29 protein-coding genes (2 of these 29 cut by a window edge) are annotated in these 57,671 nt (G+C 50.9%); 26 read left to right on the top strand and 3 right to left on the bottom strand.

Going from position 1 to position 57,671, the window contains the following annotated elements; translation table 11 throughout:
• Together GF409_01415 and GF409_01410 are read left to right on the top strand one after the other, a co-directional pair.
• Nucleotides 1–13,080, top strand: partial view of a protein kinase gene (locus tag GF409_01415; protein MBD3425871.1) — the 3' portion only. The gene continues 1,959 nt to the left of window position 1, outside the view; 13,080 of the gene's 15,039 nt are visible here — the last part of the coding sequence; its start codon lies beyond the left edge, outside the window; it ends in the stop codon at nt 13,078–13,080.
• A 111-nt stretch (nt 13,081–13,191) separates the two neighbouring features.
• Nucleotides 13,192–13,674, top strand: coding sequence for a hypothetical protein (locus GF409_01410; GenBank protein ID MBD3425870.1), 483 nt, complete (start codon nt 13,192–13,194; stop codon nt 13,672–13,674).
• Here GF409_01410 and GF409_01405 read toward each other — a convergent pair.
• Nucleotides 13,671–14,144, bottom strand: a complete 474-nt coding sequence (locus GF409_01405) for a hypothetical protein (protein MBD3425869.1) — start codon at nt 14,142–14,144, stop codon at nt 13,671–13,673. The genes GF409_01410 and GF409_01405 overlap by 4 nt on opposite strands.
• Nucleotides 14,145–14,173: 29 nt before the next feature.
• Between GF409_01405 and GF409_01400 the strand changes: the two genes are divergently transcribed.
• Nucleotides 14,174–15,175, top strand: a complete 1,002-nt coding sequence (locus GF409_01400; GenBank protein ID MBD3425868.1) for an aldo/keto reductase — start codon at nt 14,174–14,176, stop codon at nt 15,173–15,175.
• Here GF409_01400 and GF409_01395 read toward each other — a convergent pair whose 3' ends face one another.
• The gene (locus tag GF409_01395; protein ID MBD3425867.1) at nt 15,176–16,456 is read right to left on the bottom strand and encodes a family 1 glycosylhydrolase; all 1,281 of its coding nucleotides are present in this window, start codon (nt 16,454–16,456) and stop codon (nt 15,176–15,178) included. It abuts the gene before it with no gap.
• A gap of 300 nt (nt 16,457–16,756) precedes the next feature.
• Here GF409_01395 and GF409_01390 point away from each other — a divergent pair, with 300 nt between their 5' ends.
• From GF409_01390 to smc, 10 genes are all read left to right on the top strand, one after another.
• Nucleotides 16,757–18,253, top strand: coding sequence for a hypothetical protein (locus GF409_01390; GenBank protein ID MBD3425866.1), 1,497 nt, complete (start codon nt 16,757–16,759; stop codon nt 18,251–18,253).
• 323 nt (nt 18,254–18,576) lie between these two features.
• Nucleotides 18,577–20,970: a hypothetical protein gene (locus tag GF409_01385; GenBank protein MBD3425865.1), complete on the top strand. Its 2,394-nt coding sequence runs from the start codon at nt 18,577–18,579 to the stop codon at nt 20,968–20,970.
• A gap of 234 nt (nt 20,971–21,204) precedes the next feature.
• A complete protein-coding gene (fabG, locus tag GF409_01380) occupies nt 21,205–21,948 on the top strand; it encodes a 3-oxoacyl-[acyl-carrier-protein] reductase (protein MBD3425864.1) in 744 nt (247 codons plus the stop codon).
• 48 nt (nt 21,949–21,996) lie between these two features.
• On the top strand, nt 21,997–22,239 hold the full coding sequence (acpP, locus tag GF409_01375; protein ID MBD3425863.1) for an acyl carrier protein: 243 nt from the start codon (nt 21,997–21,999) through the stop codon (nt 22,237–22,239).
• A gap of 54 nt (nt 22,240–22,293) precedes the next feature.
• Nucleotides 22,294–23,553, top strand: a complete 1,260-nt coding sequence (fabF, locus tag GF409_01370; protein ID MBD3425862.1) for a beta-ketoacyl-ACP synthase II — start codon at nt 22,294–22,296, stop codon at nt 23,551–23,553.
• A gap of 84 nt (nt 23,554–23,637) precedes the next feature.
• On the top strand, nt 23,638–24,792 hold the full coding sequence (locus GF409_01365; protein ID MBD3425861.1) for an acyl-CoA dehydrogenase: 1,155 nt from the start codon (nt 23,638–23,640) through the stop codon (nt 24,790–24,792).
• 18 nt (nt 24,793–24,810) lie between these two features.
• A complete protein-coding gene (locus GF409_01360; GenBank protein ID MBD3425860.1) occupies nt 24,811–25,599 on the top strand; it encodes an electron transfer flavoprotein subunit beta in 789 nt (262 codons plus the stop codon).
• 21 nt (nt 25,600–25,620) lie between these two features.
• The gene (locus tag GF409_01355; protein MBD3425859.1) at nt 25,621–26,820 is read left to right on the top strand and encodes a 4Fe-4S dicluster domain-containing protein; all 1,200 of its coding nucleotides are present in this window, start codon (nt 25,621–25,623) and stop codon (nt 26,818–26,820) included.
• 170 nt (nt 26,821–26,990) lie between these two features.
• Nucleotides 26,991–27,197, top strand: a complete 207-nt coding sequence (locus GF409_01350; protein MBD3425858.1) for a MerR family transcriptional regulator — start codon at nt 26,991–26,993, stop codon at nt 27,195–27,197.
• Nucleotides 27,198–27,206: 9 nt separating this feature from the next.
• On the top strand, nt 27,207–30,809 hold the full coding sequence (gene smc, locus GF409_01345; GenBank protein ID MBD3425857.1) for a chromosome segregation protein SMC: 3,603 nt from the start codon (nt 27,207–27,209) through the stop codon (nt 30,807–30,809).
• A gap of 66 nt (nt 30,810–30,875) precedes the next feature.
• On the opposite strand, the gene GF409_01340 is transcribed toward smc, so the two are convergent.
• The gene (locus tag GF409_01340) at nt 30,876–32,084 is read right to left on the bottom strand and encodes a diguanylate cyclase (GenBank protein ID MBD3425856.1); all 1,209 of its coding nucleotides are present in this window, start codon (nt 32,082–32,084) and stop codon (nt 30,876–30,878) included.
• A 190-nt stretch (nt 32,085–32,274) separates the two neighbouring features.
• On the opposite strand from GF409_01340, the gene GF409_01335 reads away from it, so the two are divergent.
• The 13 genes from GF409_01335 to trpE all read left to right on the top strand — a co-directional run.
• A complete protein-coding gene (locus GF409_01335; GenBank protein ID MBD3425855.1) occupies nt 32,275–47,235 on the top strand; it encodes a hypothetical protein in 14,961 nt (4,986 codons plus the stop codon).
• A 41-nt stretch (nt 47,236–47,276) separates the two neighbouring features.
• Nucleotides 47,277–47,744 (top strand): nicotinamide-nucleotide amidohydrolase family protein, encoded by a 468-nt coding sequence (locus tag GF409_01330; protein MBD3425854.1) that lies wholly within the window; start codon nt 47,277–47,279, stop codon nt 47,742–47,744.
• Complete coding sequence (gene thpR, locus GF409_01325; GenBank protein MBD3425853.1) at nt 47,741–48,307, top strand: RNA 2',3'-cyclic phosphodiesterase; 567 nt, start codon at nt 47,741–47,743, stop codon at nt 48,305–48,307. The genes GF409_01330 and thpR overlap by 4 nt, the downstream gene beginning before the upstream one ends.
• A 204-nt stretch (nt 48,308–48,511) precedes the next feature.
• Nucleotides 48,512–49,567, top strand: a complete 1,056-nt coding sequence (gene recA / locus GF409_01320) for a recombinase RecA (GenBank protein MBD3425852.1) — start codon at nt 48,512–48,514, stop codon at nt 49,565–49,567.
• 33 nt (nt 49,568–49,600) lie between these two features.
• Nucleotides 49,601–50,083 carry a hypothetical protein gene (locus GF409_01315; GenBank protein ID MBD3425851.1) on the top strand — a complete coding sequence of 161 codons (483 nt, stop codon included), beginning with the start codon at nt 49,601–49,603 and terminating at the stop codon, nt 50,081–50,083.
• Nucleotides 50,037–52,790 carry an alanine--tRNA ligase gene (alaS, locus tag GF409_01310; protein ID MBD3425850.1) on the top strand — a complete coding sequence of 918 codons (2,754 nt, stop codon included), beginning with the start codon at nt 50,037–50,039 and terminating at the stop codon, nt 52,788–52,790. Before GF409_01315 ends, alaS begins: the two co-directional genes overlap by 47 nt.
• Nucleotides 52,787–54,013, top strand: coding sequence for a histidinol dehydrogenase (hisD, locus tag GF409_01305; protein MBD3425849.1), 1,227 nt, complete (start codon nt 52,787–52,789; stop codon nt 54,011–54,013). The genes alaS and hisD overlap by 4 nt, the downstream gene beginning before the upstream one ends.
• Nucleotides 54,014–54,040: 27 nt before the next feature.
• The gene (locus tag GF409_01300) at nt 54,041–54,673 is read left to right on the top strand and encodes an imidazoleglycerol-phosphate dehydratase (GenBank protein ID MBD3425848.1); all 633 of its coding nucleotides are present in this window, start codon (nt 54,041–54,043) and stop codon (nt 54,671–54,673) included.
• Nucleotides 54,674–54,680: 7 nt separating this feature from the next.
• Nucleotides 54,681–55,289 (top strand): imidazole glycerol phosphate synthase subunit HisH, encoded by a 609-nt coding sequence (hisH, locus tag GF409_01295; GenBank protein MBD3425847.1) that lies wholly within the window; start codon nt 54,681–54,683, stop codon nt 55,287–55,289.
• Nucleotides 55,286–56,026: a 1-(5-phosphoribosyl)-5-[(5-phosphoribosylamino)methylideneamino]imidazole-4-carboxamide isomerase gene (hisA, locus tag GF409_01290; protein ID MBD3425846.1), complete on the top strand. Its 741-nt coding sequence runs from the start codon at nt 55,286–55,288 to the stop codon at nt 56,024–56,026. Before hisH ends, hisA begins: the two co-directional genes overlap by 4 nt.
• Entirely contained in the window at nt 55,995–56,753 is a 759-nt protein-coding gene (hisF, locus tag GF409_01285) for an imidazole glycerol phosphate synthase subunit HisF (GenBank protein MBD3425845.1), read from the top strand. Before hisA ends, hisF begins: the two co-directional genes overlap by 32 nt.
• 12 nt (nt 56,754–56,765) lie before the next feature.
• The gene (gene hisI / locus GF409_01280; protein MBD3425844.1) at nt 56,766–57,140 is read left to right on the top strand and encodes a phosphoribosyl-AMP cyclohydrolase; all 375 of its coding nucleotides are present in this window, start codon (nt 56,766–56,768) and stop codon (nt 57,138–57,140) included.
• Nucleotides 57,140–57,671, top strand: partial view of an anthranilate synthase component I gene (gene trpE / locus GF409_01275; GenBank protein ID MBD3425843.1) — the beginning only. It continues 947 nt past the right edge of the window; only the first 532 of its 1,479 coding nucleotides appear in the window; its start codon is at nt 57,140–57,142; its stop codon lies off the right edge, out of view. The genes hisI and trpE overlap by 1 nt, the downstream gene beginning before the upstream one ends.

Here is a 57,671-nt window from a genome sequence, read left to right as displayed (position 1 = left end):
ACCGAAGAGATGGTCCGCGGTATGATCTTCGAGTATCTTGATCGCAACGCGGGATTGGATGCCGCGGAGGATGCGGCCGGAAGAGCAACGCTTCTGGATATCTTCACGGATCTGGCCAGGATAAGCAGCTCGAGCGGAAGGGCCCTGGCCGTTCAAGGCGGGGCGCTGTCTCTATTGAAAGGTGTTATCGGCGCAGAGGACTTTCCCTGGGACAGGATTCGGGACGTCGAAGTATTCCCTCAGGATGCGACAGGCAGGTCTCTTTTCAGGGTACGTCTGGATGAACCCCACACATATGAGACTTCAATGAATAACGAAACCGGGCAGCCCGAAAATGCCGTTTTCGTACTGCCCAGCGAGATCCGTTTTTCCGTGGGCAGGGATACCGAAGGCCAGGAGACCATATTTTTCAATAATCCTGATTACGCTTTAAAGAAAAAGATCGACGGTCCCGATGCCGCCGTAAGGCACATACGCCGTGATGGAGAGGGCAATATCCGCGTTAATTGCGCCTACCGGCTTTTCGAATCGAACCTTTCAAAACGCGCGACGCCGCTGGCAGCAGGTGAGGACTGGATGAAAGATAACCTCGAAAAAGGGCGCCAGTTGCCTCCCGGTTTCAGGGGGCTGGGTCCGGCCGTCAGGGCCTGGCAGAGCGCTTTAATGGCAATGCTCCCGGCAACATTCATCGCTGCCGGTAGCGCTCTTGCGATCATGGCCGGATTTAATCCTTCGATGATGTTCCTTTTGCATACGGTGCTCAGTTTTCAGGCACTGATAATGGCCTTCCAGACGCTTCAGGCTTTCAGGGTGCAGAGAAAGCTCAATACGGACAAAGCAGCTTCGGCGAATGAGACATTCGTGGAGATACGTGACAAGTTCGGCCCCTTTCTTGGGCATATAGTGGATTTTCATGAGTCGGTCCATAACTGGAATCGGCGCCGCGGCATAAAAGAAGGGAGCCTCGCGGACGAAATAATAGCTTATGGCGCCAGCTATATCGCTTCTCCTGTTTTGGCACTTGTTTATGCCTGGAACGGTATGAATTACAGATTGTTCCCTGATGGGGTGGATACGCAGCTTTTGAGCTATAAGCCGGATATATATGCCGAATCTGATAACAGGAGGATGATCAAGAACCCCAGATGGAAAGAGCTTTTTCCGAAGCGGAACATACGCATGAAAAAACCAAGGGCTCGAGCGATCAAGCTCGGCGGCAAGACCATGGTCATACCCGATACGATAATGGGAGGAAAAGCCCGGGGCGCGAACACTTTCCGCTTGGAAAGTCTTCTCGGGAAAGGCGGTTTCGGGGCAGCTTTCCGGGCCAAAGTCACGGAAGGAAGACTTAAAGAACGGGACATAGCGATCAAGATCCTGAAGCCGGGCAGCTCTCCTTCGGCGGTGATAAATTTCCTGCAGGAATACCTCATGATGAAACGTCTTGAAGACGTCCCCGGGGTTATAAGGCCTTATGAGGCAGGATATTATGAGCATAATGGCGAAAGATATTATTTCATTGCCATGCAGTACGCCGATGGCGGTGACCTGGGCACGATGATCCAGACCCGTCAGGCGGAAAAACGCGTGGGGGTGCGTGATGAGCTTTTTGCCGAGGAAGAGGTATACGATATCGCCGGACAACTTCTAAGCTCGATAAGAGCTATCCACAAGAAAGGCATCATCCATGCTGACCTTAAGCCTGAGAATATTTTCTATGTGAACGGCCGGCTCAGGATAGCTGATTTCGGCATCTCACGTTTTACTCCTCAGGGAGTTTTGTCGACAGAAACCCTTACGGGAACTCCCGAGTATATGCCGAATAATGTTCTCAGGAACTTCTTTGTTCACGGACAGGACGTGAAATACAACGCCAAAACCGATCTTTATGCCATAGGGGTTATCCTTTACCAGATGCTGCATGATGGCAAGCTTCCCCAGCACAGGACCGATGAAGAAGAAGAGAACATGAACCAGCTGTTCGAAAACCAAAAGTATGCCGAATGGGTGGATAAGAAGGAAAGAAGGTCGACCAGCGAAACGATACGGCTTTTGGGTAAGAGCCGGGCGCATTCCCGGGAATCATCGGAGCTCGAAAAATTCATCGCCATGCTTTTGCTCGAGAACGAGGACGGGATAAACGAGGCGGGTACGGCGGTCAGCAGGATAACGTCGTCCACCAAAAAGATTCGCACGCAGAAGTCCCTTCGTGGAAGGAGTCCGCCCGCTGATAGTGCAACCAGCGGCGCCGTGAAGGTAGCGAGCACTATCGATCTCGGGCCCGAAAGTGTGAGCACCGGGGCGGAGACGGTAGATCTTACCAGCCAGAATGTTGCTCGGGAGGCTGCCGACTTTTTCGGCGAACCGCCTGCTGTGAACCCGCCCAGAGGGCTCGGGGACATAGTCGGTTCGGAAACCACCGAACTTCCGTCCAATTCACTACTGGCCAATGCTCTAAGAAGGGATGCACCCTGGCTCAATACGATAGTAAGGGTCCTGTCCGTTTTCTCGACGCCTTTCCATGAACTTGGGCATATCACCGCCGCGAAACTGAGCGGGGCGTTCGTGGACTGGGACCTTTTGGGGGTGTTCTATACCGGCCAGGTGAGGACCGGGAGGGCTCCTCCGGTTTTCGTTCGTTTCGGAGGTCTTCTGGGTAATATTGCCGCAAGTTCGATTGCTGGGATCATTTTGTCCTACTCCAGCATGGGACCGTTCGCTTTGAGCAGCATACTCTTGGGTTATGTCCTTGTGATCAACATGGCCTCCATTTTCGCGGAGTCATTGGGGTTTTTCCTTGGCAGAGGGGACCTTGCCCTGCCGGGGCCGTTCAATTTCGACCAATGGATAGATCTCAACCTGCAACAGGACCTGGCCAGCAAGTTCCGGGTCGATCTGCGCGAAGTCCTTGAGACCAACCCGCAGTTCATTGCAAGGGCGGTTCAGAAGGAAGGCGGGTTCGACAGGTTCTATCGCAAGCATTTTGACAGTGATTTTTTCAGTGATTTCAGAGTGGCTGCCAATGAAGGCAGGGATACCAAAAAGCTTATCCTGGACTATCTCAGGACCATTGCATCCGTCATAGAGGGAGAACTGGACGAGAGGCTGGACGCCCGGGAAATATTAAAGTTCAGGAAATATTTCTACAGGATATACGGTAATTATCGTTCGGAGAACTTCAACGCCCAGCAGATCATACCTTCCAAGGTGATAGTCGATCTCGATCCGTCGTTCCTTGCCAGGATATGGGCGCATCTCAATGGTTACATGATAATACGTGACGCGTTCAGGGGCGTGCCCGAAGATGGTGAAGACAGGATTTTTATCGTCGGAAGATATAACGGCAGGGACATGGTCTTTTATAAGAGCATAAGCCACGGGACATGGCGAAGGGTAGAGATGCTGAACTCCTCAGCCTCCGGGATCACAAAGAATATAAGCAAACCCGTCGCAGAAAGCTCCCTACAGCTGAATGAGGCCGCGGCGGATACGATCGACTCACTGACCCGACGTGGAAGACCTCTGGCCCCGGAAAACCTTGAGGATATAGGAAACGAGTGGGAGAGCCTTGAGAAGAAACTGTCCGGTTATGACGTTCCTCTTCTTGACAGGAACACTTCCGGTGCGGCGAGGTACGCTGTTTTCAACTCGGTCGGGCGCGATCCCGGCACGGGAGAGCCGGATAGGGGATTGTCCGAAGCATGGTTCAGCAATAACCTGTCAAGACTGAAAGACGCTGGATCCGTTGCCGCTCTGGCTGAGAGGTTCATCGGTTGGCTGGGGCGGAGGTACAGACCGGTATTCGCTTCCGGTCTGTTCCTGCTGGTCCTGTATACGGCGTGTCAGAGAGCGGTTATAAAAGAGGTCACCCGGCGACTTCCCGCCAAGCCGACCTCCGGGGCCCCCGCGGAGAAACCCCAAAGGACCGTTGATATATTGATCGCCGGGGAGGAAAGGACCATACCTCTTCCAGAAGAAGCAGGCTCAAGAGAGGTTCTGCCTGGTTATCAGAACATGATATCACCCATGGGCACGCATTTGGTCTTTGGTCTTGAGAAGACCGGTGAGGATATACGCCGTCTGGAGGAAGTCAGGCGCATTTCCCTGGATAAGATCGACAAGAGAATCGCAGATCTTGAAAAGAGCGGGGAGGACGAAAGGATGCTCAGGGTGCTTCGACTCGTGCGGGAGGATCTGGCTTCACGTCTGATGACGGATGTGGAACTCATCGCCGCGGTGACCACCAGGGGCGCCGAGCTCGGTGCTTACATAGACGAGGAGGGTGTTATTCACGTTCCGGTCGGGCAACTTGCCGATGCGAACCTGCTGGCATACAGCTTGGAACATGAAGCGTCTCATCCGTATGTAAGAGAGGTCTACGGAACATCGGGCAAGCCCGACGAAGAGGAAAACATAGTTCTTGCCATAGGTGTCGCTGTATTCGGCCCCATGATCGATGTGACGGTCACCGACAACGGGGACGGCACTTATTCGCTGAATGCCGTTTCTGTGGATCCCAGCCTCAGGGGGGATGACCCCAAAGTGGTCGAGGCGACTAAGTCCAAGCTCCTATCAATGCTTGAAGATATACAGAAAAAGAGACAGCTGGGAGAAACGGTTAGTGAAGAACTTGAACGATTTATAATCGCGCAGTTGGAAAAACTCGGCGTCAAACTAGAATACGTTTCCGAAACCGGCGTGGTCTTTGCCGAATCGCTGGAGATAAAACACACCGAACCTTATTATGCTTCTGTTTCGGTCAGGGACGGTGAAAAAGTCGCTATAGCGAATTCCCAGCAGGCGGTGGACTTTGCCAGGGAAAAGATGCCCGTAGTGCAGGTCATTCCTGTTTATCTCAACGGCGCGCCTCTACTGGTGAAAGGTGAGCAGGTGCAGGCTCTGGTAGAAGAAGGCATAGATATTGACGGGGCTCTTCTGGGGGACCTGATAAGAGAGGTGCTTGTATCGCTGGAAGGCACAGGCGAGATAGAAAACCTGCCGCAGACCCTGGTAATAGGTTTTCTGGACCATTCCCCTTATATGTTCGAAGACCATGTGCGCAACGGTTTTATCGGTGTCAACAGGATAGTCGAGAGAATAGCCGACCGCCGCGCACGTATGGCTGTTGTGAGAATGGGTATAGCCCATGAGATCTCTCACGAGCTTACCGGGCGTACCGGGATCGAATTCGAGGCAGAGCAGCTGGTTCGTGACGCTGAATACCTGCACAGGATCGCATCGGAAGAGAAGCTTTCCGGTTCCCAGGAAGGACAGATCAAGGGGTTTTTGGGGCAATATATGCAGAGCCCCGGTTTCATGCATGCGAGTTATTTCCAGGTTATCGCCGATGAGGCCGATGAAATGGGCGTGGACATTTCAGGGACAGAAAGAGATACCGACCGGATGTACACGCGGCTGGCGGAGGCGCAGATCAGCAGCATGTTGAAGAACAATATTATCAGCGAATACGGTCTTCAGGAACTTGCAAGGTTTTATCGTGAAACACCAGAGGCCCGGTTTTTCCCGGGGACTTCCGAATATCAAACGCGTCTGAAGATAAGAGAGAACGCTCCGTATTATCAGAGGATAAAGAACAGGGCGCTGAGAAGGGAAGTTATCCTGGGTCTTGTTGACAGAATAAACCAGGTGAAACAGTCTTTCGATATATCAAAAGGCGAATCGGCTTTTGCCGGTCCCGGTCAAGGCAATTACGGCCACCGCATAATCGGCGGGAAGAGCGAAGGAAGGTCCCTTGTAGCCAAAAGAGAGATAATCCACGCCAAATGGGGCCAGCCTATCCAAGAACTTTATGAGAAGGTGCGGGATAATGTCAGAAAGGCGAGCAAGGATCTGGCGGACTCCGGTTACGATCTGGGATCTGGGATGGCCAAGGGTCTTCTGATAAGAGCGGTCTTCGACGCCATCAGGGACAACGTTGATTATGACGAGAAACAGACCGATAAATACGCCAAATTCCATTATATCCTCGACATAAACAGAGTTCTTTCGGATAAAAGGGGCGTCTGCCGCCACATGGGTATACTTGTGGGCATGATGCTCGAGAAGCTGATACAGGATAATATGATCGAGGGTATGGTCTTCTACGTGAGGCCCACCGGAAGGGGTCACGGGTTCGCCGCCTATGTCACCAGTTCGGGCGATCCGATAATTCTGGATGTCGCACAAAGCCCCAAGGCCGATCCTTACAGAGGGAGGGAGGGTTTGAAGACATTCGGTTACCTGGATGATTTCCGAAAAGTAGCCAGGGGTGAGGCGGATCTTAAGATGGTGCCCAAGAACGAGAGAGAGAAGATGCAATGGGCCAGGTGGTACGACAGATACGCCCATGGCGTTTATGATATAGTGCAGGAGAACCAACGGGTAGCGGATATGATCGAACAGCGCAAAAATGAGGTCGAGCGCCGCCGGAACGCACTGGGTCTAGGGTTGGGTGAAGGCACTGTTCTTGCCAGGACCATAATGCCCGGAAGGGGCGATATTTCGGAGGCTCTGAGGCAGGCGCAAGAGCGGGCGGATAAGAGGGTCCCTTCCGGCAGGTTCGGAGAACTTGCGGCTGTCGAGCCCCCCACACCCGAAGATATTAATGCCGCGGTCGCGGCGGTCCGGGAGAGAGCAGAAACACCCCAAGAGGCGCCTCCCGAGGCATCCCCCGGGGAAGTCGCCCCCGGTGTAAGGGAACGCCCGGCAACGCCTGACCGGGATGCGGAACAAAGAGTTATTTTTGACGATGTCTTCGAGCCTTTGTTGCTGCAGATCGCCGTACAGTTCAACCTTAATCTCATATCGCGCCAGAACTGGGAAGATTATAAAGCCATGTTGCGTTCTCCGGGAGCGCGGACCGTTTCGAGAATAATGGATTCAATCGGGGAAAGGGTTATCGCCTCGGACGCTGACTACAAGGACCTGTTCTTCATGGACCAGAGAACCGGGTTCGGTATGCTCTATCCGATGGTTGACGGCCTTTTTGATGAAGGTAGGATAAAGAGTGCTCGCGCGCGGCCGCGCAGAGCTCAGCTGGGATCCGCTGTTACTGGATGGCTAAGGCGCATCACGCCCGATATGCCTAGATTAGCCAGAAGCCTCTTAGCCGCGCCTGTAGCCGAAGAGGCGCTCTACAGGGGGCTTCCGCTTTTGGTGACAGCGGCCCTGTCATATATCCTTACTTCCGGGCTTGATTGGCTCCTCATAATGCACGGCATGATAATACCTCAGGTGTTCATGGCCGGAAAATTCGTCTTGGATCACACGAGGGGAACCCGTTCCCCGCCGGAGGTATTCAGGGTTCTTCTGGTCCCTTCGCTCGTAGCCGTGGCCAACGCAGTTATCCTGCCCTTCCTTTCGGCGGGACCGGTCGCTTTCATGGGCCTTTCTATCCTGAACCACAGTATCGCGAATCTTGCCGTTGTGGGACTCAACAGATTTTTGCCGACCCTGAAGCTGGGCGAGGCGGTGGTATCACCCGATACTCTCTGGGAGGGGTTGGATGAATTTGTTTCGGGCATAGAGGGCATTGATGACCCGGAGGACATGAAAGATGTCCTTATTGATATACTTGCCGTAAAACTCGACCGGATCCGAAAAGACGTATCCGACCTTAAGGGCATAGATTTCGACTTGTTCGTCGTTGAGAACGTTAGTTTCGTGGGAAGAGGCGATTTCAACAGCGTCTTCCGCGTGCAGGCCAGAACAGACGCGGGAACTTACACGTTCAGCCTGAGGCTGCTCACGCCAAGGGACATCAAGGACCTGGAGAGGATAAAGGCCCTCACCAACGAGGAAGTGGCGTTCTTTTTGGCCAACCGGACAGGGGAGAAGACCTTAAGGACGCAAAGCGCGTATTTCATAAACGAACAGCTTGACGCGTTCATCTCCCGAATACTCAAAAGCAGTGATATATACGGCTTCACGGTGGGCGATTACGTCGACGGAGTGGACTTGGATAAAGTGCCTGACGAAGAGAAGCGGCCGATGTACCGGAAAGCGGTGAAAAGCCTTGTGGACCTGTGGCTGAGCAGCTTTGACATGACAACAGGTACCGGTTGGACGATGTACGACCTTAAGGGGTCGAATTTCGTCAAGCAGCCGGAGACAGAGGATGTTTACATCGTTGACGCCGGAGCGCTTATGGAGCTGGATTTCACTGATTTCAAGAGCCTCGTGGACCTGTGGCTCAATGAGACCTTCGGCGTTGAGCCCGGCACGGATGAAGCCGAATATTTTACAGGCGCGATAGACGAGGCGGTGAAAGAATTCCTGAAGAGGAACAGAAAAAGCATGATCCCGGCAAAGCTGGCCATGCTCGAAGTTGTTACCGGGATAGAAACGCCTGCTGCCGAGCCGGTAAGGGCTCCGGTAAAACTTACCCTTGAAGAGACCAGGGACATACTGAGCGCGGACCTGCGTGAGCTGGGCTCGGCCGGTGCGGAAATGCTCACGGATATAATTGCCGATAAGATCATCTCGGGATCTAAGATGATCGGCGAGCAGCAGATAGGAGTGCCCTCTCACGGCGGGACCGTTCGCCAGATAGCCATCCCGGAATCCATACAGGGAGTAACAGGTGAATACCGGTTAAAGGAAGCGCTCGGAGCCGGCGGTTTCGGGGCGGTGATGAAGGGCGAGACCCCCGATGGCTCGGAAGTGGCGGTTAAGGTACTTCTGCCGGGGGCTGCACCCCAGGTGGTATTAAAGTTCTTCAACGAATATCTTACGATGAGGCATCTTGAGGACCATGACAGCGTCATTGATGCTTATGAGCTCGGCACATACAAGCTCAACGGCCAGCGATACTATTACATGATACAGGAATACGCCGAAGGCGGCTCGCTCTGGGACATAATGAACCTTAAAAAGCGTATCGGGGACAGGTTCAGGGACGAAGAGGTCAGGTCCGTTGCCGAAGAACTTCTTGAGGCGATCGGCGAGCTGCATGAAAGGGGGATACTGCATTGCGATATCAAGCCCAATAATATACTGCTTTCCGAGGGGAAGCTCAAGATAACTGATTTCGGGTTGTCCGTGTACGCGCCCGAAGGAGAAGTAGAATTCGGTATGGGCCGGTTCATCGGGACTCCCGGGTATATCTCCTCCGAATCCATGATAGAGGGTGTTGTTAAACCCAAAACGGACCTGTTCGCGCTGGGACATATACTTTACGAACTTATGAACGAAGGCAAGAATCCCTATACCATGTCCGACCAGACCTACCAGGAGATTCTCGCCGAATCAAAGCGTGGGGTTTCGCCTGCAATGGTCCGGTGGGTCCAGGACCGGGATCTGGTCATAAGGCGTATCCAGCGCCAGGCCAAGACGCCCCTTGAGAAGCTGGTGGCCGCGCTCTTGACAGAGAATATATTCATACAGCAGGGATGGACCGATGCTCTAGACAGGGGCGGAGCGGATACCGTCAAAGAAGCGAAACTTATTCTGGCGGGAGTGGATTCAGCCGAGGAACTTGAGGATATAGCTCCCAAACCGCTGCCACCGGGGCTGGATGATATTCTTCCCGCCGAAGGCATGGGAGACAGAGTATCCCCGCAGATCGGCAAACTTGCCAATGTGGTTGGTATAAAAGAGTCCGGCGGTAAAAAATTCATGGTGGTTGAAACAACAGAGGGAAGAAAAAAGAAAATAGTGCGCAAAGAGGTGGAGATCACCAGGAGCACCGGCAGGGATACCGGAGACATAGATTCGCTGAAGGAGTTCCTCTCTCTTGCAAGGGACAACCTGCCGCCGGATAAAGAGAACTACGCTTCATACATAAACGCCATTATTGATTTTATCGACAGATCCGACAGCGGACGCCTGCCGGAATTCTACACCTATCGCGCGGAGGATCTGGTGGCTGATGTTTTCGGTTGGGCTTCCAGCAGTCCGGACGAGAACATGATCATCGTCAACGAGAGCGTGGCCCAGTATGACCTTGCGTGGCTGCATGAGCTGGGCGAATATCTTATACAGCCAAGAGAAGACGGGGAGGCACCGGTATTGAAACCTGTGTTCGATGGGGGGAGGCTGACGCTTTATCTTGACGGGGAGGCGGTGGGCGAACCGATGATGCTGGAAGGCGAACCCCTTGCCCAGGCAATGAAAGACCCGGCGAACCCCCATTACCTTCTAAGGGCTTTTCAGAGGGAGGTCTTTCCATTTATGGACAGGGCTCTCACCGAAAAGATCAAGACGGAGCAGATCGCCAGCATACTCAAAGAAAGGGTGCCATCTGAGGCGTGGGAAGCCCAGGATATGGACCCGGAGCTTGCCGCAAGAGGCCTGAGGGATTTCATACGCTACAGGCGCGATAGTACCGGCGCCGATGACAGGATAGTCATATGCTACCGGGTCGGGACCGGACAGGAGAGGTCCTTCATGCTCAGGCAGGGTGAGGGCGACCTGATAAGGCTGGATATGGAAGATGTGGCAGATCTTTACAGGGGCCGTTATGTAGGCGCTGAGATGAATGTATTGATAACCGGTGCCGATCCCGACACGCAGACCCCCGAGGAAATGGAAAGATACATGGACCTGGCGATGATGGCCAAAGATTATCTGGAAGGCCTTACCAGGAATAAACTAGTGGACGAGTTAAGGAAGATCTCCGGGAACGAGAATCTCGATTTCGGGGATATCGGCAAGGATGTTTATATCACCGATCATCTGGAGGGAAGCAATAAACATGTTTTCAGGATAGAATTCTCTTCTCCGGACAAGGCCCGGACCTATACTATGGCCGTTGCTACAAAGACCGAAAAGCTTGTAGGTGATATAGCGTTCACGGAGATAAGGGAACTCGACCAGCTTCAGGAGGGCCGGGAACAGGTAGTGCCACGGTTCGGCGCGACCAGGACATGGAACGGTAAAAAGTGGTTCACTGAAGAATTCATCGAGGGCAAGACCGCCACCCAGCTTGCCAGGGAAGGGAAGCTTACGCTGAACATGAGAAAGAAAATAGTGGAGGTGCTTCTTTCCATAGCGGTAGGACTTAACGGGTACGTACCTCTTGATATACACGGCGGCAACTTTGTGGTGCGGGATAACGGCGAAGTGGTAATGGTGGATATAGGCAACCGGAGGCTTCATGTTACAGGTAAAGCCGCGGAAAATATAGAGAAAAAAGGAGCTAGGGCAAGGCATAAAATGATCTTTCTCGCCACTTTAATGGCACAGTACGGATTATTTGAGAAGACCGAGGACGAGACCGGTAAACCCACTATCGGCGGAGAACCTGAGAACAATCATTTTATCTTTGAGGCCGTGGCCGAGAATCCCGACCTGGCGGAAGGTCAGGGTATTGAACTTTTGAAGGAGGTCTACGACCATTACAGCCCGATCGAACGGAAGGATCCGCAGGCGATGGCTGGGATCTTCTCCGATTTCAATTATAGAGGAGGGTTCCGGAACGTGCTTTATCCGATGGGTGTCAGTTTTTCCGGGACGACCGAGGAGATGATGCCCGCTCTTATGCCATTTTCGGAGCTTTTCATGAAGAGTCTTGGTTCGTACCTTGCGAAGGTCGAAGAACGACGCGGTCCTCCTGAAGAAGCCATAACGGCCGTACCCGCAGAAGGCGCCGTCTCGCCTATAATTACTGAACCATTCAGCGCGATGATCCTGGGGCGCGGGTACCCGATGGAATATGAGCAGGAGGCCGTCCATATGAGAGGTATCGCGCCCGATGAGAGGATCATAAGGAACTACCTGGAGCTTTTACGCCTGCGTAATCCAGATGGCACGATGGTGGTCCCGCCGGTAAGAAAGGTTTATCTGCCGATGACCACCATGTGGAAAAGAGGCCCTAACATAGAACGCAAGAGCGAGGAAGAGCTTCCAGCCGGGACGATAAGCCTTCTCAGAAGAGGCGCTGAAGAGGGGCTTTTCGAGCTTGTTGAACTGAACGATCTGGGAGATTATGATCGTGCCGCTTCCGAACTCGGCGCGGACCGGGATGAATTCAGGACGCTTCTTTATACTTCTCTTATACCTTTCATGTCGGATTGGATAGGCAATAATGCACAGAAGCGCCTTTTGGACCTCCAGGACTCCGGAGAGAAGGCGCGTCTTGCGGAACTTGGAAGAGCGGTGGGGCGGACGCTTAAAACCCTGCACACACACGGGATGATCGCCGGTGATATGCACCTGGGGCAGTTCGTTGTAACTGAAGATGCCCAGAGGGCTTTCAGGGTGGACCTTGTGAACGTACGTTCATTCGATGATATGGAATACGGCATCATCCCGGATACTGTCGCCGCTGAATACATCCTTCTTCTTCATAATCTCAGTCTTTCACAGGAAGCCGCACATGGCTTCACAGAAGTTTATTCCCGGCAGGACATGGAAGCTGTAGGCGAAAACGCCCGTTCAGGAAAGGCCCAGATCAATGCCGCGAAAGATGCTGTCGAGGACTTTTTCGCGGGGGTCGTCGACTGGATAGTGACCCCGGCCAATGAACGTATGATGATGTCGGCAAAGCCTTCGGTAGACAGTAGCGCCGCCAGGCTCTTCCGCAGAAAATACGGTTCGGAGACCATCACTGACGGATATGCCTACCGGGCGGATATGACCGACCGGGCGCTTAAAGCCAATCTCAGAGAAGTTTTCGAAAAGTTCCTTGAGAACATGACACGTCCGGAGTACTCGGACAAAATGCCGAGGGCCATAATATACGCTCCGGCGGAACGCTATTCACTGGTGGAGGACCTTCTGGATGAGACCCTCAGGGATATGGAGCTTGAAGGCCTGGCAGAAAGGGTAGTCGTCGTGAGGGTGGGAGGTATACCCGATGACGGGGCGGTGGACGAGGTCATGCATGTTGTGCTGGGTAAAGCCCTTTTGAATTATGAAAGGTTCAAGCAGACGGACCTGTTCACCCCGGAAGCTGAGAAACGCCTAGTTGCCCTGATCAAGGCGCTGGTAACCGATCCCTCCGCGATAGATCTTGATAAGGACCCGGATATACTGGATAAGATCCTGGATGGCCTGGTAGAACTGAGGATACGGCCTGTTGATTACGAGCAGATTCGCGACTGGAAGGCTGCTCAGGATGAGATACTCAGGTCGCTCTAATCCCTCTTTAAAGACGCTTTTCAATATTTATCTTGGCTCATGTGGCTCAGGTAGTATAATATTCACGATGATCAATAAACAGTAAGCCCTGAAGATAATCGAGAATCATTCGTGAAAAGTTTCCTGGCCACGCTTCTATGTCTTGTCATTGTTTTCCTCCCTGAGGGATCTAAAGCCGGGGAAGTCCTCAGCTACACGAGGAGTCTCTCCGATAAAGAACTCATCAGCCTCATAGCATCCGTTAATAACACTCATCCGGATGCCTGGGAAGACAAGGTGGCCCGGGAAGTGACTCTCGAAAAATTACTCAGCTTATCGAAGAAAAGAAGATCGGACGAGATCAGCGCCTCGGGTATCCTGGAATACCGGTATCGCCATATTGACCTGGATGACTGGCCTGGGGAGAGATTGAGAGAGCTATACAAGCTTCTGCGCATGAAACAGAGAAAGATCGACTGGAATACATTCGAGCACACGGTTCCCCGGGAAAGAGCGCTTCTATATATGAGGGAAATGACCAAGGAAGCGGTCGCCGGGCTTATCATGCACGAACCGGAACAGGACCATGGATTTTACGGCTCGTGGTGGAGTTAGCGCATGAATTGAAGAAGATGAATGGTGAATACCGAGGTGCCGGTCACCGTTCTTACAATTCTCGACAGCTGGTCGGCAAAAGACCTTTCTTGCGCGGTGAACAGCCTGATGGCCGCTTCGACGAAAAGGAATATCCCGAAGGAGAAAGCCGTCCAGTCTATAAGAGTCTGTCTTAGCGGGGTGTCCAGGACCTGGGCGTCGATCCCCCAGAAGAACTGGATAAGGTGGATGATGAAGATGTCCGCTCCTATGAGTATCCGCACGAGACGGGATATCTGCACGGGCAGATGGTCTGCTTTGTGCTTTCTGATACGATAGACGCCGTCGGCTGCCAGGAAGATCCCCGCGGCGAACGAGAACCAGTCGATGGTGGAATTAGCGAAATCACTGTCGAAAAGTTGACAAACGGCCACAAAGGCCGCAGTATTTAAAAAGCCGGTGATCGTCGCAAGACGGAGGGTCTTATTCATGGTTAAAAGGTACCACAAGGCAAAAGAACATGCAAGCCGGCCTTGTTTTAAGGTATAATTATCCGGAACGCCCAAAGAAAGGTGAAAACATGAGATACAGAAAAATAGGGAAGACCGAACTTGAAGTTTCCAGTATATGTCTTGGGTCGTGGGTATTCGGAGGCGACTGCTGGGGCGAGGTCCGTGACGACCAGTCGGTCAAGGTGGTGCGCGAAGCGATAGATAGAGGAGTGAACTTCATTGATACCGCACCCATTTACGGGAGCGGAAGGTCCGAGAAGGTGATAGGCCGGGCCATAAAAGGCAGGCGTGGGGATGTTGTAATAGCCACAAAGACAGGCCTTGAGCAGAAAGGCAGCTCCATAAGACCCAATCTAAGCGCCGGATTCATACGCCAAGAGATAGAAGGCTCGCTCGGGAGGCTTGGCCTCGATACGATCGATCTATACCAGTGCCACTGGCCGGATCCTAATACGCCACTTGAGGAGACCTTCCGGGAACTTATCAGGCAGAGGGATAAGGGCAGGATAAGATATATAGGGGTTTCCAATTTCGATAAGGAGATACTGGAAAGGGCCCTCGGGATACTGCCGGTTGTGAGTGATCAGGTCCAGTATTCGCTTTTTTCCAGGGATATCGAGAAGAAACTGCTTCCGTTCTGTTCGGAAAAAGGTATCTCGATCCTTACCTACGGGTCTCTGGGCGGAGGCATACTAACGGGTAAATACCATTCCAGCACAAGCTTCCCGAAGGGGGACGTGAGAAGCTTCTTCTACAAATATTATAGCGAGCCTTTCTGGCAAAAAGCCGGACCGGTCCTTTCCGTGCTGTCCCAGATAGCCGAAAAGCGCAAGGTCGCGGTTCCTGAGGTCGCGATAAACTGGGTTCTCAGCCACGATGAAGTAGCAAGCTGCATAGTAGGCTGCCGTAACAAGAAGCAGCTGGAGCAGAACATAAAGGCGGCCGACTGGCAGCTGCAGGCGGAAGAGATCGAACTGATAGAGGGAGAGTACCAGAAGGTCTTCGTCTGATTAATCAGAGATCGTTCCCGTGGCAATGATCCCGGCAAGATATCTTCCCGAAGGCTTTATCTCTCTTTCCATGTTGGAGAAGTCCACGCGGACAAGACCGAAACGCTTGCTGAACCCTTCGGCCCATTCAAAGTTATCCAGCAGCGACCAGTGGATATAGCCGATCACTAAATAGCCCTCGGCGACGGCGTTCGAGAGCTGTTCGAGGTGTTCCTTTATGAAGCGGCACCTCAGCTCGTCGTCAGCGGTAGCGACTCCGTTCTCGGTTATCATGATAGGCTTAGCGTATCGGCTCATATCTCTGACCGTTTCGTAAAGCCCTTCCGGATATACTTCCCATCCCATGTCCGTTACCGGCCCCGTATCCTCACGCTCCCCGGGCGGCTGGACTTCACCGAAGGGGAAGCTGTTGGCGGTCCTGTTCGCCCTGATGAACTGCCTGAAATAATAATTCAGTCCGATGAAGTCAACGGAATCCCTCCAGGGGAGTCTTTCACGGGCGAGACCTGGGATAAGCACTTTTCCCCTGATCGCGCTTTTTATGAAAGAATGGTTATGGAACCTGTTCCTCGACCATGCGTAGAGCCGGTCCAGCGGCGAAAAGGGATGCGCGGGGTGGAAGGCCGTGACCGCTTTGGCGATGCCTATGCTGGGCGGCTTGATCCCGGGGTGTTCCTTCGAATGAAGGTGCATGATCCGGTAAGCCTGTGAGTGCGCTTTCAGCATGTTACGTAAAACGAGAAGCATCTGGGGTAAATCCTTTTTGCAGGGGGGCCACTTACCCCAGAAATAACCCAGTACGGCGAGTATATTGGGCTCGTTTATGGTGATCCAGTATCTGGTGCGGCTACCCAGCTGTTCAATGGCCTTAAGGGCGAAACGCGAGAATCGGTCGACCGATTCATCGCTTCTCCAGCCGCCTTTATCTGACAGCCACAGGGGAAGGGTGAAGTGATGGAGCGTTACTATCGGTTCTATGCCATGAGAGATAAGTTCATCCAGTGCGGTCTTGTAGTGTTCCCATTCTTTATAGTCCCAAGTACCTTCTTCCTTTTCCAGACGGCTCCATTCTATGCCAAGCCTGTGTGCGTTATGCCCCAGCTCTCTGGCTAGATGAAAATCCTTCTTGAAGAGATGGTAGTGGTCACAGGCCTTTCCGGAGGCAGAGGTGTGTCCCTCTTGTTCCCACCGCCACCAGTCGTTAAAGAAGTTGTTGCCCTCTACCTGATGCGCGCTTGTTGCGGCGCCCCACAGGAAATCTTCAGGGAAATCGGCTTTCATATTTTATATTATACGGACACAGAACCCCGCAGGCAACATAATAAGCAAAAGGCCTATATGACGGAAAACCAAAAATAAATTGACAAAAAATCAAATGTAACATAAAATAAAAAGGCGGGTGAGGGTAGGGGATGTTCACCCGCCTTTACCGCGGAAAATCCAGAAATGGATCCGCGTTTTATTGACATAAACATTTTATCAAAACTCTTCCAGTTGTCAAGAAAATTCAAACCCGCACGGGGCGGAAAGGAGCACAAAATGTTGGCGGCAATGAGAAGGATTTTAGCTGTATATATTTTCATGGCAGCTTGTTTGTTGACGGTTGGGGCGGAAGCTTCCGCCGGAGGTGATATATCTGTTGAAACGGTCTCGGGAAAGATCCTGTGCGTTGGATTTACGCGCAATGGCGGTACAGTTTACGCAGGCACCGAAAATGGACTTTTTCTCAGCAGTGATTCAGGAATGAACTGGCTCAGGGACGAAGAACTCGGGACGGGTGTGCGCGTTAAACGCGTCGCTTTCTCGGCAAAATATGTATACCTTGCGACTGACCGGGGGCTTTTCAGGAAGAAAACCACAAGCGGGCAATGGAACATTGTTGCGGGCAAGCGCGAGACGGATGGGGTGGCTGTATGCGGGAGCGCCTCCGAGGAAACCGTAATTGTATGGTCCGGGAAAGAGCTTTACGAGATAGAAGACGATGAATGGATCAAGCAGCCGGGACGTTCTCTATGGCGGAAGATAGAAGACCTAGGCTGTCTCGGCGCGGCTATCGTAGTATATTCTGGGGGAGATATATATTATTCATCCCGTGAGGAGGCTTCATGGAAAAAGTGGAATTATTCATCCGCTGAAGAACCGGAAGAGAATATCCGCAAGGCCGAAGAGTTCGCTGAGCCCGATACTTTTCTCCGTTCTATATGCGTAAGGGGCCAGGAAAGTATCTATGTTCCTACCCCGGAAGAGATAATCATGATAAGCAAAAAGGGCGAACTTCTGGGCCGTATAAGCACCTCGGGCCTTCCTTCTTCCAAAGTAAGGCATCTTGCCTGCTCAGGGGACAGGCTTTTCGCTTCCACCGGAAGGAGGGTGTTCAGCTATTCGAGCCTTTCAAATTCCTGGCGGACTGTTTTTGAGGCGGTCCTGCCGGGCAGTATATCATGCATTAAGGCGCAAACTACCCCGGCGGGGAAGTTGATCCTGTGGATTGGCTGCGGGAATATTCTTTACCGTAAAAAGATAGATCTCCGCAGATCGGATCGGGACTGTTACCCGCTTGTTAATGGACCGACGGTCCTTGAAGTGCAGAAGATGGCTATCGAATACGCCGAAGTAAGCCCGGAAAAGATCAAGTCCTGGCGTAACGGTGCCCGCTGGAAAGCGGTGCTACCCAGGCTTTCTGTGAGTTTTTCCGAATCATACGACGACAATATCGAGATCTACAAAAGTTCCTCTAAGTCATATGTAATAGAAGGCCCCAGGGAGCAGGACAGTGACTGGCGGGTCGATCTTACCTGGGACCTTTCGGACCTGGTTTGGAATGATGCCCAGACCAGTATAGACGTAAGGAGCAGATTGATGGTTCAGCTGAGGGAAGACATACTGGAAGAGGTTACACGCCTATATTTCGAACGCAGAAAACTCCTCAGGGAGCTTGCTAAGAAACAGAAAGAATACGAAAATACCCCCAAAATTCGGAAGAACCTCTCGGAAAGGTCATTGAGGCTGGAAGAGCTGACCGGGTATATCGACGCTCTTACCGGGGGCGCGTTTTCCGAAAGCTTAAAAAGCGAGTGAATGACAGTAATAATAAAGTAATTGCTCTTTCCCGCCCTGTGTGTTAAAATAAAAACAAGTTTGATTTGTTGATTTTTATAGGGTTTATCATGACACGTAGACGGGATAAATGTCCATATCTGAATATACTTGTTAAGAGCTGGGTATCATTGGTTCTTGTTTTTTCCTTGTTCTCTCTCGCGCAAAGTCCTCAAACAGCTACCACTTATTCGTGTTTATCTCCACCTAACAGGTTTTCTCCTCCCTGCAGGGTTGTTTTTAACGATGGTCTTCCGCAGGTCAAAAGCGGCCTCTCTCGAAGGGGTCTGTCCCAGAGGTCCCCGGTGGTCTTTCTGTTCCAAACAATAGCCAAAGCGCTAAAAGAGGATCTACCCCAGCAGCAGGCCAAGGACCTGATCAGAGCCATGGTCATACAAAGGTTCCCGCGGGCGGATGAGATCGCTTCATTCGACTGGGAGAACCTCGAAAGAAAAGATGACGGGTTTCATCTTTTGCACAAAGGCCAGAACAGGGAATTCGTGTTTTACAAGAACATAGATCCGGAGCCCGGAAGGCATGTGATGAAGATCGAGCTGGAAGAGGGAAACTTCGTTGCGGTTGATATCCTGCCCGCGGAGGATCGTGCTACTGCCAGGTTCGGTGAAGAAGACGTAAAATATTACATTACCGATATTGATTCTCTGCCTGAAGGGCTGAACATGGATGACCTCAGTGCCGAAGAGCTGCATCTACTCCTCAAAAGCCCTTATGAGGATATCCGTGAAGCCTCGCTGGACAGGCTTCCCGAGAAGGCGACGCTCCGTTCTCTCGATATTCTGGAAGAAGAAATACGTAGTCTGAATATAGAAATACAGCGTACTGAGAAGAACAGGACATCCTTTATTGAAGGGACGAGTATGGAAATGAGGGGCGATCTGGGGTTTTTGATAGGCTCTCTGGCGGATGAATGCCGGGCTTTCAGGAGCGAGAAGAATTCCTTGCGCCGAAAGATCAAGAGGTTGAAGCAGTATACAGAAAGCATCCGTAAGCGTCTTGGCATTGAAAGCCCGGAAAAACATTCACATACAAAGGGCGTCCAATGGGCTTATCCTGCCGAAGAGGTTCCAAAAGATATTGAAAGGTTCAGGGAGGACTCTTTCGAGTGGAGCGATTTTGAGCAGACAGGCGTTTACTACGCCGAAAAGGATAGTGACATAGACCTCGGCTACGGCAAGGAAGATGTGATATATCTGAGGAGACACAAGATACTCGTTCACAAGAGAACAGGAAGGAAATATTTTACCAGTACATTTCCCCCCAACCATATATTCGCCATGGCGGCCGGATCGATGTTCTATGAACTTCTGGGGCTTCCCGTGAGACAGGCCAGGGTGGTGATCGATGATAACGGTGAAAGCGTGCTTATCAGGGAAAGGATAGAGGAGGGGTGCACCTTTAACCAATACTCCGACAAATACCTGGACCAGCTGAACTTCAGCCAGAGATGGCTCAGTGTGTTGCGGGGGTCGCTGCTTCTGGACCAGATCATAGGGTATACCGACAGGGATGATACCAACCTTTTTGCCGCCGTGAACGATGAAGGCGAACTTGTGCCGGTGTTCGTAGACATGAAATTTTCCTTTGGTAATCCCAAACTGGTCTCTGTGACCGAAGAACACCCCGATAACCAGATTACCTATGACTTTTCCAGGTTCATAACACCTTTCGAGGAGGGAGCTCTTCCAGAGGGGTTTGCCTATAATGAGTACCATGCCAATGCGACCTACACGGATATGTTGCGAATGGCCAGACTTGTAATGAAGGTCTGTCCGGAACAGGTCGATGAGATCGTTGACCTGATGGATGCCAAGGTAAAAGGGCATTCTTTTGATGTTGAAAGGCTCAAGGCCGAGTGGAAAAAGTCCCTTGAGAGGGTAAAGTTGTTCTATGCTTCGCGGGAGACCGGGGCTAAAGGCGACGATATCATTTTCGGCGACGCCAATGACGCATGGGGGGAGATGTTCGATCCGTACCTGTGGGGGTCATTTTCATCATTCCGCAAAAGGTTCATATTCCCGCTATATGATGGTCTGGAAGGTCTGGGCAGCGAATGCGACCAGCTCAAAGAACGGGCATCAAGATCGATCGTTCTCTATGCGGATGATATGTTGAACGATACGGTCATTTTCGATCTTGAAGAAGCCTTGAATCTCCTGATCAAGGAAAAAGACATATTACAGGGGGGCAAGGTCGTTCTGTATTCAAGAGGTCTCGCCACGGCGGAAAGTCTGGAGACGTTGAGGTCTTTCATGGAGCAAGCGCTTTGCGGAACGGAAGTTTTGCTGATCAAGTGCGGGGATTACCCCAAGCTTTCGGCGCGTAATATGGACCAGGTCGGGGAGATGGAAGAACTTCTGGAGCTTCTCCCTGCGAAGGGGGTGGATACTGAACGCCTGCTTGCGGTGGTAAAGTCTCACAGAGGTGGATGTGTTGGGAGCTTCGGCCAGTATAAGCTTCCTGTCCCGCTTGTTATGCTCAATCTTAACAGTATTCATGAAGGGCACAAAGGCGTCTTTTCATTGTCCGACATATTGCGCAAGGCTATAAATCGCGTCAATTCGAACGATCCTGCATCTTCCACCGGATGGATAATCATAGTGGACCCCATGGACAGGATCACCATCCAGATGCATGAGGAATATCTTATATACAGAAAACAGGTTCTCATAAAAGCCTGATGGTTTTTCAAAGCGACCACTGCCAGCCAAAGCATTCAACCCGATATGCCGACCTTATTATCCATCAAAAACCATGGTAGAGGGGTTTCGTCTACTGGATTTCAGTTATATATAAGATGTATGATCAATTAATTATATTTATCATATGCACATGCTTTTTTCATTCAGGATATTATCGCTTGACAAAACACATATACCTGTTAAAATCAACATCTGACAAGAACGGAGGGCATAATGAAACTGGAGAACAGAGTATCCATGATAACAGGCGCGGCGCGGGGTATAGGCAAACAGATAGCGCTGCTTTTCGCGAACGAAGGTTCCGACCTGGCTATTTGCGATGTCGACCAGCAGGCGTTAGAGGCGGCAAAGAAACAGATCGAGGATGAAACATCCAGGAAGGTCATAGCCGAAAAAATGGACGTCACATCGCCTGAAGAAGTCGAAATGTTCGTCAAGAAAACCCTTGACAATTTCGGCAATTTAGATATACTTGTCAACAATGCCGGCATTACCAGAGACAACCTTCTGCTCAGAATGTCAGAAGATGAATGGGATGCCGTGCTGAATGTTAACCTGAAAGGTGCCTTTAACTGTATCAAGGCCGTGACCCGGCCGATGATGAAGGCCAGAGGAGGCAAGATCGTCAACATGGCTTCCATAATAGGTCTTATGGGCAATGCCGGTCAGGCTAACTACTCAGCCAGCAAAGGAGGGCTTATCGCTCTGACCAAGACGGTCGCGAAGGAACTGGGATCACGCAATGTTAATGTCAATGCTATCGCACCGGGATTCATACAGACCGACATGACCGACAAACTCAGCGATGACTCAAAAGAGAAGCTTCTTACGCTCATCCCGCTGAACCGGATGGGCAGCCCGTTGGATGTGGCTAAACTGGCTCTTTTTCTTGCAAGCGAGGACTCTTCCTACATCACAGGCCAGGTTTTCCAGGTCGATGGTGGGATGGTAATGTAAGTAATCAGGTTTTTGGTCGGTAACCGAACCGTAAATAAGGAGGGACAGATGTCTGAAATAGCAGAAAAGGTCAAATCGATCGTTGCGGATCAGTTGGGTGTTAAGATTGAAGAAGTTAAAGACGAAGCGAAGTTCATTGACGATCTTGGCGCGGATTCGCTTGATACGGTCGAACTGGTAATGGCGCTCGAAGAGGAATTCGGTGCTGAGATACCGGATGAAGACGCCGAGAAACTGACCACCGTTGGCGAAGCCATCAACTACATCGAAGAAAAAGCGGCAAACAAATAAGCCGTCACGGGATTAGGGGAAAATTATAAACAACCTTCCATACGAATTCTAACAATGTCAAAAAGAAGAGTAGTCCTTACGGGGGCGGGTATTATCTCCCCCGTAGGGAACAACATGAAGGATTACTGGGATGCTTTGGTCAACGGCAAGACCGGTGTTGGCCGTCTCAATGCTTTTGATCCCACGCCATTCAATTCTCAGATCGCCGCCGAGGTCAAGGATTTCGATGCTACCAAGTACATGACCCCCAAACAGGAGAAACGCCTGGATCAGTTCGTCAAGTTCGCGATAGCCGCCGCGAAGATGGCTGTTGAGGACGCCGGGCTGGACCTTGACAAACTCGCTGTGGAGAAAGCGGGTGTATATATTGGTTCTGGCATTGGAGGGCTGCACACGGTAGAGGCGGAACACGAAAAATATATCATGACCGAAAGCGAAGCGAAGGCGGCGGCCAAGATATCACCCTTCCTTATCCCCATGCTGATAGTGAATATGGCATCAGGGCTTGTTTCCATCGAGCTGGGGTTCAAAGGTCCCAATTCCGCGGCCGTGACCGCATGTGCGACTGCCAGCCATTCCATAGGTGATGCGTTCAAGATCATACAGAGAGGGGAAGCAGATCTCATGGCCTGCGGAGGTTCCGAAGCCGCTATAACCAAGATGGGTTTCGGCGGATTCTGCGCGTTAAAAGCTCTTTCAACCAGGAATGACGATCCGAAGACAGCTTCACGTCCTTTTGATAAGGAAAGAGACGGTTTTGTAATGGGAGAGGGCTCAGGTGTAGTCATCCTTGAAGAAATGGAACACGCGGTTAAACGGGGAGCCCGCATTTACTGCGAAATGGTCGGGTACGGAATGAGCGGTGATGCCTATCACATGACAGCGCCTGATCCTGGTGGGGACGGAGCCATAAGATGCATGAAAGTCGCCCTAGAGGACGCGGAACTTAATCCGGAACAGATAGACTACATCAACGCGCACGGTACGTCCACTCCCCTGAACGATAAGATGGAGACAACGGCGATCAGAAAGGTTTTCGGCGACCACGCGGATAAACTTGCTGTGAGTTCAACCAAAGGTGTTACTGGACATTTGCTGGGGGCTACTGGTGCAGCGGAGATCATTGCCTGTGCCAAAGCCATAGAATGCAACGTTATACCTCCCACCATAAATTACGAGAATCCGGATCCCGATTGTGACCTTGATTATGTGCCGAATACGGCCAGAGAGACTGAAGTGAACGTGGCTTTAAGTGACTCTCTGGGATTCGGTGGTCATAATGTTTCTCTTATTGTGAAAAAATTTAAAGGATGATACCCGGCCGGTATTCTTGCATACTGCTGGGTTGCATAATTGGAAAAGTTTGAGCGGGTACAAGGTAAAATAAGGAGTTGAAACATGGATTATCTCTTGACCGAAGAACAACAGATGATCAAGGAGCTATGCCACCAGATCGCTGAGGAAAAAATAAAGCCCGTGGCTGCCGAATATGACGAGAAGAACGAGTTCCCCTGGGACATTGTCAAAATCTTCGCCGAGTCGGATATCTGCGGTGTATATATCCCCGAAGAATACGGCGGAATGGGTGGCGGCGTCATGGAGATGTCCATAGCAGCCGAGGAACTTTCCTGGGGATGTGGCGGTATCGCGCTTGCTTTCGCGGCAACGGGGCTGGGCACCTATCCCATACTCCTCTTCGGAAATGACGACCAGAAAGCCAAGTATCTGCCGGATATAGCCGCAGGTAAAAAGCTCGCGGCTTTCTGTATTACCGAGGCCGAAGCGGGTTCGGATGCCGGCAGCATCAAGACAACGGCTACCAAGGACGGAGACCATTACATCATAAACGGAACGAAGCAGTGGATTACCAACGGCGGCGAAGCGGAAATCTATACGGTCATCGCCATGACCGACAGGTCGAAAGGGGCTAGAGGAGCCAGCGCCTTCATCGTAGATAAGGATACTCCCGGACTCAGTTTCGGAAAGAAGGAGAACAAGCTCGGCATAAGGGGTTCAGCCACCAGAGAGGTCATATTCACCGACTGCAAGGTCCCGAAAGAGAACCTGCTCGGAAGGGAGGGCCTCGGCTTCATAGTGGCCATGAAGACGTTCGACCATTCCCGTCCCGGGGTAGCCGCGCAAGCTTTGGGTATCGCCCAGAGGGCACTCGATGAAGCAGTGAACTATTCGCGCGAAAGAAAACAGTTCGGCACTTCCATATCCTCTTTCCAGGGAGTGCAGTTCATGCTGGCTGACATGGCCATACAGATTGAGGCAGCAAGAAGTCTTATCTATTCAGCGGCTAGAATGATAGATTCGGGCGCGAAGGATATAGCCAAGATCTCCGCTATCTGCAAGACGCATGCTTCGGACACGGCCATGAAAGTGACCACCGATGCGGTACAGGTATTCGGCGGCTACGGATACATGAAAGAATATCCCGTTGAAAAGCTCATGAGAGATGCAAAGATAACCCAGATATACGAGGGGACTAACCAGATACAGAGGAGTGTCATAGCCTCCGCTCTTATCAAGGAGAGTATATCTAAATAACATATCAGCAGGATTCAAATGAATATAGCGGTTCTAATAAAACAGGTGCCCGATACCACGGATGTCAAGATAGATCCGGAAACCAATACCCTTAAGAGGGAGGGAGTTGAATCGGTCATAAATCCTTTCGATATGTACGCGATAGAGGAAGCTCTTCGAGTCAAAGAAAGGCTGGGCGAAGGAGAGGTCGTTGTCATTTCCATGGGGCCGCCTCAGGCCGAAGAGGCTCTCAGGGAAGCTATTTCGATGGGTTGTGATAAGGCAATCCTTCTCAGCGACAGAAAGTTCGCGGGCAGCGATACCTGGGCTACAAGCTATACTCTTTCCAGGGCCATTGAGAAACTTTCCGACTGCAGACTGATATTCTGCGGAAAGCAGGCATCTGATGGGGATACGGCACAGGTGGGTCCGGGAGTTTCGACGCATCTTGAGATACCGCAGGTCACCTACGTTAAGAAAATAGAAAAAATAGATAAAGATAAGGCTACTGTCGAGCGCATGACAGAAGAAGGATACGATATAATTGAAACTCCTCTTCCGGCCCTGTTCACCGTGGTGAAGGAGATAAACGAGCCGAGACTGCCCTCATTAAAGGGTAAAATGAAGGCAAAAAAAGCGGAAATACCCGTGTGGACAGCCGACGATATCGGCTGTGACGCAGAAAAGATAGGTCTGGATGGATCTCCCACCAGAGTCGTTAAGGTTTTCACGCCTCCCCCCAGGGAGGGAGGCAGGATCCTGGAAGGGGAACCGGACGAAAAAGCCAAAGAGCTGGCGGAATTGATGAAAAAGGCCATTTTGGGCTAGATAGAATTACAAAGGAAAGATATGCCGGATATAAAGGTAATAAACGAGAAATGTACTGGTTGCACGCTTTGCGTAAAGGCCTGTCCCTTTGGTGCTATCACCATGAAGGACAAAAAGGCGGTCATAGATCTTTCCAAATGTACTCTCTGCGGAGCTTGCGTCGAAGTATGTAATTTTTCTGCCATAATCATCGAGAAGAAAGAGACAAAAACAGCTATAGATCTTTCCGCATACAAGGATGTCTGGGTATTTTGCGAGCAGAAGAAGGGCAAGGTCCAATCGGTGGCTTTCGAGCTTCTGGGTAAGGGCAGAGAGCTGGCCGATAAACTCGGCGTGAATCTTTGCGGTATCGTGCTCGGTGACAAGATGGACGAGGCCTGCAAGGAGGTCATTGCAAGAGGCGCCGATAAAGTGTACCTTGTTGATTCACCCAAACTGGGCACATATCAAGATGATCCCTATACCAAAGTTCTTATCGAGCTGGTGAGTAAATACAAACCCGAGATAGTGCTTTGCGGGGCGACCACGATCGGCAGGAGCCTTATCTCCCGTGTTGCCATAAAACTTGATGCCGGTCTTACCGCCGACTGTACGGGACTTGATATAGACCCCAAGGAGAGGCTTCTTTTGCAGACCAGGCCTGCTTTCGGGGGCAATATAATGGCTACCATTATAGCTCCCAATCACAGGCCGCAGATGTCCACCGTAAGACACAAGGTAATGAAAGAGGCGGAACCCGACTCTTCCAGAAAGGGTGAGATAATAAGCGAACAGTTACCTGAAGATATCTTTGCCTCCCGCAGTAAGGTTATCGATGTAGTCGAAGAGATCGAAGAGACCGTCAATCTCGCCGAAGCCGACATAATCGTATCCGGGGGAAGGGGACTGGGTTCAAAAGAGAATTTCGATATTATAAGAGAGCTGGCACTATCACTTAACGCGGCGGTAGGCGCTTCAAGGTCGGCGGTCGATGCCGACTGGATCCCATACTCTCACCAGGTGGGGCAGACGGGCAAGACCGTATGCCCGAAGGTTTATATTGCCTGTGGGATAAGCGGACAGATCCAGCACTTGATCGGCATGAAGTCTTCTGATATTATCGTTGCTATAAACAAGGACCCCGAAGCGCCAATATTTAACATAGCTACCTATGGTATCGTTGATGACCTGTTCAAGGTCGTACCCCGGCTTACGGAACATTTTAAGAACACGATGAAATAGCAAAAAAGCATCAAATATTTATTTGAGCCCGGTCTTTCACAGACCGGGCTTTTTTTTATATTTTTTGAACTTCCCGGCTTGACAACCTTAATATACTTGAGTATACTTGAACATAGTTATTCAAAGGTATACAAACATATACAAACTACTTCAAACTACAAGAGGCATATATGATAGCAAAAGGCCACAAGAAATATACAGTTCAACAGGTCGCTGATATACTGGGTTTGTATCGTGGTACGGTCATAAATTATGAGAAAAAAGGGATTTTCCCGCCACCGCGAAGGAACCCGATAAATGGATACAGAGAATATACCGAAGACGACATTTCAAGGCTCAGAGAGATCATAGAAGGCAAGGCCTTCAAGGGCTTATAGGGAGGTAACATGCATCTTAAAAAACTTGAGATCGTAGGGTTTAAGTCGTTCCTTAACAAGACCAAGCTGAAGTTTGAACCCGGGGTTACGGCTGTCGTGGGACCCAATGGGTGCGGGAAAAGTAACATAGTCGATGCGATAAAATGGGTGCTGGGAGAACAATCCACAAAATCCATGAGATCCTCCTCCATGCAGGATGTTATCTTCAACGGTACCGAAAAGCAGGAACCAGTGAACCTGGCGGAGGTGTCGCTAACCCTTTCCAACGAGGACCGTTCCCTGCCGGTAGATTACGACGAAGTCATAATCAGCCGGCGTCTTTTCAGGTCAGGTGAGAGCGAATACCTCCTGAACAAAACCCCGGTTAGGCTTACCGACATCCGAAACCTTCTTATGGGGACCGGAATAGGCACAAGCTCATATTCTATCGTGGAGCAGGGAAAAATGGACATGGTCCTGAGTTCCAAGCCGGAGGACCGCAGGTACATATTCGAAGAAGCCAGCGGGATCACCCGGTACAAGGCGAAAAAACGTGAAGCCATGCTGAAGCTGGAACGCACTCAGGAAAATCTGACCAGGATAAACGACATCATCCGGGAAGTGGAGCGACAGATCAATTCCATAGAAAGAAAAGCGAGGAAAGCCGAAAGGTACAAGTCCAGGTTCGATGAACTGAAAAGCCTGGATATCAAGATCAACTGCAAGAAGTTCCGTGACCTCAGCAGCGACGACAGCTCGCTGGATACTGAACATGATCAGGTACAACAGGTAAGAGAGAGCCTGGCCGAAGAGCTTGAGCAGACTTCGAAGAGTCTTGAGACGCTCAAGGAGGAATTCAATATAACCGCTGATGAGCTTCAGAGATCACAAGGTGAAGTTATGCAGCTGTCCTCGGATCTCGACAAGAACTCGCATGTCATAGAGGTTGACAGGGAAAGGATACAGGAGTTTCAGAAATACGTTGAGCGTCTCGACTGGGAGATAGAGGAAGCTACGGAAAGAAAAGACAGCTTGAACAGCCGCCTTGAGGGGCTTCAGGTCAAGTTCTCCGAAGTGAGCCAGAGGCGAAAGAGCAAACAGGACGAACTGGCTTCGGCGGAAGAGAATGTCAGGGAGCTTACCGAAAAACTCGAGCATTACCGCAATGAACTCAAGCTCGGCAGGGAGAAGACCGTCGATGTGGTGACCGAGCAGACCAAGATCAAGAACGCTCTTATCAAGATAAACGCGGATATCCAGAACGCGCTTTCCAGGCAGAAGAGGCTCCAGATGGAAAGGGCTAATGTTGAAACGGAACGGGGCAGGGTAAGCGAAGAGTTGACCAGAGTCGAAGAGCAGTCTGAAGCCGCCTTGAAGGAGCTGGAGGACAAGAGGAGGCAGTTCGACGCTTTTAACGAGGAGTATGTATCGAATCAGCAGAAGCTTTCGATGCTTAACGAGCAGAGGCAGGAGAAACAGAAGCGAGTTAACGAGATCAAACCGCGCCGCCAGTTCCTTGAAAAGCTGATCTCCGAACGCGAGGGAGTGAAGGAAAGCGTTAAGGAGATAATGAAACACGTCGAAGCGGGTGATGCCCGGTTTCAGGGGGTTCACGGGATACTTTCCGAGCTTATCGACGTCAAAGAAGATTACGAGGAGTCGCTGGAAGCGCTCTTTGCTGAAGCGGCGCACGCTATAGTGGCGGAAGACCGCCATGCGGCGGAAAGGATCTGGCAATACCTGTCGGATAACTCGATGGAGAGCGTGGTTGTCATCATTCTCGATGAGCTTCGTTCCTTTTCTAGCGGGCCGAGAATGGATATATCCCAGGCTCAAGGCGTGCTTAAAAACCTCAAAGAGATAATTATTTCCGGAGAAGAATACGGTGAAGCCCTTGTCGCTCTTTTCAACAGGTCGTATGTTGCCGTTTCTTCCGAAGCTGCCCGGTCTTTCATTGACAATAACCGGGATTTTGACGGCCGTATAATAGGCGAAAAAGGCGAACTCCTCCAGAAGGGCATGAGGCGCAGCAGGAATTACTCTGGGAAGGACCTGGTCCCGCTCTTCGGACGCCAGGAGAAGGTCAACCAGATGATAGAGGAGGAGAACGAGATTACCCGGAATATCGAACAGATGGATATAAAGATATCCGGCCTGGAAGACTGGTTCAAGGAAGCTTCCGTAAAAAAGGAAGCGCTTGAATCCGAACTGCGGAACAAGGAGGTCGAATCCGCCAATATAGCCTCAAGAAAGGTCGCTGTAAAGGAAAAGTTCAACACTCTGAGCGAAGAGCTTCTCCTGCTGGATTCGGATATAGAGGAAGAACAGGCGGTTCTGAAACAGCTCAAAGAGGAGAGCGATGGTCATGATCACGTGCTCAATGAGCTTGAAGCGGAGGCCTCCCGCCTGCAGCAGGCGATAGACAGTTCGCAAGAAGCGCTTCAAGAGTGCACCCGCTACAAGGAGGAGACCTTTTACCTTATTTCAGATATAAAGATAGAACTTTCAGGGCTGGTAAGAGATGAAGAGAACCTTTCAGAGAACCTTCAGAGGGAGGAAGAGTCCTGCGTGCGGATGGTCCGGGATGTCGAGGATAAGCGCAAGAGAATAAACGAGAACGGTGAACGCATTAAGGCTCTTGACGAAGAGATCCGCAGGCTGGAAGGGGAAAATCTAGAACACAAAGCCCTTGTCGAGACAAAGGAGAGAGAGATAGAGGTCAAAAAAGAGCGAAAGGAACAACTCGCACAAGATATCCGCTCTGCAGAAGACAACCTGAGGGAGAAAGAGAAGGAGCTTGAAGTCCTGCGGGATAAGACCCGGGATCAGGATATCTTGAAAAAAGAGCTTGAATATAAGCGTAACGCTGTTGTTGAAAGGATGATGGAGGCTTATAAGGTCGATATACGGGAACTTGACATAGAGTTTGACGGTAACGAGGACTGGGAAGAGCTTTCATCCCGTATAGCCGAGCTTAAGGAGCATCTTGAGAAGATGGGTGAGGTAAGCTTGGGTGCCGTAGAAGAGCATAAGCAGCTTGAAGAAAGATTCCAGTTCCTGACAAAGCAGCGAGAGGACCTTACCAACAGCAGAGAAGCGCTGTTGCAGGCCATTACCAAGATAAACCGTACCACCCGGAAGCTTTTCATGGAGTCCTTCGAGAGCATACGAAAAGAGTTCAATGATTATTTCAGGATGCTTTTCAACGGCGGTAAGGCCGAACTTATACTTGAAGACGAATCGAACGTGCTCGAATGCGGAATCGATATCGTGGTGCGCCCTCCCGGGAAAAAACTGCATAACATAATGCAGCTTTCGGGCGGGGAGAAGGCGATGACCGCTATAGCGCTCATATTCGCCATATTCAAGGTCAATCCCAGCCCGTTCTGTATACTCGATGAGATAGACGCACCCCTTGATGAGTCGAATATCGTCAGGTTCTGTCGGGTGCTCCAGGAATTCCTGAAGCTGTCACAGTTCATTATCGTGACTCATAACCGGATGACCATACAGCTCGCTGATGTTCTTTACGGAATAACCATGGAGGAGAAGGGCGTTTCGAAGATAGTTTCGGTGAAGTTCAGTGAAGAGCAGGAAAATTCCGATGCGGAAGAGGTGGCTGTAGCCGCTTAGTCTCGCTGGAAATGTTCAATCAGCAGGCCGGTCTAGTGCCGGCCTGTTTTTTTTATGGGATATGGATCATCTGATCCCGGGAGAATACTGGCAGGTCATGTTCTTCCCGTTCTGCTTCGCGTGATACAATGCCATATCAGCATTTTCAAGAAGCTTCTCTTTGTCCGACCCATCATAGGGGAAAGTGGCCAAACCCAGGCTGATGGTAAGCTTGTGTTGTTCTGATGAGGAGCAGTTGCCCCGGCAGGAGTCCTCAACCTTGCTTCGGAGCCTTTCGGCGATCATCTTCGCTTCAGGTTTATCTATATTTGACATTATCACGCAGAATTCCTCGCCTCCGTATCTGCACACAAAATCACTCTTGCGTGAGGAGGAATCGAGGATATGAGCCACTTTTTTAATGGCCTGATCCCCTTGCTGGTGCCCCAGAGTATCGTTGTATTCCTTAAAGTTGTCTATGTCTATCATCAGAAGGCTCAGGCACGATTCGGAGTCTTTCGAGTCATTAAGGGCCTTATCGAACATCTCGTTGAAGTAACGGGTGTTCCAGAGGCCCGTGAGCCAGTCTGTCCTAGAAAGGTGCACGGTCTTTTCGTACAGCCTGGAATTTTCGATGGCCAGTGCCGCGTGGTTCGCGAACATATTGAGTATCCTAATGTTATCCTTGGTGATAGTATTCTCCGAGAAGATATTATCAACGGCAATAGCTCCCAAGGTGCGGTTCTTTGTTTTCAGGGGCACGGTCACGAAATATTTCAGGTTAAGAGGATCCTTGATCTGGGGGTTGACCAGAGAGCCCGCCTCCTCGGTGGTTATCTCAAAGGGCATACCTTCAAGAACGGTCATCGAAAGTATCCCGGACTCTTCGTTCAGGGGGATGGAAATGCTTTTAACGGCACCGTTAAGTTTTGATTCGGGGCCCGTCTTGAACTCAAGATAGGCATTGAAAAGGTTCTGCAGGGTGAACTTTGAGGAGGACATCTCATGCCAGCCTTTTTCCACCTCTTCTATGGAAAGCGGGCCAAGGCCCATTTTTCCTTCAAGGGTGTTGGCCTCCTCGTTAACAAGAAAGAACATGGCCCTGTCGAATCCCAGACCATCATGGGTCGTCAGGGCCGTCAAAATAGTGTAGAGGACCTGGTCGAGTTCAAGCGACTGCATGATGGCATGCGTGATCTCGTTAAGCATGGCCAGCTCGTTCTTGGTCTGCCTGAAGAGCTTTTCAAGATCGGTTCTTTCCATACGGTCAGTTTGTAATTTTCCGGTATTTTTCATACTAAAAGTGTATATCAGCTAAAACATAAAGTCAATAATTAAAAGAAGTTAAATAAACGCATTAGGATATAAAAAAGCCAGATATGCTGATTGACACAGGCCTTTAAATTTGTTATATTAATATAAACCTACTTAAAGTTAAGAGAAGAAATACCCAGAGAAACCGTAATATTTTAAAATAAGGGAAAGTATGTTTTTGGAGAGGACCAGACAGAAAGTGCTGTTTCGTGTAGTCGCGGTTATAACGCTTATATGCTTTATTTCCTTTGATTTCGCATGGGCTTATCCCCAAGGTGCTTCTGCCGAAACCACTCTCGCCCAGCAGACCCTTTTAACTTCTGATGATATTCCCGATTCGGTGGCAAGAGCGACTGCAAAATATCTTGAAGTTGCCCTGTTAAAGGATCTCAGGAAAATGCCTCTTGCAGGCGTTCAGCAGATGCTCAAGCGCCTAAGAGAAATATCACAGGAGAATCTGCAAGACACGGTGATCCGCGTGGAAGGGTCCGCCCGCAAAGGCCAGCTGTTTTTCTGTCTATCTAACGGGTGTGTGCTCAGGTTCTTTAATCCCAGAATGGAAGGATTGCTTCTTCCTGAAGGCATGGAAAAAGCTTCCTGGGAAAAACCTCTTAACGAATACCTTTCGTGCCAGTTGCTCAAACCAGCATCCAGCACCGCGGAGACCTCTTCTGCAAAAACCAAAAATGCAAGATTCGAACGCAATATTGAGACCAGCTCGACCGATCCGATCGTCGAGAGAGTTCGCTCGGCGCTTAACGGCGACAGAAAGATAATGGTTCTCATTGACGGCGACCCGGGAACCGGCAAGACCTCTGTGGTAAGCCAGGCCATCCTGGAAATGGTCCCTTCTTCGATAGTCATTTCGCTTGATAAATACATTGCCCCGGATAGATCGCTCGAAGTGCAGAGGTTATACGGCGATCTTATAGGAGCCCACCATACCTATAAGGTCATTGTCTTTGAAGGGGTCAACCTCCAGCATTCGCTCGGTCAGCTCAAATACGTTTTCAGCCTTGGTATTGGAGAAGGTTTTATTTATGATGAGCTGGGCCGTTACCCGATAAGTGTTAAGACCAGAACTAAGGACGAAACCGAAAGGCAAAGGTTTTTAAGGGCTTCCTCCCGGGATGATGATTATTATGCTGAAAGGCTCAGCGTGAGGCAAAGGATTGATCTTGTAAGGGGTTATGACTTCATATTCACAAGAAAGCCCGAAGATGGCGCGACCAGCGAGGATGAAGAGGACCCTTCAGATCATCTCGCTCCCGCGGTCATCCCGCCATATCTTTTCGCGGATGTATCCGTATGGACCTTGATACCGGTGGTAGCTCTGACATTGCTTGCCGTGGTCAACATCAGGCTGCTTGTAAGGATCTATCTCGCCAAACGGCATATCTCTGAATACCTCAGTGAGAAAGACCCGTCTGCAAAGAACCAGCTAATGGACAAATGGGGCATAAGACCGAAACACGGAAGGATGCAGATAAGCGTTGCCAGAGGAGTCCGGGTATTCGCCTGTAAAAGACCGAATACGTCCTTTGACACTGAAACGCTGTATGTCGGCGGCAGGATGCGTTTTTGGTATTACCCGGTGAAGCTGATCTTCTATATCAAAAGCAAGCTTTCGCGCCGAAGCATGATAAAGAAGTTCGCGCTGATGCTGGAGCGCGAAGAGCTCATCTCAAATATAAATATGCAGGACTTTTTCGCCAGGATCGAGGCTGCCGGCATCAATCCCGATCACCTTGCTTCTTTCCGTGAGAGCCTTAGCAAGGCATGTTTTGAAATATGCAGACTCAGGGAAAGCGGATACAGCTTCATTAAGATCTCTGAGGAAAAAGCTCTCAGTGTCCTGAAAGTCGGTCCCGCCCAGAAAAGGCTGGGAGAAGTGCTTGTGAACAAATCACCGGATGATATTTTTGATCTTTACAGGACGCTCATATCCCTTATCGGTATCGCAAATAAATTCGAACCTGAACCAGCTGACATCGAGGAGCTTTACCTGTTCCTTGTTGCAATAAGGGACTTTTCACAGGAAGACTCCACCCGGGAGGCCGCCAGGATACAAAATGAGAACAAGCCTTTTTGGGAGAGGGTATTGGATGAAAAGGTCTGTTCCGCGGAAATAGAAACCCCGCTTCCCGTGCAGGGTAAAGAAGGTGCGCAAAAGCGTCTGCTGGAACCTGAGATCGTCAGGCCTGGGGAAGAGGCATCTGCTGTGACCGATCGGGATGAGGCCGACCAGAGGAACAGCGTTCTCAGGGTATTCGACGCGGTAATGTCGGATGAGATACTCAGCACCAACCCATTTACGAGCACCGAGTTCAAGCAATCCAGACAGGGTGAATTCGCCATGGGTACGGTCGTCTACATGCTTGAAGTTCTTGGTAATCTTGGTGTCCTCTGTGTTTCCAAGGACGGGGATAAACAGCGTTTATACCATCTGGATGAAAGGTTCCATTCCATGCCCTTGGAGAAAGTAGAGCTTGTAAGGTCACTGCTTTACAATATGGGGGATGAATACAGCGAAACAACCCTCGCGAACGCCCGAGCATATCTTAACCAGATATACTGGGGCTCTGGCCGGAGGGGTCCTGATCCGCGCAATTATGCTTTCGGGGCTATACCGGTTTTCGGGATGGAGGCAGGTTTATTAAGCGCTTTCGCCTGCGGATTGGCGGCACTTTACTCTTTTCTTAATCTTTATGCATGTTTCAGGATAGCCAGGGCCAGGTCTTTTCTCAGGAAATATCTGATGGAAACCGATCCGGTAAAGACCCAGCTTATGGAAAAGACCGGAAAATTTAATGTTTATACCCGAGGCGGTATTCATTTCATCTATGCCGGTAAGGGAATAGTAGTAGAAGGCCTCAGGAACGCCTCCGGCAAAGTGATCACGAATACTGTTATTTACACCGGCTGGGCCAGAGTACTGTATTTTCCGATCATTGTGGCCAGGACCTTGGTGGCAGTTCTGCAATTTCTGTTCGTCCAGATCCCGGAAAATAACTTTCAGCTTATGAGGATTATCCTGAAGGGAAGGAAGGAATGGAAGGAATTCATGGCTCTTTCCCAGGAAGACCCCCGATGGGCCAGGCTGCGCTATAACATATTCAGGGACTCGAGAGGTCTTTACCGTCAAGTGCTCCCGGGCATACGTATATACGGCCAGAAAGGGATCGGCGGCCGCGTGAAAACGGATGTAAGGATCAGGGACCTCTCCATGGCCTTCTACTATTTTCCGACGGGTCTTTTCATCTGGTTATCTCAGATCTCTTCGGCTAAATTGAGAAGGATCATTGATGCTCTCGTGGAAAAATGGCGCAGGATTTCAGGCTTTTTAGAAAAACTGAGCGTTTTTCGCCAGAAAAAGAGCCGGGCGAAGAAACTGCGCCAGCTCTCGGCAAAGAACAGGTTGTTCAATACCAGGGGGATGGAGTTCTTTCTCGAAGCGACCAGGGGATACGCTTTCCATGACAAGCTTGTTGAAAAACTCGCAAGGACCTGTCTGAAGATAGACGAAATGTTCGAAGAAGGTTTTAATTTCGCCATAACTGATGTTAACGGCCAGCTCCCGTGGAAGATGATAAAGATAGAAGAAGGCCTGACCGCAAAAGAGGCTCTTTCATCAGGCAACAACGCAGCTCTAGGTAAGGTAGCGGGCTATCTCCATCGGAAACTGAGCAAACTGGACCTGGATAGGCCGGATCCCGATATCATGTGGGAAGTTTACCATATAGCCATAATGATATCCGATCTTGCGACCAAGAAGGATGACGGGCAGTTTGCCAGGACACTTCGGATTAACCGTATATTCAAGGCGCTGCTCTCGGTGCTTATCGTTCTTATGTTCCCGGTCCTGGTATACGCTGCGCCCAACCTGTCGTATACCTATTATTCCGTATCCGGACGCATAGAAACAGAAACTTATGTTGATGACTGGGACGGCGATACCCCCGGCGACACTTCCGATGACGTGCCCGCGGGCACTGTGGACCACAGGATAGACGAGGCGTTCTACGACAACGGGACCGCGGGGGATACCTCGGACGATTACGGCAGGCTTGACAGGAGAACTGATCCGGATGGAAGTTACCAGATATATGAATATTACGCGGGGACCGATGATATCCATTTTATAAGGGGTTACGATTCTGGTGGAGATCCGGTCTTCGTTTACGAGACGATAAGTCCGACCTTTGCCATTAAAACCTTTACAAACGGTGCTGGAGCTTCTTACAGGATCGATTCGGGGGAAACATATATTAATTCCGAGAGGGATACCGACGGGACCATCCGGACCTATGAATATGATCTGTCCTGGAACATGACAGAGATGATGGTATATCATCCTGACGGGAGACAGGAAAGACACGATTACTCGCAAGGAATAATCGAAGAAATCATTCCCGGGTGGAAATTCTACCGTGGAGCCAACCTGCCCTGGATGAAATACGGATACGACATAGGTGACGGTGTTCACGGGGAGACCCATGAAGGTCTTAGCACGAAAAGAGAGCAGCTCTTGCAGCAGCTCGACCGGTTCCGGGGGTGCACGGTACGGGTTTTCATTTACTGTGACATAAGGAGCGGGATCACTTTCGACGCGGGAGGGAGCCCGACAGGGCTTACCACTCATGTTTATGAGGATATGGACGCTCTGGTAGAAGCGGCGCAGGTGCTCGGGATAAGACTGGTGCCCGTACTTTTCGATTACATGATCGCCGATAACGTCAGCATGGAAGGGGCTAACCCCGTGGGAGAATATCCTGACCTTATAACGGACAGTGCCAAAAGGACCGCCCTGGTCAACGCGTTGAGACCTTTTATAAACCGTTATGCCGGGCGCCCCGAAATACTGATGTGGGATATTATCAACGAACCGATCGAGATCACTACCTCGACGACGATCTCAGTACTACAGGTTCAGACCTTCATAACCGATCTCATTCAGATGATAAACAGTGAGGCCCCTGGCACATGGACCACAATAGGCGCCCAGAACCGTCAGATCCTTCTGGATAACTGGACGGATCTCGGCCAGGACATCGACCAGTCCCATTATTATGATTACATGGCCCCCTGGTATCCCCTCACTGACGGGATACTTACCTGGGGCTCCAGTCTGAACAGTTTCGGTTTCTTTTTCGGTGAGCTTGAACCGACATCTGTTCCCGCTAAATATGGTGATATTTATGCGAGTGGCGTGGACGGCGGGGGCCTGTTCTGGCAGGATGACACAACTTACAGCATAACCGACATTCAGGCGGACGACATAAGACACTGGTATGAATCGGTGATACAGAGGCCTTTCCCGCCGAAAGTGGTCAGTGTCACCGACAGTAACGGCGGCAGGACCTTTACTGTGACATGGCAGCCTTATACGGGCGTTCTTTCCGGGTCGGTTACCGGCTATACTGTCAGTATAGGAGGGGAGACCTTCTTCGCCCCAGGTGCGGGGACCACATCGCTTGTTGTCGACCTGCCCGACCATATATATTCGGGAACATACGAGCTGAGCGTCCGTACCGAAATGCCTGAACCTCAACGGGACAGTGATTACTGCAGCCCGGTTTCAATTTACGCGGGAAGATCTCCGACGGAATCTCGTTCGGGAGGAAGCTGCAGCGTGGCACAGGGCAAATTACCTCCGTCTTCGATCTTCGGAACGCTTCTGCCTTACATGGTGCTTGTTCTTGCGCTATTAATGTTACGGCAAAATACCAGCAGAAAGAAGAGAAAGCAAGATAAAGAAGGATCCTCAGACGGCCCGCCGGAACTGCCTGGGCGCATAGCCAACAAGGTAGGGGTAGTTTCAACGGGTAAAGGTAATCTTTTAGCGGGTTTTTTGACGATCACCTCTGATGCGGATCTGGCTGGCAACACTTTTACCAGAAGGGAGTTCCAAGCCAGGAGAAAGAAAAAAGACGGCACGCTCTTTTCATATACCACTATATCCACCGAGCTTGAAGGACTGACCGCTTTAGGTATCCTCGGATGTGCCAGGTCACGCAAACCTTACAAATATAAGCTTGACAGACGTTTGTCCCGAGCACCGCCAGCTGTCATCGAAATGGTCAAGAAAACCCTTCTCTCCTTAAAGGCGAGGCCCTCCCAAAACGTTCTGCGTAAGAAGAAAAAAGAGGTGAGGGATGCTCTAGCTCTAACTGATCTCAACTTGAAAAAGACCTATTATGTATCCGCTTCTGATGATGATGCCTTCTCGCGGTTCGTGCACGAAGTGGAAAAGGACCTAGCCAGGTTCGCCCTGGAACTGCCGGCCGGTTATAAGTTGTCCTTTGCCGTACGGGAGATCATTATGAACTCATGGGAGGCTGTAAGGAAAAAAGCCCAAAAACTTTCGGCAGAGGAGCGCTCTGGGTACGAAGGGTGGATTAGATTGGAGGCAGAAGCACGATCGGATAGCCTCCAGATCATTGTCACCGATAACGGTAAGGGCATGGATAAATGGCCCAGTTATTGTCTATCATTGCCCTGGGGCAAGGATATAACGACCGATCTGCCATGGTCGAGCAAAGAAAGCGGGGGAGGCTCCGGGATATCCCTCGTAAGGTCGATAATGTCAAGATCAGGGGGATTCGTTTCGTGGAACAGGGGCGATGAGGGAGGAACAAGGGTTTTCATGTCCCTGCCGCTGAACCTCATAGATTATAGCGTTACATCTGGAGCGGACGGTCTTTCCGCGAAAGGAAGCATACTAAACGGATATAAAACCATTATTAAGAACGAATTCCTTAGGCAGAAGACTTTCATGAACAGGCAGTTCCAGGCGGCAAGGGAAAAAGAAGGTGACCCCTCTTCCTATACAACGGTCAAATCGGAGCTTGACGGTCTGGTGGCGCTGGGGATCCTGAATGAAAAACGGCCGGAGAGACCCTTTGAACCGATAGAGTACACCCTGTCTGAAAGATATCGCAGACCCGGCGATGATCTCGAAGCGGTGCTGAAGCTGCTCGATCTCCTGCCGCCAAGACCCAGTGAGGATGAGCTTAGATGGATAAGGTCAAAACTGGACGAACAGGTCTTCGCAGAGGGCGAAGCCCTTACCTATTATTACCTCAGGGCGCTCCCTCAAATGAACTACCGGTTGATACGTCTGGCCGCGGAAAGGGCGACCGTTGAGAAAGAACTGGCAAAAGATCCCGATAACAATCAGAAAAGAAATCAGCTGGATGAGTGTCTTAAGAAGATACGTATCCTCAGGGCCGAGATCACCCTGGAAGGTGAACTTATCTCAGGTCCGGATTATCCCCTGAGCCGTACCAGGGGGAGGGATTACCGTTCCGAGGCTCGAGACAGGATGCGAAGGGCGGTCATACTCATAGAAAGCAGGAACGAACCGGCGGCTTCGGCTCTTTTGAGAGCGGCCAAACAGAGGTTCGCCGAGGAGCTTCTGGCCCTTTCGAAGACCAGAATAAAGCTGCGGGGTCCCAGGGTCTGGCGCGATGTCGAGGATAAAATGCATAACATCCTTCGGGGCCAGTACCTGACCCGCGGGATAAGTTCTGACAGGGAAGTTCTTATAAAAGAATGGGTGCCGCATAAATCGGATATTATATGGCAGGGAATACGTTCCTGCGACAGGGAGATCGACAACATTCTCAGGGAACGTGACTGGGTTCTCGGTGTAGGAAAGAGACTGAAAGGTCATATAAGCCTCCTCCGTCGGCTAAAGAAAGATCTTCCCGCTGTCCGGTCGGGCGAAGTATTGCCGCAGCCGGAGATAACGGACGAAGAGAAAAGCTCGATGAAGGAACTTTTCAGCGAAATAAAGAGAGCTTACAAAAGCGCGCTGGTCGAGGAAAAAGTGATCGTCCGTACCGCCATTGAAGCGGCGATGGAACTTCTGCAGATCGGTGAGTACCGGGGTATGCTGGAGGAAATGGAAGCTGCCAGAAGCCTTTTACGTAAAAGGTACTATTCGCTTAACAGGCAGGTGGAAAGGATCGGGACCGGCCGCTTGTCCGCTTTGAGGGAATATGTACGCGGTCGCAACAGCAGGATCATCTGGAAGCTTGACAGGATAAGGGAATTCTTCGATTCCGGGAACCGCCAGAAAGCCCGCGACTGGATGCTGGGCATGACAAGGCAGAAAGATATACAGGATGAACCCGAGTTCCACCGCATGCTTCCGGTACTGTGGCAGGCCATAAACAATATCTTCAAGGATAGCCGGGGTAATACCGTAAGGCGCAATATAGGAATAATGAAAGAACGGGTCAGGCTGATGGTGTTGCTGGATTCATTCATGGACGGGTTAAGAGAAAAATACGTTGACGCCAGGATGAAGGGTGATAGGCAGGCTTGTTACGACAGGATTTTCACCGAGGATTTCAACCGGTATCTTGAATTCGCCAGAAAGAATAATATAGGAAGGGGCTCACCACGGCTTATATGGGTTGTTCTGTATCTTGCTGCCTATGTAAGCATGAACATGCCCGATCCCGACAAACCCTCCAAAAAGACGGAAAATCCTATGTTTACCGCTATGCTGGACCTGGTGAGAATGCTTGAAGTCGACAGCATATCAGATCTTGCGGCTGCTTTTCAGAAAAGAAAGAACAAGTACTCACGTGTTTACGCCATATTGCAGGAATATGAGCGCAGCGGGCTTAGCCGGCTGGATACCCTTTCGCCCCTGGAATTCAGAAGGCTCGTTGAAGCTTTGTCAGACGATGCGGGACTTAGCGAAAAGCAGCGCGAAGAAATATCCAAGCCGGCATCGATAAGCGAAAACACGGTATTCCTTACGGACACAGCGCGTCTGCATATTGATTGGCGAAGTATGTGGAAAGAACATCTTGATACGGTAGCTGCCGGTAAAGTTTACCCTTCAATGACGGAAGAGTACAGGCAGCTGATCGCCTGTTCTCTTGATCCGGCCAGATGGCCCGCTCTTTTTGAAGAAGACTGGGAAGAAGATTTTGTCAAGGAGATAGCGGCTCTTACATCCGATCAGCTTGCCGAGAAATTCGCTTCGTACTACAACCCGGAGAATAGATCCCGCAAAGATTTAAGGCAGGTCACCGCGTATACCGGGGCAAAAGCCACCATAAGCGATATTTACGTGAACATCCTGCCGGGTCTTGAATTGCCGAATCTTCGAAAGAGCGCCAAGGAACGGGTATGGATGATTCGGGAGTGGATCTACCGGCACTGGGAATCTGTGCCCAAGGAGAGCTCTTACGATGTTGCCGCAAGGTCCGACCGCGGGAAAGATCTTTCTCGTAGAATATCTCAAGAGAGAGCGGTCAGGTATATAGAGGAATATTACGATCCGGTCTCGCGGGGAAAGCATTCTAAAGATGCGGAAACGGCGAAGATATCCGGCCAGCTGTCTGCTGGATATCTTAAGACGCTCTCGGAATGGCTTCTTGACGGGCGGAAGAAAGTTCTTGCGGTAAATACCCGGGACGGAAAGGCGGCGGCCGTCTTTTCAAGATATGCTCCAGAGGTCGCTGTCGTTGAAGAGAAGCGCACCTCTTATACTGGCGTCAACGAGTCCATGCTGGACCTTTCTGAAGTAATCGATAACGGATGCCTAACAGTTAATTACGGCAGCATGACCGATATGAAGATATCAGGATACGATCTTGTGTATGTCTCCTGGTCCGATCTAGAGCCCGATCATGAGAAGGAAACGATAAAACGCATCAGGCAGAAACTGCTGCATGAGCTAAAGCCGGGAGCTTATTTTGTGATGACGGGATTTGAAAAGAGCCTGGACCTTCCCGGTTTCAAAAAAATAGAGCCGGCTTTTGACGCTCCCTCAGGGCAAAGCGTCCAGGTGTTCACAAGACCGATCGATGTAACCGACGAAGGCGCTGAAGAAACCGTTGTAGAAAAAGAACCGGGCCAGGATCGCGTCCAGCAGGTCACGAACATAAGGTCGTTTAAGCGCCTGATGCATATGCTGGGGATGATAAGGAGGAAGAAACATCTGCCTCTTGAAAGGGATGTTGTAGAGGCCTGGATCCGCTACCTCGACAGCCGGGGCCTTGTTGAAAAGCGGCTTGAAGAAGGCACGTGGATAGTGGCGATCAAGGATGAGGCAGCTGATTACATTGACAGCGAAGCGCTGGATGAAAAACTCGCTCTTTCCATAATGAGGGTTGCAAAAGCGCTAAGAAGATGGGTGTTCACGTCCGAGGGTGGTATCAATGCGGTGAACTTTAGGGCATCCGACGGGAAATGGATGATAGTTGGGTTCAAGTCGGGACTTACTGGAGACGTTATTGAACACGAACTTAAAGAAACGGAGCTCAGGAGGGAACAGCCATCCATAAGCTGGGTCCAGGCGCATAACCAGGCGGTGGAAGAGACCGGTATAGGCGAAAAGCTTGATGCCCAAAGCGAGGAAAGCTCCGCGGACAGTGATATCGGTTCCCTTTTCGGCATGAGATGGCCAAAAAGGGCTCGGAAAGCACCGGGGTATCTCGAGGTAATGGACGAGCACGGAAAGATAGACACACAGATAGAGCGCCTTTCCGACAAAAAGAAGGTCCACCTCAAGGACATTGAAACCTCTCAGGAAAGAAACGTTATCGAGGGGGTCGTTAATTACCTTAAAAAGGAAGTGACGCGCCTGCGTACTGAGGAGATCGAATTCTTGGACCTATTGCATAAAATATCCCCCGACCTGACGGAAAAGAAGAACGCCATGGAAAGTATAGATGAAAAGATCAAATATCTCCTCCAGGCAGGTGTTGGCAGTTACGATACTTCTTACTCGGCGACCAGGACCACCATGTTCAGCGGTGAAGAAGCCTACAAGTACTTGTGGAATTTCCTTAATTCGGAACGGACGGACCGGCCGGACGGCGCGGAACTTGATGCTTTCATCGAGAGCGTGTGCAAAATGCAGAAATGCCTGGAAGAACTTAAGGTGCATGCCAAGACAAATACCCTTAATGCGTACGAATTGGCGCTCATGAAAAATATCAGTGAGATGATGAACTGGCTTTTCGGTGCACTTGAAGGCGGCCAGAACTCCGGAGCTGTCATGTTGTCTGCCACCGCATTTGAGAATCAGATGAAAAGGGCGACGGATATGCTCTACGGGTATATAGAGCGCGATGACGCGATAGGGTGCGCCCGTTTTCTTGATTCAGACCAAGTCGTGAAAGTGAGGACCATTCAACGAGTCCTTGATAAAGTCGCGGCTGAAGTAGGGCTCAATGATATCATCTTTAAACAAGGTAATGCGAAGATGCTCATGTCCCTGTGGAACGATTACGTGTCCAGTTTCAAAAGACTGAGGGACAGGGCTATACGGAAACTAAGGCTTGAATACGAAAATGAGCAGGAAGAATACGAGAAGCTCACTGGAAAGAGGGATTCTTATGACGCGGGCAAGAGCAAAGCCGTGAATAGAAGGATCTTCATAAACGGGATATTATCGAATTTCAGAAGGATGTCCGAGGACGAGGCCTACCTTAAGGGAAAGAAGGGTATTTTTGTGTGCGATACCGGGGGCGACTGTTTCGTTACGGGGCAGGATTCACATATTGAAGTGGATGCGGGAAATATTTACATCACCAGGAAGTCCTTTGAGGATCTTCTGGCGGTCGATCCGGTGGAGTTCTCCGCGCTCGCGGCAAGATTCATACGTCTTTACGGCGAAAGGGATCTACTTCTCGAGAACTCGGTGGAAAGATGCAATCTTGTTACCGGATATCTCCATAACAAATTAAGGGCCTTGAGGGTTGAATTGGGTGAAGCGGGCGAGGACAAGACCAGGATAGAGGAAGTAACATCTAGGATGTCCGAGCTCAGCAAGGAGATACTTCAGCTCGAGAAAGAAGAGAACAGTATAACTTCACAGGATGACCCGGCAAAGATCCTTTCGTGGCTATTGGAAAAACTGGCGGATACGAGGGAGTGGGTCAGGAACATTCGCTACATGGACTGGAACGACAGGTACGTGGAGTTCACCCCCAACATGAGATTATTGAAAGAGATACTTCGGGGGCGGAAGAGGATGCTGGAAATTGAAATAGAAATAGTGAAAGCAGTCTCTTTCCCGAGCGGGAAAAGATCGCAGATCATCTCAAGCCTGGAAGGTGAGCTTGAATCCACTGAAAAAGCCCTTGAGGAAGAAGCGGCCGTTGTAGAACATATACATGATATTAACCTTGGGTCCGTGAGGCATCAGGCAGGAAAACACGGATCAGCCTTTTTCGCTTTACCAGCTCCTTATATCACGGGGGCAGGCGTGGTGGGTATCGTGCTGACCGCTGTAGTGACCACTATGGTCCTGCACGAGGTCCTCAGGCAACTGTGGATAAGAAGCAGGGTGCGGGGATTTGCCGAAAGGTATCCCGGGCTGGACGGGATATGTCAAAGGATCTTCACCAGATCGATCGTTCCCGCTTTCATGGTGAATGGCATCTGTTACGTTCTGGGGGCCGATCCCTACAGAGTGACCCTCAAGGATGTCCTGGATGGCCCCGGGGGCAATATTACAGCAGACGAAGAGGTGGCGCTCATAGACAATTATTACCGCACCGGCGAGAAGAATAAGACCATCATTACTTCAAAAGCAACGGCCAACGGCGCCATCTTCATTTCATCCAGAACGGCCGATCTTGCTCTTATCGCGCGGACATTCCTCGACAGTGAAAAAACCGCTCTTGATCTGGGAAGTGGCAGCGCCAAGGGAGTGGCCGTGTTCTCCAGATATGCCGGTCGGGCAAAGGGCATAGAACAGGACGCAAGGCTTCACGAACAGGCTGTGGAGTGTCTTAAGACACTTTCGGCAAACATGGACATGACGAACGCCGAAGTGGCGAAAGGTAACTTTTTCAGGGAAGACTTTTCCTCCCATGATCTTATATATATTTTCTGGCCTCTCTACAAAAGGAAATTCGAGGAACGCATAAGGCAGAAGCTTGAAGAAAAACTTCTACGGGAGCTTAAGCCGGGGGCGGTCTTCGTGATGAATAATCCTCTGCCGGGAGTTTGTTTCAGCAGGCTCGAAAGGGTCGTTGATACCAGGTTCGACAAGACACATATAACCGTGTACCGCCGCCCGGCAGGGATAGAGCGACTCTCCGAGGATGAAGAGGATGCCCGGGAGCAAGGTTTTGTCGACATCAAAAGTGCAGTGGATTCTGAGGATCTCAGAAGCACCCGTCAGGCCGTTGAGAAGGCGAACGAACGAGGTGAGATAAAGGCGATAACCCTCAACGGGCAGAGCATCAAGGATGCTGAACACCTGAACAGCCAGGCGGAGGAGATGGCCGATTTCAGGAAAAATACCATGGAATGGTTGAAGAATATGGGGCTCTCAGAGAAGGATGCCTATGATGCGGGTCTGGTCCTGGGGGAGCTAATGTACAATATTGTCAATCATTCCAAGGAAGAGATCGCCGAATACGAGGATGATGTATTCGGAGTGGTGGCCTGCCGGGCGCGCCGCGCGGGAAGTAAGATACAAATAGATATTTTTGCGAAAGATAACGGTTCAGGTTGTGATCTGGCCAGGCTCATGCATAACATAAAACTCGTCAAGAGCGAAGGTCTCACCAAGAGGAGCGGTAGGGGCATATTCTTTACGGCCATGGTGCTCGACGGCGCTGCCGGCGAGAGGCTTCTCATGCGGTCTCTCGGTAAGGAGCTTCTTTTTACAGGCAGTATGGATGAAGAGGGCGTGCCTGAAGGCAAGGTGAGTTATCGTTCGGGTACGGGGAATGGTACTTACGTGACGATGCAGCTGAACAGGCTCTTGGAAGGAAAAACCGGTAAAGAGGACCGGGAGAAGGCCGACAGGGCTGAGCCGGAGGAAAAAGCCGTTACGGACATCGAAAAGATCAAAGAGCGCTTTTTGAAAACATATCACCAGGCGCGTAAGATATCCTGGACATACCACGGACACAGGGTACGCGGGGTTATCGAATACGACGAGTGCTTCGAGGAACTGGTCATCCGCCCGGAAGAGGACTATTTCGGAGAAAATCCCGCCTTGGAAGTTCTGGAAAAGCCGGCTTCACAGATGTTCATAGCCCCGGAAGGCTCGTTCGGTATCGTGAAAGTTGAATTCAGGATGATCCATGGCAAGCCCGCCATGGTTTTTGATGAGATACAGGCTTCACGCGGATACAGACTGCTCTTGAACAGCGCTTTACGCAAAAGATACAGAAAATGGATAGAGACCGCCCTGAGGTCCATGGTCAATACTGCCAGGGGTCTCGGGATAGAACAGGTTTATGCTTCCGGCAAGGACCGCATCGACAGAAGATACCAGAGAATGAACATATCCATAAGGGACGTCAATCTGTGGGAGCATTACGAATTCCCGTTCAGTGATAAAGGATGGAGAAGCGTTGTCCTGCCGGCGGGCTCATGTCTGGGCGAGATCTACCAGGAGGATAAGGAAGCTTTCTCTCTCTGGCAGCTTGATGAAGACGAATATGAATATATAGCCCCGCAGGGGCCTGTGTATGAACAGGCCGAACAGGTCGATGTTATGGAAAGGATATCCCGCGCGGTCCCGGAACTGGTCAACGCTCTTTCTACGGCCGGGCATGACAGGAAGGTAGTTATCGTCGTTGACCGGGAGATCGGCCCTGAACCGGCCAGGGACCAGTTGCGGAAGATGATGGACTCGCTCAGGCATATGGGTCTTGGGGATGATCTTTTGAGTGAATTCCTCAGCAACGTGATCATACGCCACGGTCCTGCCGGTGTATTGAGCAGCAGCCTGGAGTCGCTGGTGGAGAGGGGCGAACTGGAAAAAGAGAACATCATTATCATAACCAGCGAGAAGAACCGCCAGGAGTATTTCTCGGGATTTGAGGGGATCTCCACGATAACAGGTATCGACGACAGTCAACTCACGCAGGAATACTACTATCCGCTTGTCGAGATAATGCTGTTCACCGTTGCAAGAGCTCTCAGATACGACAAGGATGAGCTCATACGCTGTTACCGCAATATCAGTAACGGCCAGCAGCTGGACGATGAAGCCATATGGAGCGTGTGCTGGGATGAGGAAGCCGGCTCTTACCGCACAACGGCGGTGATCAGGCTTATCCCCGGTGCGGTAAAACTGCCCGGTGACAGGGCGCTCTATAAACAGATACGCCGGTACATAGCCTCTCGAGCCTGATCTTATTTTCATATCTTTCCCCGCCGTGATATAATACTTTCATGCAAATGCCGGAACAGGATATATCCAGAAAGCTGAAAAACGGAAAAAGAATGCTGTCGGTAGCCGAATCCTGTACGGGGGGTCTGCTTTCAAGCCGCATCACTGACATCCCCGGTAGTTCGGCGTATTACCTCGGCGGTATTATTGCTTATTCCAACCGCGTGAAGATATCGGTCCTGAAAGTACCCGAGAGCCTTATAAAAACACACGGTGCGGTGAGCCGACAGGTAGCCCGGGCAATGGCCAGGGGTGCGAGGTCCCTTCTTAATACGGATATATCAGCGGCGATCACAGGTATTGCCGGTCCCGGCGGCGCCCGGCCGGGTAAACCCGTAGGCACGGCGTTCATGGCTGTTCTCTCGGGGGATACCGAAAGAACACGCAAGATACACTGTAAAGGCACCCGTGAACAGGTTAAACAAAAGTTCGCAACGGCAGTCCTTGAGCTTATATCAGAAAACATATGAAGAAAGTGCGTTCATTTATAGCGATCGAACTGTCCGAACAGGCCAGGCTGGAACTGGCGCGCGTCGCCGATACCCTCAAAAGTTCCGGGGCGGCCGTTAAGTGGGTCAAGCCCGAATCGGTGCATCTTACCCTTAAGTTCCTCGGTGAAGTTGAAGAGGATCGCCTGGTGCGTGTTGCAGAAAAACTAAAGGATATAGCAAAAGGCACAAGCCCCTTCGAGTTCGTCCTGGAAAAAATAGGGGTTTTCCCTAAATGGGAATATGCGAAAGTGCTCTGGATAGGTCTCGCCGGAGGGAGCGACGAGGTAAAAGAAATAGTTTCTAGGGCCGAGCGGGTACTGCAGAAAGAAGGGTTCGATAAAGAAAAAAGAGCATATACCCCGCATCTTACGCTTGGCAGGATAAGGAGCGCAAAAAGGAAAAAAGAACTCAGGGAACTGACCGAAAAGACCCGGGTCAATCCTGTTCCCAGTCGCGTTTCAAGGATAATTCTTTTCAAGTCGGAGCTCACCCCCGAGGGTGCTGTGTATACGGAGATGGCTTCGGCAGAGCTTGCCGGCTGATAGACCGCCGGTGAAAGTATCCCGCCTTCCGAAAGGTCTACAATTAAGATGAGAGATCACCCCTATGGGGAACTAAAGTTAGCTAAAAGGTATGATCGCCCTCAGGAGCTGCTACCCGATACGCATATTAATATTGAAATATTCAGACCCTATTGTATAATAGAGAACAATAATTATAATACTAATTAATAAAGGGAGGTAATTATGTCCAGAACATCCAAGGGAAAAGCTTCTACAAAAAACAGCCAAGATAAGCTCGCCCAACAAAACTCATCCGGCAAGAAAAAAGCACTGGAAATGGCCCTCAACAAGATCGAGAAGGATTTCGGCGAAGGAGCCATAATGAAAATGGGCGAAGGATACAGGGCGGACATAGCTTCGATCCCGACAGGTGCGATCGGTCTGGATATAGCCTTGGGGGTGAACGGGGTACCCAGGGGCAGGGTCGTTGAGATATACGGTCCGGAGTCAAGCGGCAAGACCACGCTGACCCTCAGCATACTCGCCCAGGCACAGAAAGCCGGAGGGGAGACAGCTTTCATAGACGCCGAGCACGCGTTCGATCCTGTTTATGCTGAAAAGATAGGGGTCAACCTGGACAGCCTGCTCATATCACAGCCTGACAGCGGCGAACAGGCCCTGGAAATAGCGGAGACCCTGGTAAGGAGCAACGCGGTCGATATAGTCGTTATCGATTCAGTGGCCGCTCTGACACCCAGGAAGGAGCTTGAAGGCGATATGGGGGATTCGCATGTAGGCCTGCAGGCGCGCCTTATGAGCCAGGCGCTGCGCAAGCTGACGGGAGTTATCAGCAAGTCAAAGACATGCGTTATCTTCATAAACCAGATCCGCATGAAGATAGGGGTCATGTTCGGCAATCCCGAGACGACTACCGGGGGTAACGCACTCAAGTTCTATTCCTCCGTGAGGATAGACCTCAGAAGGATAGCATCCCTTAAGAAGGGGGACAAGGTCATCGGCAGCCGCATTAGGGCCAAGGTCGTCAAGAACAAGGTCGCGCCGCCGTTCAAGAAAGCCGAGTTCGATATAATGTTCGACGAGGGCATATCGCATTCCTCATCCATAATTGATATAGGGGAAGCGACCGGGGTGATAAAAAAGAGCGGAACGTGGCTTTCGTTCGGCGAGGAAAAGATCGGTCAGGGTAAAGAGAACGCTAGACTGTACCTTAAGGAAAACCCGAAACTGATGAAACAGATAGAGACGGAAGTCAGAAAGGCCATCGCATCCACAAGCTAAGCTTATTCGCTGAACCTCTCAACCACAGGATAAATGCGCAAGGAACCGGAGAAGGAACTTAAAAGGTGCAGGAATTACTGCCTGCGGCTGTTATCCTCAAGGCAAAGGACCGAGAAAGAGCTGAAAGTCCGGATGAGGGCAAAGGACTATACGACCGACCATATAGCCGTGACAATTGGCGCTCTCAAGAGGGAAGGACTTGTTGATGACCTCAGGTTCGCCGTTGACTGGATAGACGAGAGGCTGAGAAAAAGCCCTCGGGCCAGAGGCCTTTTGGAAAAAGAACTCGAAAGAAAAGGTGTCGATGCCAAAATGATAGATGAGGCAATGTCAAGAAGGGAGAAGCAGCTCGATGAGAAGAAGATGGCCGTTGAGCTGGTGAGCGGCATCGTTCAGGACGAAAAAACCCCGCAGGACAGGGACAAGATGAAGGCGAGGCTTTTCAGTTTTCTTCTGAGGAGGGGGTTCGATGCCGAAACAGCCGAAGAGGCGGTTAACGAGGTGCTCGGATACTGAAATGGAAAATTCAACGGGATACATACGACAGAAGTTCCTTGAGTTCTTCGAGAAAAAGGGCCACAGGGTCGTGGAGAGCGATCTTCTGGTGCCGAGGAACGACCCGACCCTGCTTTTTACCGGGGCAGGTATGAACCAGTTCAAGGAACAGTTCATGGGAAAGAACATAACATATACCCGGGCCGCTTCCTGTCAGAAATGTTTCCGTACGGGAGACCTGGAGAACGTGGGCAAGACCCCGCGTCACCATACATTTTTCGAGATGCTGGGCAATTTTTCCTTCGGTGATTATTTCAAGGAAGAGGCGATACTCTGGGCGTGGGAATTCATGACAAAAGAGATGCGTCTTGATGAGGACAAGCTCTGGGTTTCTGTCTATAAGGATGATGATGAGGCCTATCGCATCTGGGCCGATCGCGTACAGCTCCCGCCAGGAAGAATAGTGAAAATGGGAGAGCATGATAATTTCTGGCCGGCGGACGCCCCCTCCAAGGGGCCCAACGGACCCTGCGGGCCGTGTTCCGAAATATTCTATGACCAGGGACCTGACTCTGGTTGCGGACGGGAAGAATGCACCCCCGCATGCGGGTGTAACAGGTTCCTTGAGGTCTGGAACCTCGTCTTCACGCAGTTCGAAAGAAAGCCCGACGGCACGCTTGATCCGCTGCCGAAGAAGAACATTGATACCGGCATGGGGCTTGAGCGTATGGCGGCGGTCATGCAGAAGGTCAGGACGAACTTTGATATCGATATATTCAGGCCTATTAACGAAGATGTTGAAAAGTACATGGCCAGCCCCGGCAAGGGCGGCCGCAAAAAAGAAGAAGACGTTCATCTTATTGCGGACCATATCCGTGCAATTACTTTTGCTATCTGCGACGGGGTCTCGCCTTCGAATGAAAAGCAGGGTTATGTAGTGAGGAAGCTCATTCGAAGGGCCTATTTGAGGAGCGACAGGAGCGGGCCTTTTCTGTATAAGATCGTGCCTACGGTAGTAAGGGTGATGAAGGACGCCTACCCGGAACTGTCCGAGAAGAGAGAACATATAAGCGCGATAGTGGAAGAGGAAGAGAAGCGTTTCAACGAGACGCTGGATGCGGCGACGCCCATACTGGAGGATATGCTCAGAGCAAGACCCGAAGAGCTCTCGGGGGAGCAGATCTTCAAGCTTGTTGATACCTACGGCCTTCCGGTCGATGTCATCGAACAGGAATCGGACGTGTCTTTAGACATGCAAGGCTTCGAGCGACTAATGGAAAAGAGGCGCGAGCAGTCGAGAAAAGGAAGCTATATAACCGAAGAGTTCATCTTCAAGCCCGAGAAGTTCAAGGGCGTTGAAAAGCCGGAAAGCTCCGATGAGCTGCCCCTGGAGACCGAGGTCAAGTTCATCCTGCTCGAGGAGAAGGCCGTCAAGAGCGTCGGTGAGGGAGAAAGGGCCGAGATAGTGGCCGATCCACAGAGCGCTAGATTCTATCCCGAAGGAGGCGGGCAGGTCGGAGATACCGGACGCATAGAGAAAGAGGGTTGTGACATAAAGGTCCTTGACACTTTCGAGGCCGAGGGCATGAAGGTCCTGGTCGTTTTCGTGAAAAAGGGAAGTCTCGAGAAAGGCGACCGGGTCAGACTATATCTCGATACGGATAAGAAGCAGATGACCGCCATCAACCACACGGCCACGCACCTGTTGCAGGCAGCGTTGCGGAAGGTCCTGGGAGACCAGGTGAAGCAGTCCGGTTCTGCTGTTGATGAGAAGCGGCTGCGCTTCGACTTTACACATATGAAGAAGCTTTCCGAAAGGGAGATAGAGAAGGTCGAGGAACTTGTGAACGGTTGGATACAGGACGGTATCCAGGTAAGCAAAGAGACAAAGCAGATCAAAGAGGCCCATGCCGAGGGGGCGCTTTCTTTCTTCGGCGAAAAGTATGATGATACGGTGCGGGTGGTCACAGTTGGAGAGCACTCGAAGGAACTCTGCGGCGGAACGCATGTGGATAACACTTCTGAGATAGGCATTTTCAAGATCATATCCGAAAGTTCGGTGGCCAGTGGCATTAGGCGCATAGAAGCTGTGACCGGCGATAACGCCGAAAGGTGGTTGAAAGAGGAGCTTGAAAATTTCATAAGGGAATACCGCAAGGCCGCCGACGGCGATGCTGGGTTGGACAAGGATATTGAGAAAAAGGCCGAGGGTATCGCTTCAGGCAGGATCAAGATCGACAGGGACGTTATAAAGCTTTATGAAGAGGAGATAAAGCCCGCGTTCACCCGGGCGATCGAACGGCTTGAGAAGGCAGCCAAGAAGAAACAGAAGAAAAAGCAGGCGGAGGCCTTCGATGAGGCTAAAGACCGGGCCGACAAGTTATTGACCGAACGGGTGGAACTTCCCGAGGGTGATCTCGTCTGCGGGGTCATACCGGATGTCGACATGCAAGTCCTCCGGAGGGTGACCGCATATCTTGAAAAACAGACCAGATCCGGTATAGTTCTACTGGGTTCGGCTAAAGGCGACAAAGCTTTCCTGATCTGCGCGGTTACGCAGGATATGGCCGACAAGGGGTATAACGCCAAAGATGTGGTCACGGCGATCTCGGGTCATATATCCGGCGGTGGCGGAGGCAAGGCGGTTTTCGCACAGGCGGGAGGCAAAGATCCCGAGGGACTGGAAAAGGCGGTCGAAGAGGGGAAGAACATCATAAAGGGGACATGATGAGGAGCATTAAAGTAGGCAGTAAGGTATTTGAGGGGCTTGTCAACAGACATGATCAGGGCAGAGTGCGATTGCAGAAGAAGGTTTCAGGGATACTCGAAAGCGTCCGGAAGGACGGCGATGGCGCCGTTTTAAGATACACCAAACGTTTCGATAGGATTGACATGAGGAAAAAGGACCTCAAAGTCGGCGAGGCGGAGATAAGCGGTGCCTACCAGGACATAAAACCCGAGATCGTGAACACTCTCAAGAAGATAATCCGCAACATCGACAAGTTCTACAAGAACCAGGTCCCGAAATCCTGGTCAATACAGCACGAATCGGGTATAGAGCTGGGCGAGAAATTCGAACCCATAGAAAGGGTCGGGGTTTATGTCCCGAGCGGGACGGTGCCCTTAGTTTCGAGTGTTTACATGACAGTGCTTCCGGCGAAGATAGCGGGGGTAAAGAGGATAATTCTCACCTCCCCCCCAAACGAGTACAAGAGCATCGACCCGCATATACTGGTGGTCGCCGACCTATTAAAGGTCGATGAGATATACAAGGTGGGAGGGGCCCAGGCTATAGGAGCCCTTGCCTACGGCACGAAGACCATACCGCGGGTGGACAAGATAGTAGGTCCGGGTAACGAGTATGTCACAGAGGCAAAGCGCCAGGTCTTCGGTCACTGTGACATAGACATGCTTGCCGGACCCAGTGAAGTTCTGATCATAGCAAACAGGTTCGCCAACATCGATTACATAAAGAAGGACCTGCAGGCGCAGGCGGAACACCATAAGGGGCTGGCTGTTCTGGTGACCCCTTCAAGAAGGGTGTTCAACGCCCTCCATAAAGACCCGGAGGTGAAGGGGTACATAATCAAGGTCAAGAATCTTGATGAGGCTGCTGAAATATCCAATAGAATAGCGCCGGAACATCTCCAGCTTATGGTAAAGTCACCAAAGAGGGTCCTTAAGAACATCACCAATGCGGGGGCCATTTTCCTGGGGCAATATACCCCGGTAGCTCTGGGCGATTACGTGGCGGGTCCGAGTCATGTCCTGCCGACAGGGGGCACGGCGCGGTATTCGTCGGGTCTTAATCTGAGGAGTTTCATTAAGAGTTCGCACATAATCTCGTATTCACGTAAGGCACTTTCCGGGTCCGCCGGATGGGTGAAGGAGCTCACGGAACTGGAAAAACTCGAAAAGCACTGGGAGTCAGTCGGGATAAGGTGCGAATAAGTGATCCTGACCGGGAATGGAGGGAATATGTCAATATTCGGCAAAAGTTCATACAGAGAAAGAAAGATAGAGTACGCCAGAGAATCCAAGGAAACGCAGATCAAGATACCCGTTCTTAACATTGACGGCACGGGCCAGACGAAGATCACGACCTCTATAGGGTTTCTGGACCACATGCTCACGCTTTTTTCTTATCACGGTTATTTTGACCTTGAGCTTTACGCTACTGGGGATACCCACGTGGATAACCACCACCTCAACGAGGACATAGGCCTGGCCATGGGCGAAGCTTTCAGGAAGGCTCTGGGGGAGTGTAAGGGAATAGCCAGAACAGCTTCAGCGGAAGTACCCATGGACAAGGCAAGAGCCAGAGTCGTGGTAGACCTTTCGAACCGTCCGGCATTCGTTTTTGAAAGAAAAGGTAAATTCCAGGAAGCGATCAAGGACGATGAAGGTTATTCGATGCATTACGCGCAGGACTTCCTTACCAGCTTCGCGAACAAGATGGCGATGAATCTCCATGTTGAGATAACCGGGGAAGGGGACTTGCACCATTATCTTGAAGCGGCGTTCAAAGCGCTTGGTATCGCCATGGACCGGGCGACCAGGATAGACCCAAGAAGAAAGGACGAGGTCCCTTCAAGCAAGGGTATACTGTAGGAGAGTCATGATCGGTATCATAGATTACGGAGCCGGTAATTTAAGGAGCGTCCATAACGCGTTCCGGTACATAGGTGAGGAAGTGATCATCTGTGCGGATCGCGCTTCAATGAAGGATGTGGATAAACTGGTGTTCCCGGGCGTCGGTTCCGGCAAGGACGCGATGGAGGGTCTTGCGAAAAGGGGCCTTACCGGGGCCATAAAGGACTATCTGGGTGACGGGCGGCCTTTTCTGGGCATATGCCTGGGATTACAGCTTCTTTTCACCCGCAGCGAGGAGAGCGGCGGGTGCGAGGGTCTGGGGGTGGTCGAAGGTAACGTCAGGCTCTTTCCTCGGGCAGAGGGGCTGAAAGTGCCGCAGATAGGTTGGAACACCGTTAATATATTAAAAGAGGGATGTCCTCTCTTTAAAGGGGTCCGGAGCGGGTCGTATTTCTATTTTGTGCATTCGTATTATTGCGACAGCACCGAAAAAGAGAGCACCTGCGGGATCACCGAATACGGGCTGGAATACACTTCCGCGTTATGGAAGGACAATATTTACGCTGTACAGTTCCATCCCGAGAGGTCACAGAGTAACGGACTTAAAATACTGGAGAACTTTTCAAGATTATGAAGATAATACCAGCTGTAGACATTATCGGCGGTAAGACCGTCAGGCTCAAACAGGGTGATTACGGCCGCAAGCTCAAATACGAGCTTTCACCTCTGGATGCTGCAAGGAAATGGGAAGCCATGGGTGCGGAGATGCTCCATGTCGTTGATCTGGACGGCGCAAGGGAAGGCCGCCCAGTCAATCTGGACACCATACGGGAGATCGTAAAAGCTCTCAGCATACCCGTCGAGGTTGGAGGCGGTTACCGCAAGGAGATCGATATTAAAAGCGCGCTTGATCACGGCGTTTGGAGGGTCGTTGTCGGTACCAAGGCTTTCCAGGAGCTTGATTTCGCCAGGAACTGTATCACGGATTTTCGTGAAAGGGTCATCCTCAGCGCGGACGCAAAGAACTTCCAGCCCAAGGTGGAAGGCTGGGAGGAAGAGATGGACTTTGATCTGTTCGATATCCTGCGCAAGTTCGTCTCCTTCGGAGCACGCGAGATCATCTATACGGATATACAGAAGGACGGTATGCTCGCCGGGCCCAGCACGGATCACCTGGAAAGGATTCTACAGGAGGTCAATATCAAGCTTATTTCAGCCGGAGGGGTAAAGACCGTCGATCACATAAAAGGGCTTAAAAAGCTTGAACCGCTGGGTCTTTCCGGTGTGATCGTGGGAAGGGCGCTTTACGAAGGGACCATAGACCTAAGGGAGGCCATAGATGCTGGCAAAGCGGATAATACCCTGTCTTGACGTTAAAGAGGGCCGTGTCGTAAAAGGCGTCAATTTCGTCAACCTGATAGATGCCGGGGACCCTGTCACGAACGCTGAAATATATAATAATGAGGGAGCGGATGAGCTGGTCTTCCTTGATATAACAGCAAGCCACGAGAAGCGCAAGACGATGGTCGATGTCGCCGAAAGAGTGGCGGAAAAGGTTTTTATGCCCTATACGGTCGGGGGAGGTATCTCCACTACCGAGGACATACGGGAACTTCTCAACGCCGGTTGTGACAAGATATCGGTTAATACCTCGGCCGTGCAGAGAGAAGAACTTGTGAAGGAGGCCAGTTGCAAGTTCGGTTCCCAGTGCGTGGTGGTCGCCATCGACGCCAAGATGGCAGCTGCCGGCAAATGGGAGGTTTACATAAAGGGCGGAAGGGAAGCTACCGGTATCGATGTGGTGGAATGGGCAAAGCGTGTTCAAAACCTCGGTGCTGGCGAGATCCTGCTTACCAGCATGGATCGTGACGGCACCAGGGACGGTTTTGATATCGATCTTACCCGTACGGTAAGCGAGGCGGTATCCATACCGGTGATAGCTTCCGGAGGATGCGGCAATATGGAACATATATTGCAGGTCCTTACCGAGGGCAAGGCGGACGCGGCCCTGGCCGCTTCCATTTTTCATTTCAGGGAATATTCAATACGGCAGGTAAAGGAGTATCTTAAAAAGAACGGTGTACTTGTAAGGGAGTAGAACATGGATTTCATGAAAGAACTTAATTTTGACCAGAAGGGGCTCATCCCCGCTATAATACAGGACGATAAGACCGGACGGGTCCTTACGCTCTGTTATATGGATAAAGAGGCGCTCGAGAGGACCATTAAAGAGAAGAAGATCTACGTTTTCAGAAGGTCCAAGGGGCGCATAATGCTCAAGGGCGAGACATCCGGCTGCGTGCAGGCCGTGAAGGAAATTGCCGTCGATTGCGCGGATAACTCACTGCTTTTCAAAGTAGACCAGGAAAGGGCGGCATGCCATAAGGGGTATTTCAGCTGTTATTTCAGAAAAGTAGATGATAAGGGGGGCTTTTTTGTGGATGAGCAAAGGGTTTTTGACCCCGAGGAAGTGTATAACAAATAATGTATTATCCGGACAAGGACACATTCATAGAACTGTCTGAACAGGGTAACGTGATACCTGTTTACAAAGAGCTTCTGGCGGACTTCGATACTCCTCTTTCAGCTTTCAGGAAGATAGACGACAAGGGATACGCTTATCTATTGGAGTCGGTGGAGGGAGGCGCTCACATGGCCAGGTATTCGTTTTTGGGAAGCGACCCCTCGCTTATTATCCACAGCAAAGGGGAGAAGATAACCTTTACCCGCGGATCCAGGACCGAAGAGCGCATCGCCAAAGAGGACCCCATAAGCGAGATCAGGCAATTCATGGGGCGTTTCAAGTTCGTCAATGTAAAAGGTCTGCCGAGGTTCTGCGGTGGGCTGGTTGGCTATATGGGGTATGATATGGTCCGCTTTATCGAGGAAATCCCCGATGAGAACCCGGAGGATTTCGATGTTCCTGAGATGCTTTTCATGCTTACGGACACTATTCTCATATTTGACCATGTAGACCATAAGATAAAAGTGGTTTCCAATTCGCTCGTCGAGAAGG

This window comes from Candidatus Omnitrophota bacterium (genome assembly GCA_014728045.1).
GTDB lineage: Bacteria > Omnitrophota > Gorgyraeia > Tantalellales > Tantalellaceae > WJMH01.
The sequence above is the reverse complement of the archived record's forward strand: the minus strand, read 5'-3'. Positions and strand labels throughout refer to the sequence as shown.

Excerpts from the sequence above, each read along its gene's own strand:
- GF409_01405 (MBD3425869.1), bottom strand. The coding sequence starts at position 14,144 with ATGAATAAGACCCTCCGTCTTGCGACGATCACCGGCTTTTTAAATACT.
- GF409_01400 (MBD3425868.1), top strand. The coding sequence starts at position 14,174 with ATGCAAGCCGGCCTTGTTTTAAGGTATAATTATCCGGAACGCCCAAAG.
- GF409_01395 (MBD3425867.1), bottom strand. The coding sequence starts at position 16,456 with ATGAAAGCCGATTTCCCTGAAGATTTCCTGTGGGGCGCCGCAACAAGC.
- GF409_01390 (MBD3425866.1), top strand. The coding sequence starts at position 16,757 with ATGGCAGCTTGTTTGTTGACGGTTGGGGCGGAAGCTTCCGCCGGAGGT.
- fabG (MBD3425864.1), top strand. The coding sequence starts at position 21,205 with ATGAAACTGGAGAACAGAGTATCCATGATAACAGGCGCGGCGCGGGGT.
- acpP (MBD3425863.1), top strand. The coding sequence starts at position 21,997 with ATGTCTGAAATAGCAGAAAAGGTCAAATCGATCGTTGCGGATCAGTTG.
- fabF (MBD3425862.1), top strand. The coding sequence starts at position 22,294 with ATGTCAAAAAGAAGAGTAGTCCTTACGGGGGCGGGTATTATCTCCCCC.
- GF409_01365 (MBD3425861.1), top strand. The coding sequence starts at position 23,638 with ATGGATTATCTCTTGACCGAAGAACAACAGATGATCAAGGAGCTATGC.
- GF409_01360 (MBD3425860.1), top strand. The coding sequence starts at position 24,811 with ATGAATATAGCGGTTCTAATAAAACAGGTGCCCGATACCACGGATGTC.
- GF409_01355 (MBD3425859.1), top strand. The coding sequence starts at position 25,621 with ATGCCGGATATAAAGGTAATAAACGAGAAATGTACTGGTTGCACGCTT.
- GF409_01350 (MBD3425858.1), top strand. The coding sequence starts at position 26,991 with ATGATAGCAAAAGGCCACAAGAAATATACAGTTCAACAGGTCGCTGAT.
- smc (MBD3425857.1), top strand. The coding sequence starts at position 27,207 with ATGCATCTTAAAAAACTTGAGATCGTAGGGTTTAAGTCGTTCCTTAAC.
- GF409_01340 (MBD3425856.1), bottom strand. The coding sequence starts at position 32,084 with ATGAAAAATACCGGAAAATTACAAACTGACCGTATGGAAAGAACCGAT.
- GF409_01335 (MBD3425855.1), top strand. The coding sequence starts at position 32,275 with ATGTTTTTGGAGAGGACCAGACAGAAAGTGCTGTTTCGTGTAGTCGCG.
- GF409_01330 (MBD3425854.1), top strand. The coding sequence starts at position 47,277 with ATGCAAATGCCGGAACAGGATATATCCAGAAAGCTGAAAAACGGAAAA.
- thpR (MBD3425853.1), top strand. The coding sequence starts at position 47,741 with ATGAAGAAAGTGCGTTCATTTATAGCGATCGAACTGTCCGAACAGGCC.
- recA (MBD3425852.1), top strand. The coding sequence starts at position 48,512 with ATGTCCAGAACATCCAAGGGAAAAGCTTCTACAAAAAACAGCCAAGAT.
- GF409_01315 (MBD3425851.1), top strand. The coding sequence starts at position 49,601 with ATGCGCAAGGAACCGGAGAAGGAACTTAAAAGGTGCAGGAATTACTGC.
- alaS (MBD3425850.1), top strand. The coding sequence starts at position 50,037 with ATGCCGAAACAGCCGAAGAGGCGGTTAACGAGGTGCTCGGATACTGAA.
- hisD (MBD3425849.1), top strand. The coding sequence starts at position 52,787 with ATGATGAGGAGCATTAAAGTAGGCAGTAAGGTATTTGAGGGGCTTGTC.
- GF409_01300 (MBD3425848.1), top strand. The coding sequence starts at position 54,041 with ATGTCAATATTCGGCAAAAGTTCATACAGAGAAAGAAAGATAGAGTAC.
- hisH (MBD3425847.1), top strand. The coding sequence starts at position 54,681 with ATGATCGGTATCATAGATTACGGAGCCGGTAATTTAAGGAGCGTCCAT.
- hisA (MBD3425846.1), top strand. The coding sequence starts at position 55,286 with ATGAAGATAATACCAGCTGTAGACATTATCGGCGGTAAGACCGTCAGG.
- hisF (MBD3425845.1), top strand. The coding sequence starts at position 55,995 with ATGCTGGCAAAGCGGATAATACCCTGTCTTGACGTTAAAGAGGGCCGT.
- hisI (MBD3425844.1), top strand. The coding sequence starts at position 56,766 with ATGAAAGAACTTAATTTTGACCAGAAGGGGCTCATCCCCGCTATAATA.